The organism is Micromonospora sp. CPCC 205546 (genome assembly GCF_036902715.1).
In the GTDB taxonomy this organism is placed as follows: domain Bacteria; phylum Actinomycetota; class Actinomycetes; order Mycobacteriales; family Micromonosporaceae; genus Micromonospora.
Window position 1 is genome coordinate 57,238 of sequence record NZ_JBAKHL010000020.1, and the last position, 47,880, is coordinate 105,117.

The following is a 47,880-nucleotide window of genomic DNA, read 5'->3' on the forward strand; positions in this document are numbered from 1 at the left end:
TGAACTTCCTGTCGGAGACGAACTTGTACAGGTAGTCGAAGCGCTCGTCGTCGCCCATGTACGCGACCACGTGCCCGCTCTTCGCCACGATGACGTTCGCGCCCTCGTGCTTGAACCGCCCCAGCGCCGTGTGCTTGCGCGGGCGGCTCTCCGGGTCGTACGGGTCGATCTCCACGATCCAGCCGTGCCGGTTGGCCTCGTTGGGGTGCTTCGCCAGGTCGAACCGCTCGTCGGCGCGCTCCCACCTGCGGCTGCCGCTCGGGTACCGGGTCGTCGTGGTGATGCCGTAGCGGGCCAGCTTCGGCCGCACCTCCTCGGCCACCGCGTCCCCGCCGACGAAGTACTGGTTGAAGTTCTCCTCGCCGGAGAGCACGGTGCCCCACGGGGTCACGCCGCCGGCGCAGTTGTTCAGCGTGCCGACGACCGTACGGCCCTTCGGGTCGGCGGCGGTCCGCAGGTGCGCGGAGCCGGCGGCGGGCCCGGTCAGCTCGAACTTCGTGGCCAGCGCCGTGACCCGCCGGTTGTACGGCCGCCGACCCTTCGTGACCGGCTGCCACCGCCCGGTGCCGTCGACCCGCTCCAGCTCCACGACGGACATTCCGTGCGCGGCCATCGCAATCCGGAGCTGCTCGACGCTCAGCGCGTCCTGGCTGGTGAAGCCGGGGAACATCAGGTCCTCGTTGGTGTACTCGTGGTTGACCACGAGCAGGGCACGCTTCCGCCCGTCCAGTGGCAGCACCCCGACGAAGTCGTTGTTGTAGCCGAACTGCCCGGCCTGGGCGGCGGCGGTCTGGGCGCGCACGTCGAACGCGGGGGCGCCCGGCACGACCGGGTCGCCCCAGCGCATGACGACCGCGTGGTCGTAGCCGTTGGGCACCACGAGGCTGTCCAGGGTGTTCGGCGGGACCGGCTTGAAGGTCAGCGCGCCGTTGCCGACGCCCCCCGGCGGGCGGCCGAAGCCTGCGGCCACGGGGGCGACGGGTGCGGTGGGGGCCGCCGCGGCGGGGGCGGCACCGGCCAGCGCGCCGCCGAAGCCGAGGACCAGCGCGCCGACCGCGCCGCCCCGGACCAGGCCGCGCCGGGACACCTCCGCGTTCACCACGTCCCCGAAGTACGCGTTGTCGGAGGTGTTTGGCACCGGGTGGTCGCACGCGTTGCCGCACCGGTAGAGACAGGTCATCGCGTCGCGGCTGCCGTGGCGGGTGGCGCCCAGCAACGGGAGCAGCCGGGGACGGTCGCTCATGGAAGGAGCCTCCTGATGGGGGTCGGTGCACGCCGGACCAGCCGCTGGCGTGCGTACCCGCCGGACGCTAGGAGGGCGTGGTGAGCGGTCGTCGGCTCCGGCGTGAACCGGGTGTGAACACCTCGGCCGGGAATCCCGCGACGACCTGCGGCTGAACCGTTCGGGGCGACGGCACGTATTCCCGGGCGTACGCCACCGCCGGACTCGCGCCGACAGCGAGGAGACCGCCATCAGCGACCACGACGCCCACCTGCTCCGCGCGCTGCACGACGAGCACGCCGAGGCGCTGTACGCGCACGCCCTGCGGCTGGTCGACGGCGACCGGCAGCGGGCCGAGGACCTGGTGCAGGAGACGCTGCTGCGGGCGTGGCGGCACCCGGAGTCGCTCGACCCGACGCGCGGCTCGGTGCGGTCCTGGCTCTTCACCACCGCCCGCAACCTGGCCATCGACGCCTGGCGGCGCCGCTCCGCCCGGGTCGGCGAGGTCTTCACCGACGAGCTTCCGGAGCCGTCCGAGGCCGTGGACGAGGCGGAACGCGCGGTGGAGGCGTGGACCGTCGCCGAGGCGCTGAACCGGCTCAGCCCCACCCACCGCGAGGTGCTCATCGAGTGCTTCTACCAGGGGCGGTCGGTGGCGGAGGCGGCCTCCCGGCTGGGCGTGTCGCCCGGCACGGTCAAGTCCCGGACCCACTACGCCCTGCGCTCACTACGGTTGGTCCTGGCCGAGATGGGAGTGACGGAATGACCCGGTGCGAGTTCGCGCACGACGACGGCGCGTACGTGCTGGGTGCGTTGGCTCCCGCCGAGCGGGTGGCCTACGAGCGGCACCTCGCCGGCTGCGCCGCCTGCCGGCGGGCGGTCGCCGAGATCGCCGTCCTGCCCGGGCTGCTCGGCCGCCTCGACCCGGCCGGCCTGGAGCAGTTCCTGCCGCCGCCGGAGGACCCCCGGGTGCCCGAACTGCTCGCCGCCGCGCGGGAGCGCCGCCGCCGGGAGCGGTCGGCCACCCGCCGCCGGTACGCCCTCACCGCGCTCGCGGCCGCCGCGCTGGCCCTGGTCGTCGGCGTCGGCACCGCCGCACTGCTGCCCCGGGAGGCGGCCGGCCCGACCCCGGTCGAGGTACGGATGGTCGCCATGCAGCCGGTCGCCGGGACGGTGCCGGTGCACGCCGAGATCGCCCTCAACGGCACCGACTGGGGCACCGAGGTGAAGATGCGCTGCGGGTACGACGCGAAGGCCGGCTACGCCAAGGCGTACACCTTCCGGCTGGTGGCGCACGGCCCGGGCGGCGCGACGGAGCAGATCGGGTCCTGGCTGGCCGCGCCCGGCGACGACCTGCGGATCACCGGCGCGACCCGGTTCACCGACGCGGAGCTGGTCCGGCTGGAACTGCTGCGCGCCGACGGCACCCCCGTCCTCGCCTACGACCTCCGCTGACGCGGCGCGCGCCGCGTCAGCGGGTGCTGGCGACGGCCTCGGCCCGGCGGGCGGCGAGAGTGGCGGCACGGGTCTGCCGGGAGTGGCGCACGGCGTCGACGGTGAAGACGATCAGTGCGGCCCAGACCAGGGCGAAGCCGGCGAGCCGGGCCGGCGGCATCGGCTCGTGGAAGACCAGCACCCCGCAGCCGAGCTGGAGGATCGGGGCCAGGTACTGGATCATGCCGAGACCGGTGAGCGGGAGCCGGTTCGCCGCCCCGGCGAAGAGCAGCAGCGGGATCGCGGTCGCCGCCCCGGCCGACACCAGCAGCACGGTGTGCCCGAGCGACACCTGCCCGAAGGTGGCGTCGCCGCCCGCCGTCAGCCAACCCAGGTACGCCAGCGCGGGCAGCGCCAGCACCGCCGACTCGACGAAGAGCCCCTCCGTGGCGGGCAGCCCCAACCGCTTCTTGACGAAGCCGTACCCGGCGAAGCTGAACGCCAGGACCAGCGCCAGGTAGGGCAGCCGACCGTAGTCGACGGTCAGCACGGCCACGGCCAGCCCGCCGATGCCGAGGGCCAACCACTGCGTGGGGCGCAGCCGCTCGTGCAGCACGGTGACGCCCAGCAGCACCACCACCAGCGGGTTGATGAAGTAGCCGAGGGCGGTCTCCACCACCCGGTCGGAGTTCACGCCGTAGATGTAGGTGCCCCAGTTCACCGCGATCAGCGCGGCGGCCAGGCCGACGCCGGCCAGCGCCCGGGGCCGGCGCAGCAGCGCCCGCAGGAACGCGACGTTGCGCATCGCCGCCAGCAGCAGCGCGACGAACACCACCGACCAGACGATGCGGTGGGCCAGGATCTCCATCGACCCCGCCGGGCGCAGCAGCCGCAGGTAGAGCGGGAAGAACCCCCAGAGCAGGTACGCGAGGAAGCCGTAGAGGTAGCCGAGGCGCAGTGGCGTCACGCCTCCACCGTAAGGGCCGGGTGGCCGCCCGGCTCCTTGCCGGTGACCGGGCTCACCGGCTGGTCTCGCTGGTCGAGCTGCATCCAGCGGTGCGGGTCGGTCATCGGGGCGAACCCGACCTTCGCGTACACCGGGTGGGCGTCGGCGGTCGCCAGCAGGATCCGGCGTACGCCCAGGGTGGCGAGGTGGTCGCGGACCGCCCCGGCCAGCCACGTGCCCAGCCCCCGGCCGCGCTCGCCCGGGTCGACGTACACGTCGCAGAGCCAGGCGAACGTGGCCCGGTCGGTGACCACCCGGGCGACGGCGACCTGCCGGCCGTCACCCGGGCGGTAGACGCCGAACGGCACCGACCCGGCGAACGCCCGCGCCACCGTCTCCCGGTCGCGCCCGATCGCCCAGTACGCGTCGGTGCAGAGCCAGTGGTGCACCAGGTCCAGGTCGATCCGGTCCGCCTCGGTGCTGAGCAGGTAGCCGTCGTCGCGGGTCAGGGTGAACATGCCCGCGAGGCTAGCCCCGCCACCGGGCCCGATCAGCGGCCAATTCCCGCCTCGTGGTCGGCCCGCCCGCGCCGGCGTCCCCGGTCAGTCCCGGTCCAGGACGGCCCCGAGGATCCAGGTGACGATGCCGACGAGGAGCGCGCCGAGCACCGCCTCCGGCCAGAAGCCGTCGACGTGGAAGGGCAGCCCGGCCTGGTCGGCGATCCAGCTCGTCAGCAGGAACAGCAGCCCGTTGACCACCAGCGCGATCAACCCCAGCGTCAGCAGGTAGAACCCACAGCCGACGGTCTTGATGATCGGCTGGAGTACCGCGTTGACCACGCCGAAGATCACCGCGACGAGGATCAGCGTGACGACCGCCTCGCCGGTGGACGCCGTGCTCAGCGTGATGCCGGGGATGAGCAGCGTGGCCAGCCAGAAGGCCAGCGCCGTGCTGCCGAGCCTGATCAGCAGCCCTTTGAGGAAACCCATGGCCGGGATCGTGCCACGGACGGACAAACTGCGGTAGCCGCGAGATCGCCGGCCCGCTCAGCGGCGGGAGGGCCGACCGACCAACTGCGACTCGATCGGGGTGGGGGAGAGCAGCGCCCAACGCAACGCCCGCCGGTTGACCACCGCGACCATGTCGTCCCGGATGCGGGTCAGCCACTCCGCCGACCCGCCGAGCCCCAGCGCGGCGCCCGCCACCGCGGCCTCGGCTGGGTCGAGTGGTTGCAGCACCGCCAGGTCGGCGCGGCCCAGCGCGTCGGCGTCGGAGGCGGTCAGCTCGTCGCGCACCAGCAGCGTCGTCCGCCAGGGGGACGCCGGCTGCGTCTCGGCGGGCGTCGTGCCGGCGTCGACGACGACCAGCAGCGGGCACAGCGGCGAACCCGGCTCGCCCACCGGGCGGCCGGGCGGGACCACCGGGATCATCGCGCCGGGGGTGCCGACGCCCCGGACGAACGGCTCCCACGCGCGTGGCCGGGCGGTCTGCACCACCACCCGGGCCCCGAGCGCCATGGCCCGCACCACCAGCAGTTGCGCCGCGCGTACGCCGCCGACCAGCAGCACCCGGGTCGCCTCCGGCCGGAACAGCCGGACGGTCACCGCGCCGCCGTGCCGGTTCCTGCCGACCATCAGCCCCGCCTCGCCGAGGAGCAGCTCCAGACCGTCGGGCGCCGGCCCCGGACCCGCCCCGCCCGCCGCGAGGGGCAGCGTGCCGGCCAACCCGTCGAGCTGCGCCCCGTCGAGCCGGTGCACCTCGCCGCCCATCTCGGCCACCAGCCGGCGCAGCGCCTGCGCCGCGATGGAGAGCTCCGCCGCGGTGGCGGCAGCCAGTCGTACGGTCAGCTCGGCCGGTGCCGACGCGGGGTCGGCGCCGGCCCACGGCCCGACGCCGAGCGAGACGGTGGTCGCCGTCGCGGGCAGCGCGAGCAACCGGGACACCAGCCGCCGGCCCGCGTCGGCACGCGCGTCGGGCCAGCGGCGCAGCCGGAACGTGGTCTGCAGCAGATCCCCCGCGCGGACCGCCTGCCAGGACTCCTGCGCGGGATGGTCGTCGTGGTGGGCCAGCTCCGCCAACACCCGCAGCGTCGCGTGCTCGCCCAGCGGTCGGGCGGTGACCGGCCCGAGCCGGCGCGTGATCCGGCGCACCGTGCCGGAGAGCGCCCGCCGCAGCTCCTCTCCCGTCCAGCCCTCGACGCGCAGCACCCGCACGGCGAGCACCGCCCGTTCCCGCCCGGCGAGCCGCCCGTCGGTGAGCTGCCGGTACGAGGTGGCCACGGTGCCGCCACCCGCGCCGACGGTCGGCGCCGGTGAGCCCGTCAGCAGCAGTTGGAGCCGGACCGGGGGGCCGTCCGGCGCGGCGGCCGGCAGCAGCGCCGCCGGTACGGGCAGCACGCGGGGGGCGTCGCCGAGCAGGTCGGCCGGGTCGCCGACCTCCAGTACGGCCACCACGCCCCCGGCGTCGTCCAGCACGGCGGCCGGCGTGCCGGCCAACTCGGCGGGGCGGACGACCGCGCCCGGGTCGACGAGGCCCAGCAGGGCCGCCGGGCCGGCGGCCGGCGGCAGCGCCCGGCGGCGCGTGGCGTAGCCCAGGCCGGCGGTCAGCCACTCGAACAGCCACCGCCCCCGCAGCCGCACCCACGCCACGGGCAGCAGCAGGGCGGCCACTCCCACGGCGGCCACCGTCACCGGCACACCCCGGCCGGCGGCCGCGACCACGGCTGCCAGCGCGACCTGGGTGGCGACGACCTGACCGGCCCGGACACCGGTGCCGCTGCGCCGGGCGGCCCGGACCGAACGCGACGGTGGGGCGAGAGCAGGCACCGGGGAACCGGCCGGGCCGGGCCCCCCGGACAGGCCGGACGGGGTGGACGGGCCGGAGAGGCCGGAGAGGCCGGACGGGGTGGGCGGGCCGGGCGGCGCCGGCACGAGGGCCGAGGCGACCGGGCCGGCACCGTGGCCCGGAGCCGGCCGGTGCGGGCCCGCACCGGTGGTCACCGTCACCGCGCCTCCTCGACCGGTCACCCACTGCGACACCGACGCCGCCCATCGTAAGGGGCCCGCCCGGCCGGGTGGGGGCCGCGGTCGTCCACAGGGGATCGCGACGGGGTAGCAGAACGGCGACGGGACCGCTACCGTCAGCGACGAGTTTTGCTGACCCCCGCGCCCGCCGTGTTCGACCTCCGGGCGGCGCGAGCCGACGGCCAGCCACGATCGACGAGACGAGGTGACGTCCCGGGTGTCCCAGACCCAGGCAGAAGCAGCGGTGATGCAGCAGACCGCCGCGAAGTTCGAGCAGGTCGACCAGTCCCTGCAGTCCATGCTGAGCAGCCTGATGGCCGAGTTGGAGGTGTTGCAGCAGGCCTGGCGCGGTGCGGGCGGGCGCTCGTTCGGGCAGGTGAAGCAGCAGTGGGCGCAGGACCAGGCGGCGTTGCAGCGGGCGCTGCGGGAGACCGCCAACGCCATCCGCACCGCCGGCCGGCACTACGACGTCTCGGATGCCGAGGCCGCCAGCCGGGTGTCCACCACCAACCGCGGCGGCATTCAGCTGCCGCTCTGACCCGGTCTCGGGGGAGGAGTCATCCGATGGACCACGGTGTACTGGTCGTCAACTTCGCCGCCCTGCAGCAGGCGGGCGCGGACATCCAGAAGGCGCTGAACGCGCTCGACTCGCAGCTCGGTCAGCTCGAGCGGGACGCCGCCCCGCTGGTGGCGAGCTGGTCCGGCGAGGCCCGTCAGGCCTACGAACAGCGGCAGAGCCGCTGGCGTTCGGCCTCACAGGACCTCAAGACCATGCTGCGCGACATCAGGTTGGCGGTGGACGACTCCGCCGCCGACTACCTCGACACGGAGAAGAGGAACGTCGGCCTCTTCCAGTGAGTCCCACCCGGTGGTGGCGTCGACCGTGAGCCGGTCGGCGCCACCACGGCCGTTCTGGGCGAACGTCGGGTGGGACGGCCCGGCCGGTCCCGGCCGCCGGGGCGGTGACCGGGCGGGCTCCCACCGCCCCCGTCAGGCGCGGTCGGCCGGCCGCCAGCGGCGGCGCGTGCCGCGCGGCACGACGAGCACCAGCAGCGTCGCCAGGGCCACCACCGCCCCGCTGGCCCCCGCCACCAGCAGCGCCCGGTCCCGGGCCGCCGCCCGGCGGGCCCGCTGCGCCACCACCGCCGGTGCGACGCGGTCGTCCGCGAGCGCGGTCGCCTGGCGCGCCCGCTGCGGCGTCCCGTCCCCGGTCTCGGTGACCGCCCGGTACGGGTTCAGCACCCCCGCGCCGTACCCCCCACCCCGACCGTCGCCCGGGGCCGGATCGGCGGTCGCCACGATCCGCTGCGCCACCTGCGCCGCGGTCAGCTCCGGCCGGTACTGGCGCAGCAGCGCGGCGGTGGCCGCCACGAAGGGCGCCGCGTAGCTGGTGCCCTCGGCCCGGTGGTGGCCCTGACCGGGGGCGGCCATCAGCACGTCGCTGCCCGGGGCGACCAGGTCGACGTACGAGCCGGTCTGGGAGAACGGCGCGCGTGCCCCGTCCGCCCCGATCGCGCCCACCCCGAGCACCCCGTCGTACGCGGCCGGGTAGGGCCGTGGATCGCCGGCGTCGTGCAGGTTCCCGGCGGCGGCCACCACGACCACACCCCGGTCGACCGCGTAGCCGATCGCGGCCCGCACCGCCGGCTCGTCCGCGTACAGGACGACGGAGAGGTTGAGCACGTCCGCGTCGTGGTCGACCGCCCAGCGGATGGCGCGGGCGAAGTCCCCGGCGCTGACCGTGCGCCCCGACTCCCGCCCCTCGACCACCTGCTGTTCGCTGACCCGTACCGGCAGGATGCGGGCGCCCGGGGCCAATCCGCGGAACGCCACCCCGTCGCGCGGGGCGGCGGCGACGATGCTCGCCACCCCCGTGCCGTGGCCGGCGCAGTCCCGGCTGCCGTCGCCGCCGGGATCGAGCAGGTCGACGCCGTCGAGCACCCGGCCGGCCAACTGCGGGTGCCGCCGGTCCACCCCCGAGTCGATCACCGCGACCGTCACCCCGGCGCCGGTGGCGAGCGGCGCCAGCCGCTCCGGGGCGTACCGCTGCTGCTGCCAGGGGCGTGCGGAGACCGGCCGGAGGGGAGCGAGCGGAGAGGCGCAGCCGGGAGTCGCACGCGCGGCGGTCGGGACGCCCACGGACCGGCCGGCCGGCACCGGCCCGGCCGGGCGCTCGACGAGCGGGGCAGCGGGCGGGACGGCGCTCAGCAACGCCGTCGCGAGGGCGGCGAGGAGCGGGCGCGCGGGGGACCGGGACATCGACCGCCTCCGTATCGTGTCGACTCCGGAACGGGATGTTAGCGCCTCAGGTGACGCCGGGCGCACCGCCGCCGTCCAGCGATTGTGATCTTGCTTCTACCTTGTAGGTTGTACGCGATACCTATGGCCTGTTCGCGGGAGGAGGGGTGGCCGTGACCGAGTGGGAGCCGGCCACCGACGCCGAAGCGGCGATGCGGGACGCGCTGCGCGCCAACGATCAACAGCTCTACTTCCGCGTCCTGGCCCGGACCGAGCTGTTGCTGCCGGTCTCCGCCGAGGCACTCGCGGGGACGGCACCGGCGGGCTGGGGCACCTGGACCACCGGCGGCCGCACCCACGTGTTGGCGTTCACTTCCGGAGCGGCCGTGCGCGCCTGCCTGGGGGAGAACGGCGGCGCCGTCCGGCGCACCTCGTACGCCGACCTGTCCGCCGGCTGGCCCAACCACGAGTGGTGGCTGGCGGTCAATCCCGGCCTGCCCATCGAGGGCTACCTGCCGGCCTGGTTCGTCGCCCAGCTCTCCCGGGGCGACGTCCGGCTGCCCGGCCGCACGATGGGTGCGCGGGCCCGGCTGGAACGGGTGGAGACGGCCGCCCGGGCGCGGGCCCAGGCGGCCGGTCACGGCATGCCGGCAGGGCCGGACGCCGGACCGGCCACCGGCGTGGCCCGGCCCAACGGCACGCTCCAGCCCGCGCCGACGGCCGCGTCGAGCACGGGCCGGGTCCCCGCGCCGGCCGCGCCGGCCCGCCCGCCCGCCTTTCCGACGGAACACCTCGATCCGCGGCGCGGCGACCCCACGGCCGGCGGACCCGCGCAGACCGACGCCGTGGCGGCCCCCGAGCGGGTCCCGCCGCCGCGTCCCTCGCCGCTCAGCGAGCGCCCGAGGGGCCTGCCGACGCCCGACGCCCACCCCGCGCCGGGGACCAACGGCCGTCCGGCCGGGGAGGCCCCGGAGCGGCCCAACCGGTCGTTCTTCGAGCCGGCCTCCGGCCGTGCCGCCGCTCATCGGCAGGAGGCGCTGCGCTCGGGCGAGCGGGCGGTGCCGCCGTCCCGCCTCGCGGCCGGCAGCCAGCCGTTCCCCCGCCGCCGGCCGCTCGGCGAGCCGGTGCCGGAAGAACCGACCCGCCCGATCCCGAGCACCCCGACCGGCGCCGAGCCCACCCACGCCTTCACGACGCCCGCCGGGGAGCCGACGCACGCCTTCACGTCGCCCGCCGGGGAGCCGACGCACGCCTTCACGTCGCCCGCCGGGGAGCCGACGCACGCCTTCACGTCGCCCGCCGGGGAGCCGACGCACGCCTTCACGTCGCCCGCCGGGGAGCCGACGCACGCCTTCACGTCGCCCGCCGGGGAGCCGACGCACGCCTTCACGTCGCCCGCCGGGGAGCCGACGCACGCCTTCACGTCGCCCGCCGCCGAGCCGACGCACGCCTTCACGACGCCCGCCGCCGAGCCCACCCGGGCCTTCGCGATGCCCGGGGGCGAGGCCACGCAGGTGCTGCCGCCGCGCGGGCCAGGCGAGGACGCCACCCGGGACCTCCGTGTTTCGACCCCGGATCCCGGGCCGCCGCCACCGGGGTACGGCGACCGACCGCAGTCGTCCGAGGACCTCACCCAGGCGCTGCCGCGCCGGCAGACCACCCCCGAACCGGTCCGGCCGGAGCCGGTCGCGGAAGCGGAACCGGTCTCCGGGCCACCCGCCCCCCGACGCGGGTTCACGCCCATCGTCATCGAGGGCACCATCATCGAGTCGCGGGACCTCAACGGGCGGCCCGCTCCCGAGCCCGCCCCGCCCGCCGAAGAGACCGTCTCGCTGTTCGAGCCGGTCCGGCGCCGCCGGGAACCGGTGACCGCGGAACCCGCACCGGCGGCGTCCGCCCATCCGTCGTCGCCCGCCGACACCGTGCGGTCCGCCGCCCCGTCCTGGTCCGGCGACGCCACCGTGTCCCTGGATCCGACGGTGTCTTTGGATCGGACGCAGCCGGTGGTGTCGTCGGGCGATGCGACGGTGTCTCTGGACCAGACCGTTTCCCTCGATCCCGAGCCGCCCACCGACGCGGCGTGGCCCGGGGACGCGACCGTGTCCCTCGATCCCGCGCCGTCCGCCGACGCGTGGTCCGGTGATCCGACGGTGCCGACCAGCGTCGCCGCGCCCGCACCGGCGGCGGACGGTGGCGCCCGGCAGGAGGCCGCGACCGACGCCGGGGTTTCCGACGTCGGGCCGCCGGTGGAGGACCCCGGTCCGACGGTCGCCGACGAGCCGGTCACCGGGACCGCGGACGGGTCGCCGGGGCCCGGTGCCGTGCCGATCGACTTCCAGCCGGCCAACGAGGTCGAGGAGAACCTGCTCGACGCCGCCGGCGCCGGCAGCACCGACACGTTCCTGTCCACGTTGCTGCTGGCCCGCGTGCTGCTGCCGGTGGCGGCCGACTCCGCGCCGGGCAGCCGACCCGGCGAGCCCGGCTTCGTCTGGCGTACGCAGGAGCTGGACGGCGAGACGTTCGTCGTCGTGCACACCTCGCCGGAGCGGCTCGCCGACCACACCGACGCGGCGGTCGAGACCATCGAGGTCAGATTCGTCCAGTTGATCCGCCGCTGGCCGGACGAGTCCTGGTCGTTCGCCGTGAACCCGGGCACCCCGGTCGGGGCGAAGCTGCCCGGTGAGCAGATCGTCGGGCTGGCCAACTGGGCGGCCGAGGTGGGACTCGGCGACGACATCGGGGTCGAGGCGGAGCCGCCGCCCGCCGCCGAGGAGCCGGCCAGCCGCCCCCGCTACGCCCCACCCACGCCCGACCCGGCGCGCCCGATCGTCATGCAGAAGGCGGTAGCCCCCAGCCAGCTCGCGTACTACCTGGAGCGGGGCTACGACCGGGTCTCGGGCTTCGTGCACCGGGCCGGTGAACTGGCGCACCTCACCACGCCCGCCCAGCTGCACGACGCGCTGGGCCTCGGCTATCCGGAGTCTCCCTTCGCCCGGGACGCGGGGGAGATCTACGTGCTGCGCTGGCCCGCGCACCGGCCGAGCCTCTACCGGATCCCCTACGGCGGGCAGAACGAGGCCGCCATGCGGGCCATGGAGGGCTGGGTCATCGAGCGTCCGCCGTTCCGGGGCAACGGGTTCGCGCCGGGCGAGAGCAGCGACGTGGTGGCGGAGTTCAAGGTGGACAGCGCCCGGCTGCCGCACGGCGCGCAGCTCTGGCGGATCGGCGCGGACGGCACCGAACGGGTGGTCGCCATCCTCGACACGGACGCGCTGCGGTGGCGCCAGGTCGGTGAGCAGTGACGCGCGACGGCTACGTGGCCCGCTGGCAGGGCCGGGAATACCAGGCGAGCCCGGACGGCGACGACGTCCGGCTCTACCAGCCGGAGCCGGGTGAGGGCTTCGAGGAGATCCGCCCCGGCCGGTACGTCCGGGTGCTGCCGGCCACCGAGCTCGACGACCTGGCGTACGTGCGGACGACCTGCACCTGGCAGGGGCAGCCGTTCATCGTCCTCGGCGAGCACGACGGCTGGCTGCGGGTGGAGTACACCGGCGGGCGCTGGCCGGTGGCCCGGGCGATGGGGCTGGAGGTCTTCGACTTCGGCGTCTACCAGGGCTGGGCGCCCGCCACGGAGGTCGCCGACCTGCGCGAGCAGCGGGTCTGAGTCAGGACTTCGCCCAGCGCAGGACCTCGCCCAACACCAGGTCGCCGGCCTCCACGTGCGGGAAGTGCCCGACGCCGTCCAGGAGCCGCCACTCGTAGGGCGCCACCACGTACCGGCCGGAGCCCTGGGCGGTGCGCGGCAGGGATGCCTCGTCGAGCGCGCCGTGCAGCTGGAGGGTCGGCGTGATGAGCGGCTTCTGCATCAGCCGGACGAAGCGGTAGCCGTGCAGGCGCAGCACCGAGCGGAACGCCCACCGGTAGCCCTCCAGGGCGCAGAACGCCGCCTGCGGGATGCGCATGGCCTCCCGGCACCGCTGGGCGTACGCCTCGAAGCCCGGCCCGTCGACCCAGCGCGGCCCGCCCCAGCGGCGCAGCATCTCCTCCACGGCTGCCGCGTCGTCGCGGGTGAGCACGTGCTCGTAGCGGGGGAGCTGGAACTTCAGGGTTGGCGTGGCGGCGGCGAACTGCCCGCGCGGGTCGGCGAAGATGGCGGCTCGGAGTCGGAGCGGGTGCGGGGCGCCGAGCACCACCAGCCGGCGCACCAGCGACGGGTGGAACGACGCCACCGTCCACGCGATCATGCCGCCGACGCCGGTGCCGACCACGGTGGCGGAGCGTTCGCCGAGCGCCCGGATCAGCCCGGCGACGTCGGCCGCCAGGGTGTAGCCGTCGTACCCCCGGGGCGGCTTGTCGCTGGCGCCGTAGCCGCGCAGGTCGACCGCCACGGCCCGGAAGCCGGCGTCGGCGATCGCCGGCAGCATCTCGTGCCAGGCCCACCAGTGCTCGGGGAAGCCGTGCAGGAAGAGCACCATCGGGCCCGTGCCGGCCTCCACGACGTGGAAGCGACTGCCGTTGGCGCCGACGAACCGGTGCGTCCATGGCCCCTCGGTGAGGACGCACGACTCGTCGACGGGCCCGCCGCGCTGCTCGGTCATGGGGACAGCCTAGGACCCCGACGCAGGCCGGCTCCGTCGCCGACCCACGGGGCTCTGCTGGCCGAGTCGAGTGCCGCCCGGCAGGGTGGCCGGGACCGCTCGCGCGACACTTCCCGGAACCGGTGGAACCGGGGTCGGGTACGGGCGGACGGGGCGACCGGTCAGCCGACCGGATCGATCTTCACGATGCTGGCCGGGGTGCCCGGGCCGCATGGCGCCGCCGGGTCGGCGGGGGCGATCGTCACCCGGACCCAGGCACCCGTGGCGAAGGTGCCCTTGTCGGTGCCGTGCAGGGCGTACTCGCGGCCGTCGTCGGTGACCAGGCCGTAGCAGGGGCCGGCGCCGCCCCGGGTGATCCGGCCGGCCAGTACGTTGGCCTTGCGCAGGTCGCTGGGCCACCTGGGCGGTGCCGTCGGCGGGCCGAGGGTGGGTGGCCGGGTCGCCGACAGCGGCGGCCCGGTGCGGCCGGAGGGCGACGTCGGGCCCGGAACGGACGGGGCGGCACCGGTGGCGTCCGGCGTGGCGTCGGCGGAACCGGCGGGCGGGTCGGAACCGGCTGCGCCGGCCGACGGGGTGACGGGGGTCTGCTCGGCGGACACGACGTCTCCGTTCCGCGACCCGGCACAGCCGGACAGCGCCAGCGTGAGCGCGACGCCGGGGCCGAGGGTGCGCAGGGTCGCACGGATGGTGGGGGTCACGACCTGTCCGACGCGCCGCGCGCCGCGTCGGTTCCCGCCCCGGTGCACCTCGGACAGGGCGATGCCCGGGCAGGTGACCTGCCCGGGCATCGTGTGGTGCGGGTGGTGCGTGATCAGTGGATCAGGAGATACGGATCTTGGTGTAGACGCCGTCCTTCTCCAGAACCTTGATCTTGGTGCCGGTGGCCGGGAGCTTGACGCCGTGGTTCGGCAGCTCCGGGAACCAGTACTGCTTGGTGTCGTCGAACAGCGGCTGCGCGGCCTGGCCACGGATGTACTGCGGCTGGCTGTTGAGGTGCAGCGTGAACGAGTCGGCCTTCTTCAGGCTGAACGGCGCGTCGTAGACCTGGACGCGGGCCCGCCAGGGCTGGCCGGTCATGTTGTAGATCGGCCGCGGGTGCGCGTCGATGATCAGGTTGCGACCCTCACCCGGGTGCGCGAACGTGTCGTTGTCCGCCCAGCGGGTGTTCCAGTAGGAGATCAGCAGACCCTCCTGGTACGCGTAGTGGTCCACGTAGTCCGGGCGGGTGTTCGAGTAGCCGAAGAAGTACGGGCCGGTCTTCAGGTACTTGTCGTACGAGATGTACTGCCGGGTGCCCGCGATGTAGTAGTTGTCGTACGCCTTGGTGTAGGTCTCCTCGGCGACCTCGAAGCCACCGGCGAGCGTCCAGCCCTCGGCGCCGGTCTCGGCACCGTCGGAGAGGACGGTCTGGCCGTCGGCCGTCACGGTGATCGCGTCACCGTAGAAGCCGCCCTCGGAGACGCCGCCGTCGGTCTGGTAGCGCAGCCGGAACTGCGCGACCTTGCCGGCCGCCAGGTCCATCGGGATGGCGATGTCGACCCACTCGCCGTCGGTGCTGCCGTCGAGCGCGTAGCGCCCGGCCGAGATCTCCTTCAGCGGCTGGCCGTTGGCCGTGCCGGGCAGGGTCACCCAGGACTGGCCGCCGTCCAGCGACGCCTCGAAGAACAGGTAGTCGTAGTCGGCCTCGATGCTGTAGCGGCCCTTCATCGACAGCGACGCCGACGACTTCCCGGTGAAGTCCAGCGTCCGGGTCATCGTGCTGTTCAGGTCGTCCGCGTTGCCCGAGAAGAACTGCTTGGTGCCCTCGGCCGGCTTGCCGTTCTCGAAGGTGTAGTCCCGCTGGGGGAGCACCACGACGACGCCCTGGGCCTCGTCGCTGTTGTACTCCTGCGGCCCGAGGGTCATGGTCCGCTTCTGCCCCGCGACGACCACCTCGTAGTCGAGCCAGCCGAGCTGGAGCTTGTTCCACGCGCCGAGGTCGCCGCCGCGGTCGCCGATGCCGGCGTCGTTCTTGGCGCCGAGCCGGCTCTGGGCCATCAGGGTCCAGTGCTCGTTGTTGTTGTCCCCACCGCTGGTGACGTTGTAGTCGTCCGGCAGACCGAGGTCGTGGGCGTACTCGTGGTAGAAGACGCTCCGGCCACCGTTCTCCGGCTGGATGGTGTAGTCGCCGATCCAGAGGCCGGTGTTGCCGATCTGGGTGCCGCCGAGCGGGTTGCCGACCGGGCCGGTCGAGCCCTGGTCGGACGCGAAGGCGTACCAGCGGTGGCTCCAGATGGCGTCCTCGCCCTGGTGCGGGTCACCGTCGGCCTCGTCGCCACCGGAGTGGACGATCTGGAAGTGGTCGATGTAGCCGTCCGGCTCGTTGAAGTTGCCGTCCGAGTCGTGGTCGTACCGGTCCCACTCGTCCATCGCCTTGAGGTCGGCGGCGATCTGGGCGTCGGTGCGGCCGGCGGCCTTCTGGTCGGCGACCCACTGGTTCGCGGCGTCGCGGACCAGCGCCCAGGTGTTGGTGCAGACGTTCGAGGCGCACGGGTAGCCGCCGGAGCGGCCGTAGCGGGCCTCGTTGTACTGGACCTTCACCCAGTCGGTGACCGTGCCGTCGACGCTGTAGCGACCCGAGGACTGTGCCTCGAAGTACTGCTTCACCGACTCGTCACCCGGGTTGGTGCCGAAGTAGAGCTTGCGGTAGTAGTCGGCGTTGTAGTCCGCCTGCCACACGGTGGAGTTGTCCACCGCCCGGTTGGGCTGGGGGATCTCGTTGTGCAGCGGCCCGTCGAACCGGGTCGGCCCAGCGGTGTCCGGGTCGGTGTCCTGGTCCGGGTAGTTCGGGTGCCGCTCGTTGCCGAACTCCGCCAGGATGACGAAGATCCGATCCGTCTTCTCCCGGGAGAGCTCGACGTACTGGTCCTCGGTCTGGGTGGCGGCGTTGGCCCGGGTCGAGCGGGCGTTGGCCCCCTCGGCCTGGGTCTTGCCGACCTTGACGACCGTGCTGCCGTTGACCTTCTGCGGCTTGACCCGGCCGGAGAGGACGTCGCTCAGTCCCTCCTGGCGCAGGGCGCGACGCTTGTCCTCCATCGGGTTCGGCAGGTCGTGGTCGACATGGGCGGGCTCGGAGACCGACGGAGCGGCCGTCGGCGACTTCGGCTGTGGCGCGGCGGTGGCGGACGAACCGAACGCCAGTCCCGTCGCCGTCAGTGAGAGCCCGAGCAGACCCACTGCGACTTTGCGCACGTGGTACCTCCGGTGTGAGGGAACCGGCCCAACGGGGGTAGGGGCCGGTAAGACCGATCCCACTAGTGGGACCAATGGTGAACATAGACACTCGTGTGACCGGTGGGAAGACGCGTACGTCGATTTGTTGCAAACTTTTGTTGAGAATGCTTTTCACCGTCACATGTCTGCCGTTCGCCGGCGCCGTGAGCAGCGCGAACGGCCGCCGCTTCGCAGGAAAGTGACGATTTTCGATAGGCATGATCGTGTACGGGAATGTGGGGTGACGGCGCGGTCGCATCCGTCCCGTGGGTGGTTCATCGAGATTGACGGCGACCGCGCTGCTGTACACGACGGCGGGGCCCGCCCGGAGCACATTTGCTCCGGACGGGCCCCGTTCCGCTCGACCGACCCCCGGGTCAGTTGCGCGCGGGCGTGACGTACACCGTGGCGTACGAGTTGTCCCTCGCGGTGCGCTTGATGGTGATGGTGACGCCGTAGGACACGCCCTGGTCACCCGGGTTGCCGGTGCCCAGCACGATGCCGCTGCCCAGGCTGACCCCGTAGTAGGACGTCGCCGGCGTACCGTCCGGGTTGGTGACCCGGGTCGTGTACGGCGCGTTGCCCTTCGACGGGACGACCACCGAGGCGTCGCTGTCGCGCGCGTACGGCGAGCCGTCGCGCATCTCGATGCCCGGGTACCAGCCCTTCGCGTCGGTGAAGCCCCGCACCGGCGCCTGCGGGCCGAAGTTCGTGCAGTACTCGCTGTACGGCTCGTCCGCCGCCTCCAGGCACTCCTTGAAGGGGTACGTGGGCTTGAGCGAGAAGGCCGCGTTCGCGGACTGCGGGCGGCTGGGCAGGTTGTCCAGCACCGACGGGTCCTTCACGGCCGCCTCGCCCGTGCGGCGGTACGGGTCGAAGTGCGAGTCGACGATCAGCAGGCCGCCCTTGGCGCCGTAGCTGGGCAGCGCGGTGAGCTGCGCCGTCGTGTGGTTGACGTCGCCCAGCGCGGTGTCCCGGTACCAGACCAGCATGCCCGGGGCGTTGTAGGCGACCCGGTCGACCTTCCACGCGTCACGCGAGTAGATCGTGTCGTAGGTGTACTTCAGGCCCTTGTCGAAGCCGTCGAAGTTGCGCCACTCGGCCAGGTAGTAGTGCGACTGGGTGGAGGTGCCGCTGTCGATGTGCCAGCCCTGGCCGGTGGTGTCCACGAAGGTGCCACCCGTCGCCGTCCAGCCGTTGGCCCCGCTCTCGACGTCGTCGCTCCACGTGGTGGCGCCGCCGCCGGTCACCGAGAAGTCGTCGGCGAACCAGCCACGCTCCGCGAACGCCTCGTCCGTGGCGTAGCGGAGCCGCAGCTGCACGGTCTGCCCGGCGTACGCCGACAGGTCCACGTAGTCGTGCCGCCAACCGTGGGTGTCACCGGTGAGGCCGTACTTCTTGTTGCCGAAGTCGACCATCCGGCCGTTCGGGTCGGCGTAGCCGTCGTCGGTGGTGACGAGCTTGCCGGTCGCGTCGTAGACCTTCTGCTCGGTCCAGGTGGTGCCGCCGTCGGTGGAGAGCTCGACGAAGCCGTAGTCCCAGTCGGCCTCGATGACGAAGTTGTTCCACATCCAGAACTTGGCGTCGGCCGCCGCCGGCACGGCCACCTGGCGGGCGATCTTGACGTCCGCCCAGTCCTGGTCGGCGCCGGAGTACCACATGTTCGCGCCGCTGTGCGGCGTCGCCAGCGTGATCACCTTGTCCGGCAGGTCGATCTTGATGCCGTCCTTGGTGCCGCGCGGGGTCCGCGAGGTCTGGCCGAGCTGCACGGCACGCGGGTCCGAGCCCGGCGCCAGGGTCAGCGGGTCGGCCCAGCCGAGCACCCACTTGTCCCACAGGCCCATGTGCGTCGGCAGCGCCTGGAAGATCTCGCCCGAGTGCGAGCCCGAGGCCATCAGGTCCCAGAAGTCGACGTCGGAGTCGGCGTTGCCGGAGGTGTCGTAGAGGTCCGGCAGGCCCAGGTCGTGGCCGAACTCGTGGGCGAAGACGCCGACGCCGGCGTCCTCCGGCTGCACGATGTAGTTCGAGACCTGGAGGTTGGTGCCGGGAACGGTGTAGCCGCCGGTGACCGTCGACGAGTGCGCCCAGACGGCGTACGTGCCCTCGGCGCCGCCGCCGCGGGACTTGCCCTGCCCGGCGTGCACCAGCACCAGGTGGTCGATCACGCCGTCCGGTTCGAAGAGGTTGCCGTCACCGTCGCGGTCGCCCTGGTCCTCGATGTCGTAGTCGGCCCACGGGAACTTCGGGTCCATCTTCGCGAGGGCGTCGATCGCGTCGGTGGCGAGCCGGCCCGCGCCCTGCGGGTTGTCCGGGTGGCCGTTCATCGACTGCTGGCGGCCGGGGACCCAGTTGCCGTTCTCGTCCTGGAAGCAGCGCGAGGCCGCGTACCAGCCCTCGGAGTGCGGGACGGTGATCCACGGGCTGGCCTGCCCGTCGACCGTGTAGGCGCCCTTGGACATCTCCAGGTACATGTTGTGCATCGTCCGGCCGCTGAGGTCGACGCCCCGCCTGCCGTCCGGGCCCTTCAGGTCCTTGCGGACCCGCTCGGTGATGCCCTTCTTGCTGTAGAGCATCTTGTCGTAGTGGGTGGGCGAGAAGTCCGGCACCCACATCGAGTTGTTGTCCTCGTGCGGCAGGTTCGCCGGGTTCGGGATCCGGTTGTGCTTCGGCCCGTTCTGCACCGTGCCGGGGACGCAGGTCCGGTCCTCGAAGACCGTGCGGGGCACCATGACGCCGGTGAAGTCGTCGTTGGCCTGGTCGTTGAACTCCACCAGCAGGGTGAGCAGCTTGGCGGTCTGGGTGGTCGGGGCCTTCTTGATCTGACGCGGGCTCTTGCCCGTCACGATCGACTTGGCCTCGTGCTTCGCGAGCTGCTCGGCGGCGACCGGGTTGCCGCGGGCGTACTTGCGGTCGAAGGCACGCGCCTCTTCGACCGCCGGGGCGTAGACGCCGCCCTTGCCCTTGACCTCGCGGCCGCTGCTGTCCGGCTGGACGGCGGGCTCGGCGTAGTTGATGTAGTGCTCGGCCGCCCCGATCGTGGCTCGGGCGGGGCCGGGCTCCGCCGCCGCCGCGCCACCCGTCACGGTCAGTGACGAGGCGGCGAGGGCGATGGCGGGCAGCGCGACGAGCAGGCGTCGACGCGACCCGGAGTGCGGGTTTTTGTTCATGCCGCTCCGTTTCTCGGGCATGGGGGAGGAGGAAGTCGGTCGGCCTCCATCGATGTGACGTCCATCGAACCGAACCGACGTGCGTGAACCTAGAACAGAAAACGGGGGAACGACAGGGGTCGACGTCTGCCTGTGACCGTTCAGCTTCTCTCGGCTCACCCGACCGACCGATGTGACAGCCCGCATCCGGACGGTCGCACACCCGTAAGAAAATGACGACGGGTGACGGTCCGCGTGGGACCGTCACCCGTCGGGGCGTACGCGGGTCAGTCCTCGTCGGACTTGCCGCCCCCCATGCCGGAGGAGATCAGGTCCATCACGGACGAGTCCTGGAGGGTGGTGACGTCGCCGAGCGAGCGCTTCTCCGCCACGTCACGCAGCAGCCGGCGCATGATCTTGCCCGAGCGGGTCTTCGGCAGCTCCGGCACCAGCAGGATCTGCCGGGGCTTGGCGATCGGGCCGAGGGTCTTCGCCACGTGGTTGCGCAGCTCGGCGATGAGCTTCTCGCCAGCGTCGCCGGCGATGTCCGTGGTGCCGCGCGGGATGGCGAACGCGACGATGGCCTGCCCCGTGGTCGGGTCGGTCGCGCCGACCACCGCCGCCTCGGCCACCGACGGATGGGAGACCAGCGCGGACTCCACCTCGGTGGTGGAGATGTTGTGCCCGGACACCAGCATCACGTCGTCGACGCGGCCGAGCAGCCAGACGTGCCCGTCGTCGTCCTTCTTGGCCCCGTCCCCGGCGAAGTACATGCCCTCGAAGCGCGACCAGTACGTCTCGATGAACCGGTCGTCGTCGCCCCAGATGGTGCGCAGCATCGACGGCCACGGCTCGCGCAGCACGAGGTAGCCACCGCCGCCGTTCGGCACCGACTGGCCCTGGTCGTCGACCACGTCGGCGACGATCCCGGGCAGCGGCGTCATCGCGGAGCCGGGCTTGGCCGCCGTGACGCCCGGCAGCGGCGAGATCATGATCGCCCCGGTCTCGGTCTGCCACCAGGTGTCCACGACGGGCAGCTCACCCCTGCCGACGTGCTGCCGGTACCACATCCACGCCTCGGGGTTGATCGGCTCACCCACGCTGCCCAGCAGCCGCAGCGAGGACAGGTCGTAGCCGGCGGGGATGTCGTCGCCCCACTTCATCATCGTGCGGATGAGCGTCGGGGCGGTGTAGAGGATGCTGACCCCGTACTTGTCGACGATCTCCCAGAACCGGCCCTTGTGCGGGGTGTCCGGGGTGCCCTCGTACATGACCTGCGTGGCGCCGTTGGAGAGCGGCCCGTAGACGATGTAGGAGTGCCCGGTCACCCAGCCGATGTCGGCCGTGCACCAGTAGACGTCCGTCTCCGGCTTCAGGTCGAAGACCGCGTGCGTCGTGTACGACGTCTGGGTCAGGTAGCCGCCGGTGGTGTGCAGGATGCCCTTCGGGCGGGCCGTGGTGCCGCTGGTGTAGAGGATGAACAGCGGGTGCTCGGCGTCGAACGGCTGCGCGGCGTGCTCGACCGGGGCCGTCTCGACCGTCTCGTGCCACCAGCGGTCCTTCGCCGACCAGGCGACCTCCTCGCCGGTGCGGCGCACCACCAGCACGTGCTCGATCGACGGGCAGTTCGCCACCGCCTCGTCCACGGTCGGCTTCAGCGCCGACGGCTTGCCCCGGCGGTAGCCGCCGTCGGCAGTGATCACGACCTTGGCGCTGGCGTCCTGGATCCGGTTGGTCAACGCGTCGGCGGAGAAGCCGCCGAAGACCACGCTGTGCGTGGCGCCGATCCGGGCGCAGGCGAGCATCGCGACCGCCGCCTCCGGGACCATCGGCAGGTAGATCGCCACCCGGTCGCCGGCGGTGACGCCCAGGTCGGTCAGCGCGTTCGCCGCCTGGCAGGTCAGCCGGTGCAGGTCGGCGTACGTGATGGTCCGGGTGTCGCCCGGCTCGCCCTCCCAGTGGATGGCGACCTTGTCGCCCAGGCCGGCCTCGACGTGCCGGTCCAGGCAGTTGTAGGCCACGTTGAGCTGCCCGCCGACGAACCACTTCGCGAACGGCGGCCTCGACCAGTCGAGCACCTGGTCCCACTGCCGTGCCCAGGTCAGGCGCCCGGCCTGCCGCTCCCAGAACGCCAGCCGGTCCGCGTCGGCCTCCGCGTACGCGTCCGCGGTGACGTTGGCGTCCGCGGCGAGTTCGGCCGGCGGCGGGAACTGGCGTGTCTCGTTCAGCAGATTGGCCAATGCCTCGCTCATGCCGTGCTCCCTCGTCGCTCGGGTGACCTGCGTCTCTCTAGGGCACGAGGTTAGCCGTGGCGGCCGGCACCGGCGACCGCCGGTCCGGCCCACGCGCGCCGAGTGGCCCCCACCGCGCGCCGGGCGGCGACGCCGGGCCGCCGCGTCGACGCGTTCGTCCAGGGGACGTTCCACCGCCGCGGGGCGCGGGTGGCGACGGTCGCTTCCGGGCGGCTCGGCGGCGGGTCGCGCCGGGCAGTCGATAGCGTGACGGGGTGACCGCCGACCCGCTCGCCCCACTGCTCGCGCTCGCCGACATCGCCCCCGCCGTCGAGCGGGCCCGCGAGCGGTTCGACCAGGCCCTGGGGCACCGCGCGCTGCGCCGCCACGGCGGCCAGGTCGCGGCCGAGGTCAGCCTCCGGTCCGCGGTCGCCAGCGCCGCCCTGGAGGGGTACGCCCGCGAGCGGGAGGCGGTACGCGCCGGAACCGTGACCGAGCCGGTCGTGCAGGGCGCGCTGCGGGTCGCCGGGGCGCTGCCCGGGCTCTCCGAGCTCTGGCCGAAGGCGCCCCGGCAGGCGCTGGCCAGGCTGCACGTGCTCGCCGCCCGCGACGTCGTCGGCGAGGCCGAGCTGGGCCGGCCGGTGGCCGACCCGGTCGTCGCGGCCCGCCTGGACGGGCTGGCCGGCCTCGTCGCCGGGGGCACGAAGGTCTCGCCCCTGGTGCTGGCCGCGGTGGTGCACGGCGAACTGCTGAACCTGCGCCCCTTCGCCGGGCCCTCCGGGGTGGTGGCCCGGGGCGCCGCGCGGCTGGTGCTGCTGTCCAGCGGGCTCGACCCGCGCGGCCTGCTCGCCGTGGACGTCGGCCACCACGAGCGCGAGCCCGAGTACGTGGGCGCGGCCGGCGCCTTCGCCACCGGCACCCCGGACGGCCTGCGCTCCTGGCTGCGCCACTACATGGCGGCGGTGGAGGTCGGCGCAGACCAGCTCACCGTCATCGGCGACGAGGTCCTGGCGGCGGCCTGAGCTGGTCACCACCAGGCGGCCGTGCTCCGGCCCGTCCACGGCGTCGCGCGAGGTCGTCGAGCCGTTCACGGCGTCGCGCGGGGTCGTCGAGCCGGGCGTGCGCCGTCCTCGCGGCGCGGCCGGCGGGCTCCGGTGGGTCAGGCGGGCGGGCTCAGGCGGGCGCGGGGGCCGTGCGGGTGCGGCGGTGGCGGCCGTACCAGGCGATGCCGATCGCCACGCCGACGCCCACGCCCAGCGCCGCGGCGGCGACCGGGACGGCCGGGCGCTCGCGCAGCCGCCGTCCCAGGGGGATCGGGTGCCGGAACTCCAGCACCGGCCAGGAGTTCTCGACCGCGAGCCGGCGCAGTTGCCGGTCCGGGTTGACCACCGACGGGTGGCCGACGCACTCCAGCAGCGGGCGATCGCTGTACGAGTCGGAGTAGGCGTACGAGTCGGCCAGGTCGTAGCCGCGCTCGGCGGCCAGCTCGCCGACCGCGTCGACCTTGCGCGGGCCGGCCGCGTAGAACTCCACCACGCCGCTGTAGCGACCGTCCACCACGCCCATCCGGGTGGCGATCACGTCGGTGACCCCGAGCAGCACGCCGATGGGCCGGACCATCTCCTCGCCCGAGGCGGAGACCAGAACGACGTCGCGGCCGGCTGCCTGGTGCTCCTCGATCAGGGCGGCTGCCTCGGCGTACACGTAGGGGTTGATGAGCTCGTGCAGCGTCTCCGCGACGATCTGGCGGACCTGCTCCACCTGCCAGCCCTTGCAGAGCGCGGCGAGGTAGTCCCTGGTCCTGGCCATGGTCTGCTCGTCGGTGCCGCCCAGCCGGAACATCAGCTGTGCGTACGCCGACTTGACCACGTCACGCCGGGTGATCAGACCGTCCCGGTAGAACGGCCGACCGAACGCCAGGGCGCTCGACTTGGCGATGACGGTCTTGTCCAGATCGAAGAAAGCGGCACTTCGGCCCACGGCGCGAAAGTCTAGCCGGATGGTCTATGGTCGGCGGGTGCCCGGGGCCCGGCGACCCCTCGGAGCTGCGGGCAGACCCCCACCACCTTCGCGCACCGTGATGATGGTCACACTCTGCGAACATAATTTCGCAGTGAGTGGAGGCGACACCACTCGACGTATACAGGTCCGCTCAGGCAGACTTGTCGACGTGACGAGTGTTCACATCTCGTACAACAGGCAGACCCTCGGCGGTTGCACCCCCCGTGACCGCTGAGTGGGTTCGGCTCGACCCCCCCGGAGCCGAACCTTCGACGACCCCCGTCTCCCCCCGACGGGGGTCGTCCCTTTCCCGGAAGCGCTCCCGACCTGGTAGAGGCACCTCTCCGAGGTCGGTCGGGCGGGGCGCCGGGCGGAACCGGGCTGCCGTGGCCGAGTTCGCCGCCGCCGGCGCAGAGATCCTCGGCGACGACCCCGCCGCGGCGCGCGCGACCGCCGAGCGCATCTTCGACCGCACGCCGGGCACGCGGCCCGCGGTGCAGATGGCCAACCAGCTGGGCATGGTGTTCTCCAGGCTCGACTGCACGCCACGCTGGCGCGAGCGCCTGTCCGGACTCGCGGTGCCGACGCTCGTGGTGCACGGTCGGCGCGACCCGTTCTTCCCGGTCGGCAACGGCGAGGCGCTCGCGCGCGAGATCCCGGGCGCGCGGCTGCTCGTGCTCGAACGCGCCGCGACCGCGATCCCCGACGCGGCCGCCGACGAGGTCGCCGCGGCGATGCTCGCGCTGGGGTGAACCTCGGATCCGGGCCGCAGCGGGAACCTCGCCCGCAACGGCTGGTTCGCCGGCGACGAGGGGTGTTCCTCCTCATCGGCGATCGTGACAGCAACGATCGCGGCATGTTCCGGCGGGGGTGATCCGGGGCAAGCGGGGTGACAGACGGCTCCGGAGCCGACGTACCGGCGACCGGAGTGCCCTCCGTACACGCACGAGGAGTGACGATGCGTTTGTACCTGTCCTCGTTCCGGCTGGGGAACCGGCCGCAGCGGATGCTGGACCTGCTGCGGGGCGGGACCCGCGCGGCGGTCGTCGGCAACGCCGACGACTACAAGGACGCGGACCTTCGCGCCACCTCGGTGGAGCGGGAGATGAACGACCTGCGTGGGCTGGGCCTCACGCCCGTCGAGGTCGACCTGCGTCACTACTTCGACCGTCCCGACGCGCTGCGGTCGGTGCTCGATTCGGTCGACCTGATCTGGGTCCGGGGCGGCAACCCGTTCATCCTGCGGCGCGCCATGACGCTGACCGGCGCCGACGAGATCCTGCGCGACCTGCTGGCGGAGGACCGGGTCGTCTACGCCGGCTACAGCGCCGGGATCTGTGTGCTGACCCCGTCGCTGCACGGCCTCGAACTGGTCGACGATCCGCACGACGTCCCGGCCGGATATCCGGAGGAGATCGTCTGGGACTGCCTGGGCCTGCTGCCGTACTCCATCCTGCCGCACCACCGGTCGGACCACCCGGAGTCGGCCCTGATCGACAAGAGCCTGGAGTACATGGTCGATCATCACATGCCGTTCGTCGCGCTGCGCGACGGCCAGGCGCTGGTGATCGACGGTGACGACCAGGAAGTCGCCGGCTGACCATGGCACAGGACGGCCGCGCTACCGCATCACCGCCCGGTGACCCGCAGCTCCCAGCCCTCCTCGTAGACCTCGCCGGGGCGCAGCACCGGTGAGGGGAAGTCGGCTCGCCGCTCGGCGCCCGGCCACCCGCCGAACTCCAGGCAGATGCCGCGGCGTGCCACCGGATCGTGGTCGCCGGTGTAGACGCCGACCCCGGAGGCCGTCGTGCTCAGCGTGAGGGCGATGCCCCGGTGCGGCACGGCCAGCTCGCACGCGCGGCTGGGCCCGTCCAGGACGAAGTAGGCGTCGACCGCCTGCGTGCCGAGCACGCGGCGGGTCCGGAAGTCGGATTCCGTGCCGGCCACGGGGACGGGAGAGTCCGGCGAGGGTACGTCGTCGACGATCTCGAGCCGTCGCCCGGCCGGAAGCAGGAGTTCGTGCGCGTCGATCGGCTCGTCGTCGACGCGCCAGTAGACGTGGTTGGCGAGCCCGAAGAGAGTCGGCGCGGACGTCACCCCGCGGTAGTCCACCGTCAGCACACCGTCGTCCGACAGCCGGTACTCGACCTGGGCCTCGACGGCGCCGGGATAGCCCTGGTGCCCGTCCGGAGACGCGAGGGTGAAGACCGCCGCGCGGCTGGAGGGCCGGCTGTCGTCGACACGCAGGTCCCAGCGCTGGGCGTGGAAGCCCGCCGGGCCTCCGTGCGCGTGCCGACCGCGTCGGTCCCGCCGCAGGTCGTACCGGTTGCCGTCGATTTCGAACTGCCCGTCGGTGATCATCCGGCACCAGCGTCCCATGGTGCACCCGACGAAGTGGTTGCGAGCGGGATCGTCGTACTCGGCCAGGTCGGCCAGGCGGGCGACGAGAGGAACGCTGGCACCGGCCGACTTCGCGGTGACGCCGACCAGCGTCGCCCCGAGGGACCAGACCTCCACCTCCAGCGTCGGACAGCTCAGGGTCACCGAGAAAACCTCGCCCCCGGGCCGCTCGAGCTGGTCAGGTACGGTCCCGACCATGCGCGACACGTGGGTGACCAATGCGACGACCTCCGCTTCTCGGCCCTCGTCGGCAGCAGGCGAGGGGGCCCCGACCAGGAACACCCATCCGGTACGCGTGGGCGTCCATTCCGGGCAGCAGTATGGCTCATTCCGGGAGCTCGATGCGCTGTGGACCACCGCGGAGGAGCTCGGGTTCGACTGGGTGTCACTCTTCGACCACTACCGGCCACTCCTGGGGGACCTTGACGGGCCGTGCCTCGACAGCCTGACGAGTCTGGCGGCGCTCGCCGCCCGCACCGACCGCGTGCGCTGCGCCCTGATGGTGGCCGCGCCGGCCTGGCGGCACCCCGCGCTGCTGGCCAACGCCGTCGCGACGGTGGACCTGATCTCGGGCGGACGCGTCGAGTTGGGCGTGGGCGCCGGCGGCAGTGACCGTGGCTACGAGCAGTTCGGCATCGAACGACCGGGCGCTGGTGAACGTCACGAGATCCTCGACGAGTACTGCGCGGTGGTGACGGGCCTGCTGCGCCAGCCCTCCTTCTCCTTCTCGGGCCGGTACTACCAGCTGAGGGACGCGCACGTCAGTCCCCGACCGGCGCAGCCCGTACCCCTGACCGTCGGCGCCACGGGTGAGCGCAAGGGGCTGCGCGTCGTGGCCCGGTGGGCGGACAACTGGAACACCATCGTGCTCCCGATCCCCGTCTACGCGCGCAAGGCCGAGGTGCTCGAACGCTGGTGCTCCGCCGAGGGGCGCGAGCCCACCCGGATCCGACGGTCGATCACGTTCCGGACGGTGCTCTCGTCGTCACCGTCGCGCACCCGGGAGCGCAGGCAGGCGTACCGGGAGGGTCTGGGCCCGGAGCACCCCGACCTGCACGAGCACCTCGACGCGGACACCCCCGAGGAACTGCTCGACACGCTCGGGCGCTACGCCGAGCTCGGCGTCACCGACTTCCTCCTCGCCCTGCGTCCCCCGCTGGACGTCGAGACGTTGGAGGTGTTCGCCACCGAGGTCGTCCCCGCCCTGCGCGGGCAGGCGTCGGACGGGTGACGGCCCGCCGGGGGGCGGGTGCCGTCGCCGGCCCGGAGCGTCCGTAGCACATCGACCCGGCCGGTGGGCGTTGTCCACAGGCGCTGCGGTTGTCCACAGGGCGTGCGGGCGGGGCGGCGATCGGGGGTGTCGGCGGAGCAGGGTCTCGGTCAGCAACCGAGCCCGACCGCTGGAGGCCGCGATGGCACCCCGTACCTCCGTCCCGCCGCACCGGCCTCTGCCGCTGCTCGTCACCTCGGACGGCGACCTGCTCGACGACCTGCTCCGGCTCGCCGCGGCGGGCGGCATCGAGGTGGAGCTCGCCGCCGATCCCGCCGCGGCCCGCACCCGCTGGCTGCCATCACCGCTGGTGCTGGTCGGCGCCGACCAGGCCCAGCCCTGCCTGCGGGCGCGGTTGCCGCAGCGGCCCCGGATGGTGCTGGTCGGCCGGTCCGGGGAACTCGATCCCGGCTGGCAGGTCGCCGAGCTGATCGGTGCGGAGCATGTGGCGACCCTGCCGGCCGCCGAGCCCTGGCTGATCGACCGGTTCGCCGAGTGCGGGCCGGAGGGTGCCGGGCGGGGCGCCGCCCGGATCGTCGCCGTCCTGGGCGGGCGGGGCGGCGCCGGAGCGAGCATCCTGTCGGGCGGGCTCGCCGTGACCGCGGCCCGGGCCCGGCTGCGCACCCTGCTCGTCGACGCCGACCCGCTCGGCGGTGGGCTCGACCTGGTGCTCGGCTGGGAGCAGCTGGAAGGGCTGCGCTGGCCGGCACTGACCGGCGCCGACGGCCGGGTCGACGCGCCGGCGCTGGTGCGGGCCCTGCCGAGCCGGGGTGACCTGGTGGTGCTCTCCTGGGACCGGGGCGACCTGCTCGCGCTTCCCGCCCAGGCGATGGCGGCGACCGTCGACGCCGCCCGGCGGGGCCGGGACTTCGTCGTGGTGGATCTGCCCCGGCAGTTGGACGACGCCGCCGTGACCGCCCTGCAGGCGGCGGACCAGGTCTACGTGGTGGTCCCGGCCGAACTGCGGGCCACCGCGGCGGCGGCCCGCGTGGTGGCGGCCGCGGCCCCGCACTGCGCCGCGATGTCGGTGATCGTGCGCGGTCCGGCGCCGGGCCGGCTCGCGGCGGCGGAGGTGGCCCGGGCGCTCGGGCTACCGCTGGCCGGCACGCTGCGCCCGGAGCCGGCGCTGGCCCGTGGGCTGGAGCGGGGCGAGGCGCCGGCCGCGCACGGCCGTGGCCCGCTGGCGGCGCTCTGCCAGCGGATCGTCGCCGAGCTGACCGGCGCGCCGGCGGACGCGGCATGAGCGGGCCGTCGGAGGGTGAGAGCCTCGCCGCCCGGGTGCGCCAGCGCATCGCGGCCGCGTCGGCGCCGGTCACCCCCGCCGCGATCGTGTCCGCCGTACGGGCCGAGCCCGCCGCCGCCGTCCTCGGCGACACCGCCCTGTTGCGGATGGCCGACCAGGTGCACGACGACCTGGTGGGAGCCGGTCCGCTCGCCCCGCTGCTGGCCGACCCGGAGGTCACCGACGTGCTGGTCAACGGCGTGCGGGTCTGGGTGGACCGGGGACAGGGCCTGCACCAGGTCGCGGTGCCGCTCGGCACCGTGGACGACGTACGCCGGCTCGCCCAGCGGCTCACCGCCAGCGCCGGCCGGCGACTCGACGACGGCTCCCCGTACGCGGACGCACGGCTGCCCGACGGCACCCGGTTGCACGCCGTGCTGCCTCCGGTGGCGACCGACGGGCCCTACCTTTCCCTGCGGACCTTCCGGCAGCGGCCCTTCACCCTGGACGAGCTGGTGAGCCAGGGAACGGTTCCCCGCCCGGTGGCGCCCGTGCTCTCCGCCGTGGTGGCGGCCCGGCTGGCATACCTGGTGACCGGCGGCACGGGCTCGGGCAAGACGACGCTGCTGAACACGTTGCTCGGACTGGTCCCGGGCACCGAGCGGATCGTGCTGGTGGAGGACGCGTCCGAGCTGCACCCCCGACACCCGCACGTCGTCGGCTTGCAGGCCAGGACGGCGAACGTGGAGGGCTCCGGCGCGGTCGGGCTGACCGACCTGGTGCGGCAGGCCCTGCGGATGCGGCCCGACCGGCTGGTGGTCGGTGAGTGCCGGGGCGGGGAGGTCGTCGATCTGCTCGCGGCCCTGAACACGGGCCACGACGGAGGCGCAGGCACCCTGCACGCCAACGCCCCGTCGGACGTGCCGGCGCGGCTGGAGGCGCTCGGAATGCTCGGCGGGCTGCCCCGCCCCGCGCTGCACGCCCAGGTGGCCGCCGCACTGCAGGTGCTGCTCCAGGTGCGCCGCGGCACCGAGGGGCGGGTGCTGGAATCGGTCTGCCTGCTCCTGCCGGAGGGCCCGGACCGACTGGTCACGGCAGTTCCCGCCTGGGTACGCGGGCGAGGGCCGGACCGGGCCGCCCCGGCGCTCGCCGCACTGCTGAGGGAGCGGGCCGTGCCGGTTCCGCCGGTCCTGACCGAGCCGTGGCCCGGATCGGCGGGCCCGAAGTGACCGCCCCGTACGCGCTGGTGGCGCTGCTGCCGACCCTCGCGGTGCTGGTGGCCGGGATGCTGCGTGCTCGGCACCGGCGGGGCACGCTGGTCGCCGGCATCGGCGGAGGCGTGCGCACCTCCGCGGATGACCCGCTCGTCGACTGGATCGCCGAGCTGCGCCGGACGACCGATCGCGATGCGGAAACCACACCGGCACGCGCCGGCGGAGGCCTCGCCCCGCCGCAGGTCGCCGGCCGGCACGACGAACCCCGCCTCCGTGAGCGGCAGCCGCCGACAGGCCCGGACGTCCCGCCCAGCGGCGCCCTGCGAGGGGCACACGAGCCGGGACGCGGGGCCGGGTGGGCGTCGCGGGACGCCGCCGACCGGGCACCCTGGCCCTGGCCCGCCGGTGCCGAGCATGGCGCGACACGACCGGCGGGGCAGGGCGGACCGGGCGGCGCAGATCCCGGTCGGCTACGGCCACCTGCGCGGCGGGACGCCCGACGGCCCGGTGGGACGCCCGCCCCGGCGGCGGTACCGTCCCACCGGCCCGGTGCGCGGACCGATCCGCCCGACGGCCGGCGACCGGGGTGGCTCCGGTCGGACGTGCTGACGGAGTCGCCGAGGCGCGTCCTGCTGCTCGCCGCGTCGACCGGCGCCGGAGCCGGCCTGCTGTTGGCGGGCCCGGTCGCGGCGGTGGCCGTCGGTGCCTACGGCACGCTGGCCGCCCGCGCGCTGCTGCGACGGCAGGCCGGCCAGTACGCCGAGCGGGCCCGTCGACGCCGGCTGGACCAGCTCTGCGGGCTCGCCGCGGACCTCCGGGCCGGCCTGCCGGTACCGGTCGCCACCGAGCAGCTCACCCCCGGCCCGACGACCGACGGTGGATTTCCGGGCGGCATCGCGGCGGCGCGCGCCGAGCGGGGCGGAGCACGACGCCTCGACCGGCTGGCCCGCGCGGCCGTACGCCTCGCCGACCAGACGGGCGCGCCGCTGGCGGAGCTGCTGGAGCGGATCGAGGCGGACGCCCGCTCGACCGACCGTGGACTGGCCGCGGCGGAGGCCCAGGCGGCCGGGGCCCGGGCCACCGCTCTGCTGCTCGCCGCCCTGCCGCTCGGCGGTATCGGGCTCGGCTACGGCATCGGCGTCGATCCGGTGGCGGTGCTGCTGCACACCCCCGTCGGTGGTGCGTGCGCGGTCGTCGCCATCGCGCTCCAGGTCGCGGGACTGTTCTGGGCCGAGCGGCTCGGCGCGACGCCGGGACGGGCGAGCTGATGCCCCGGGTGGCGCTGGCGGTGGGCTTCGTGGTGGCGGCCCTGGCCGTCGTGATGCTCGTGGCGGGACGGCGGCCCCTGCGCCGGCTGCGCGCGCTCCACCGGGCACCCGTCGGCGTGCGTCCGGCCGCCCCGGCCCGCCGATCGGCCGCTTCCGGTGACGCCACGACCGGCGACGACCAGGCCGGGGGACCGCCTCCCCGGCGACGACGGCCGGACGCCATCCGCGTCGCCGCCGGTCTGGGCGGGGTCGCGGTGGTGATCACCGTCGGCGGCTGGGCCGGGATGGTGGCGGCCGTGCCGACGACGCTGCTGCTCGACCGGCTGCTTCGTCGCATCGAGCCGCCGGACGTGCGGAACCGGCGGTTGCGCGAGGCGGCCGATCTTCCGCTCGCCGCCGACCTGCTGGCGGCGGCGATGCGGGCGGGAGCGCCCGTGGACAGGTCGATCCTGGCCGTGGCCGGGGCGCTCGACGGGCCGCTCGCCGACCGGCTCGCCCGGGTCGGCCGGCTGTTGCGGCTCGGCGGGGGCCCCGAGGAGGCGTGGGCTCCGCTCGCGGCGGTGCCGGGGGCCGAGCGGCTCACGGCCGCCGTGCTTCGCAGCGCCAACAGCGGAGCCGCGCTGGCCGGTGCGCTGACCCGGCTCGCCGACGACCTCCGCGCCGACCGGTCCACGGCCGCGGAGGCGGCCGCCCGCCGCGCCAGCGTGCTCATCGTCCTGCCGTTGGGGCTCTGCTTCCTGCCGGCCTTCATTCTCGCCGGCCTGGTGCCGGTGATCGTCGCCGTCCTCGGCGACGTGCTCTGACCATCGTCGAGAAAGGACAAGAACGTGCGCAAACTGCTCGCCCGCCTACGCGGGGACGCCGGAATGAACACCGCCGAGTACGCCGTCGGCACCCTGGCCGCGGTCGCCTTCGCCGGGATCCTGCTGAAGGTGCTGACCTCGGGAAACGTGCAGTCCGCGTTGACCGCCGTCATCGACCGGGCGCTCAAGTGACCGAGCGCCGGTCGGTCAGCCGTGACCGGGGTTCCTTCACCGCCGAACTGGCGGCCGGCCTGCCGGCGCTCCTGCTGCTCCTGCTCGCCGGACTGTCGACGGTCAACGCCGTCGGCACGAGGGCGGGTTGCCTGCACGCGGCCCGGGAGGCGGCGCTGGCCGCCTCCCGGGGCGCCGACGGGGACGCCGCAGCCAGCGGTGCGGCCCCGCCGGGAGCGGAGGTGACCGTCACCGTCGACGGCCAGCGGGTCGTCGCCACCGTCCGGGCACCCGTACGCGCACTCGGCTCCCGGCTACCCCGGATCTCCGTGACCGCGACGGCGGTCGCCGCGGTGGAACCCGGGGTCGCGGGAGTTGCCACACCGGTCCCGGGTGCTCCAGCGGGTGGACGGTGAGCGGGCACCGGTGCTTCGGTGACCGGTCGGCTCGAGGCTCAGGCGGTAGCGCGGGGGAGCGTGGTGGGGCGACCGTGTGTCTGCTCGCGGTGGGGCTGGTGTTCGTCCTGGTCGGGTCGTTCGGTGCCGCCGTCGGCGCGGCCCGAGTCGCCCGGCAACAGGCCCGGGTGGCGGCGGATCTCGGCGCGCTGGCCGGTGCCGGCCGCGGGCTGTGGGGCGAGGCGGCCGCTTGCGGGCGGGCGGCCGACATCGCCGCCGCCAACGGTGGCCGGCTGCTCGCCTGTCGGCTCGACGGTCTCGATGTCCTGGTGACCGTGGAGGTTGCCGTCAACCCGCTGCCGAGGGTGGCGCGGGTGGCGACGGCCAGTGCCCGTGCCGGCCCGGTGCGCGGCTGAACCCCTGCTGCGCACCAAGCCGCCGGGCTGGGCAGAGCGGAGGCATGCCGTCCCGGCAGGCGAGCTTCGTCGATCGTGGCTGCCAAGGGGGCAGCAATGGCACGACGGCGATCTTCATACGACCAGCGAGGTTGGTGATCAACCCGCCAATCGGCGGGGTGGTCGCGCAAACGGCACGGAAAATGGGCTTCCATCCGCCGCACGGTGGCCCATGTCTCACTCGCTGGCTCGTGCGGAGAGGTGTCGTTCGGGGTGGACGTCGCTCGCCACGCTGGGGCAGGAAGCTCAGCTCCGAACGCACCGCTGGAGGAGGACCATGAGAAAGCCGGTCAGGACCGCTGCGATCCTTATCGGGCTGGGTATCGGAGTCGCCGTCGGCTCGTCCCTCGGCGCGGACGCTGGCTGGCCCGGTGTCGCGGTCGCCGTGCTCGGTGTCGGCCTCTCCCTGGCCGGCACCTCGAGATCTGAGCCAGTGCGGGACAACACGGTCGACCCTGACGGAAACGCCTGGTTGATCACTTCCATGCCGGCTGCGGAGAGAACGGCTGCCAAAGAGCAACGGTGGCAGGATCAGACGCGGCCGACGCTCAGCGGTCTCGGCACCCGGGTGGAACAGATCCTCAGGCTCGCAGAGAAACAGGCGGAAGACCACCGCAACGCGGCACGACGCGAATCCGAGGAACTCGTCAACACCGCGCGGCGGGAGGCGGAGACGATCGTGAACCGGGCGCGCGAGGAGGCGGCCCGGATCGCTGGCGCCCAGGGCGGGTAGCGCGGCGGCGAGTGGTTCAGGCCCTGGTGGGCGGCGTCCCGCTGCGCCCGCGACCCCAGTGCAGCAGCCGGGCGGCGATCACGGGCAGGAGGTTCAGCACGACAATGAGCGCGACGACCAGCAAGGCGATCTGGCCGGTGGTGAGCCCGTGCAGCGCCAGCACGAGCCAGGCGCAGGCACCGGTGAGCAGCGCCTGGGCCGCCACGCGTAGCAGAACCCGCTGAATTGGCTGTGGCGTGCCGTCCGGGCCGGGCTTGGGGTCGTGCTGCCAGATCGTGCTGATCGACGCCGCGATCGCGATCAGCAGGGCGATATCCAGCGCCCAGATCGCTGCCGTACCAACGCCAGCGTCGTTGGTCTCCGAAGGCACGGCGACTGTCGCGGCCACAAGCACGACGAGGGTCGGCGGCCAGGTGAAGAGAAAGGCCCATGCTGCTGTCGTGATCGGGTTCCGGTCCGGGTTCGGCAGGCTTGGCGGCGGCTGCACCTGTTGCGCGATGCCGCCGATCACGTCGTCGGAGGCCCGCACCAACTGACGAGCCGAACGAGTGTCGGGCACCGGATCTGACATGCGGGCGAGCCTAATGACCCCTCGCCATGCCGGGCTCGGGCCGTGCCCGGGCCGGGGTGCCGGGAGTCGATACCCCGGCCCGGACGGATCAGCGTCCCTGGAGGGCGTCGAGGGCGACGGCCATCGCGATCACGAGGCGGCGGTCGACCTGCGGGTTGTGGATCTGGACGACGTACCGGTCGCGCAGGCCCCACTGCTTGATCACCGAGAAGACCGGCTGGCCGTTGGCGACGAAGTCGAAGTGGTAGGGCAGCCAGGACAGCGAGTCGACGAACCGGCGCAGCAGCGCCACCGGCATGCTCCGCTCCTGGCCGGTGACCTGCGGCAGGCCGGCCTGCTCGACGTGCCACGTGGACCGCAGCAGGGACTGGGCGAAGTCCTTGCGGAACAGGCCGATCGGGTTGCCGGCGTGGTCGGTCACGTCGTACGTGGCGCCGATGTCGAGGCGCTGGCGGGCCTTGAACCCGAGCAGGGGCTGCTGCTTCGAGTCGTCGGTGTAGATCGTCACCTGCTCCTTGAAGGCGAGCCGCTTCTGCTGGGCGAACGCCAGCAGGCCACCTTCGGAGCCGTCCGGTGCCACGGCGTGGACCTCGTACTGGTTGACCATCATCCGGAGCCGCTGCCGGATGTGGAACTGCTGCTGAGCCTGCAAGTTGTCGAGTTGCATGATTCTCCTTCGAGGGGTCGCCGGAGTGTCGCACAGCTTCACCCGTGCCGCCGTCGACAGGTCGCGCGTCCCTCCTCGCAGGCTACGCGGCCCGACCTGCCAGAACACGGCGGTTCCGGCCGACCCCGCCACGCCGTCCGGACCCTGCCGCGCTGCCCGACCCGCTACCGTGCCGGCCCGGCGGCGCCGTCCGACCGGCAACCCCGCCGCGCCCCGCGACCCCGCCGTGGCCGTGCTGTGCCGCGCGGAGCGGGGTCACCGGCCTCCGTCGACGGTGGCCTTGAGCGCCCACGCGTTGAGGACCTGGTGGATGCTGCGCAGCCGCTCGTTGATCTGTTCCAGGCGCTCGGCCTGCGCCAGGCTCGCGAGTGCGGTGCCCAGGGCGATCTGCTGGTCGGGAGTGAGTTTCTCCTGGTCGATCGTGTAGAGCAGGTCGACGGTCTCGGCGATGGTGTCGGCCACGACTCCTCCTTCGACGGGAAACACGGCAAGGATCCGCGAGCAGCGATGGAAGCGCTCCCACGTCCTCGTTGCCCCGAGAGAAGGGGTTCTATGCCTGCTTTCCACCACCCGGGACGGGGGCGTCCCCCGAACCGGTCTCCACCACCCGGGACGGGGAGCCCTCCGGACCCCCGGGGCCCGGGGCGACGTCGTCCGGAGCGAGGCGTTCCCCCGGAACCGGGGGATCGCCCGCAACGGCGGCACCCCGAACCGCGCGGCGGCCCGGGACCGCGACGCCGCCACCGGACGGAACAACTGACGCGCCGCCGGACGGATCGTCGGCCGAGCCGCCGGACGGGACGCCGGAGTCGCCGGACGGATCGCCGGACGTGCGGGGGGCCGGGACGCCGTCGGGCAGGTTGGCGAGCACCACGTCCAGCACCTTGACCGCGTCCGGCTTGGAGAGCGGGTTGTTGCCGTTGCCACACTTCGGGGACTGCACGCAGGACGGGCAGCCCGTCTCGCAGCCGCACTCCGCGATCGCGTCCCGGGTGGCCCGCAGCCACGCCGACGCCGTCCCGTACGCGCGCTCGGCGAAGCCCGCCCCACCCGGGTGCCCGTCGTAGACGAAGACGGTCGGGGCCTCGGTGTCCGGGTGCACCGCCGTGGAGAGCCCACCGATGTCCCAGCGGTCGCAGGTCGCCGTCAGCGGCAGCAGGCCGATCGCGGCGTGCTCGGCGGCGTGCAGCGCGCCCGGTACGTCGGTGGGCTCCACCCCGGCGGCCGTCAGCGACTGCGGCGACAGGGTGAACCAGACCGCGACCGTGCGCAGTTCCCGGGCCGGCAGGTCCAGCGGGCGGGTGTCGATGACCTCGCCGGTGGCGATGCGCCGCCGCTGGTACGACACCACCTGGCTGGTCACGTCGACCTCGCCGAGGAAGAGCCCGACGGGGCCGGCGTCCACGTACGAGCGGACCGACACCACCGACAGCGAGGTGACGTCGCGGGCGTGGGTGGACCAGTCCGGCTCCTCGGGGTGCACCAGCGCGCACCCGTCGGCCAGGTCGAGCGAGTCGACCACGTACGAGACGCCCTGGTGCAGGTAGACCGCGCCGGGGTGCAGCAGGAAGTGTGACGAGCCGCCGTCGACGGTGCCGAGCAGCCGCCCGGTCGCCGCCTCCACCACGCAGACCGGCGCGCCGCCCTCGCCGCGCAGGTCCACCTCCGGCCGTTCCCGGTGCCGCCAGTACCAGCCGGTCGGCCGCTGCCGCAGCGCCCCGGCCGCCACCAGCTGGTCCACCGCCTCCTTCGCCCCGTCGCCGAAGAGTGCCAGGTCGTCGGGGGTAAGCGGCGCCTCGGCCGCCGCGCAGGCGAGCTGGGGGGCCAGCACGTACGGGTTGGCCGGGTCGAGCACGGTGGCCTCCACCGGTCGCCCGAAGACCGCCTCGGGATGGTGCACGAGATAGGTGTCGAGCGGGTCGTCCCGGGCGACCAGCACGGCGAGCGCCTCCTGCCCGGAGCGCCCCGCCCGGCCGGCCTGCTGCCACAGGGAGGCGCGGGTGCCCGGGTAGCCGCAGATCAGCACCGCGTCGAGGCCGACCAGGTCGACGCCCAGCTCCAGCGCGTTGGTCGAGGCCAGCCCGAGCAGGTCGCCGTGCAGCAGCGCCCGTTCCAGTTCGCGTCGTTCCTCGCGCAGGTAGCCGGCCCGGTAGGCGGCCACCCGGTCGCCGAGCCCGGGCACCGCCTCGTCGAGGGACCGGCGGGCGTTCGCGGCGACCACCTCGGCGCCGCGCCGGGAGCGTACGAAGGCCAGCGTGCGTACCCCCTCGGCGACCGTGTCGGCGAGCAGGTCGGCCGTCTCCCGCAGCGCCGAGCGGCGGACCTGGGTGAGGTCCGCCTGCGGGTCGGCGGCGGCATCCGGCGGCAGCAGCGGCGGCTCCCAGAGCGCGAACGTCACCCCGCCGCGCGGCGAGGTGTCCTCGGTGACGGCGGTGACGGGCAGCCCGGTGAGCCGCCCGGCCGCCGTCGCCGGGTCGCCGGAGGTGGCCGAGGCCAGCACGAAGACGGGCGTGCTGCGGAACCGGGCGCACTGCCGCCGCAGCCGGCGCAGCACGTGCGCGACGTGCGAGCCGAAGACGCCCCGGTAGGTGTGGCACTCGTCGATCACCACGTACGTGAGCCGGCGCAGGAAACCGGACCACTGGGCGTGCCCGGGCAGGATGCCGTGGTGCAGCATGTCCGGGTTGGTCAGCACGAACCGGGAGTGCTTGCGGATCCACTCCCGCTCGGCGCGCGGGGTGTCGCCGTCGTAGCAGGCGGGGCGTACGCCCTCCAGCTCCAGCGCGGCGACGGCGCGCAACTGGTCGGCGGCCAGCGCCTTCGTCGGCGCCAGGTAGAGCACGGTGGCCCGGGGGTCGGCGAGCAGGGTGGCCAGGGCGGGAAGCTGGTAGGCCAGGGACTTGCCGGACGCGGTGCCGGTGGCCACCACCACGTGCCGGCCGTCGTGGGCCAGGGTGGCCGCCTGCGCCTGGTGCCGCCAGGGCGCGACCACGCCGCGCCGGGCGAACGCCGCGCGCAGCTCCTGCGGTGCCCAGTCCGGCCACGGGGCGGGCTCGCCGGCCCGCGCCGGCACCCGCTGCACGTGGGTGACCGGGTCGGCGCCGGTACGGGCGCGCAACCGGCCCAGCAGGTCGGCCGGCGTACGCCCGGGGCCGCCGCCCGCGAGGATGGTGGCCGCCGGCGACGACTCCGGGTCGCGGCGCGGTGACGGCCGCGCCGAGCTGGAGCCGTCGGTGGTCACGTCCTGCACTCTCGCACTGGTGTTCGGAGATGGAAAACGGGGGGCCGGGGTAAGGGGAAGCCTCCGCCGGTGAGCAGAGCCGGCTTCCGGCGGGGATGGTTAGATGCCCAGGAGAGTTTACGGCTCTTGCGAGGGAGGACCGATGGAGCTGTCGCTGGCGACCCGCACCGTGGCCGAGCACACGGTGCTCGAAGTCGGCGGTGAGGTGGACGTCTACACCGCGCCGCGGCTGCGGGAACGGCTCCTCGAGCTGATCGACGGCGGGGCCCGCCACGTCGTGGTCGACCTGGGGCGCGTGGACTTCCTCGACTCCACCGGGTTGGGCGTGCTGGTCGGCGCGCTCAAGCGGCTGCGCGCGGCCGGCGGCTCGTTCGCGCTGGTCTGCGACAAGGAGCCGCTGCTCAAGATCTTCCGGATCACCGCACTCGACCAGGTCTTCCCGCTGCATCCCACGGTCGATGCGGCGATCGGCGCCGACCCGGCCGGCACCGGCGTCTGATGGCCACGGTCAAGCTCTCCTTCTCGCCGGCCCCGGTGCACGTGCGCACCGCGCGCCTGGTCGGGGTGGCGGTCGCCCGGCGGGCCGGGGTCCGCGAGGAGTTGCTCGACGAGGTGCGGCTGGCCATCGGCGAGGCGTGCACCCGCGCGGTCGCCCTGCACCGCCAGTACGGCGTGCCCGAGCCCGTGCTCGTGGAGATGTCCGACACGGGGGCGTACGCGGTGCGTGTCGTCGACCGTGCGCCCATCGAGGCCGGCCTCGGGCTGGCCGCGCTGAACGCCGACCAGCTCGCCAACGAGTCGCTCGACGAGGACGACCTCACCACCGGCGTCGGCTTCGCGCTGCTGGCCGGTTTCGTCGAGGACCTCCAGGTCCGCCCCGTCGAGGACGGCATCGGCACCGAGGTGCGGATGGTCTGGCCCGTGGGCCGCTGAGCTGATCCTCCCGCCCTCGCCGAGGGCGTCGTACGTCGCCAGAGGCCGTGCCCCGCCGGGGCGCGGCCTCTGTGCCATGGATGGGCTCCTATATCAGATTTTTCCTCATAACACAGCGACGGAGATCATCGGGGCGCGGTGCCCCCTCGGTGTGACCTCCAACACTGTGGAGGGCTACAGTACGCGAGTTGTCAGCAAGTGATCCATCCCGCAGCCAGCGGGAACTCAACGCTGGTCCGCCCGGGGTGGGGTGGCGCGCGCTTGCGACTCCGCATCCAGGCGCCGGGCGGTGCGCTGCCACCGGCCGGCGCGAGCGTTCGGTACAGGAGGACACAGATGTCCGACACCTTGGCCGCCGAGGGCGGCGGGATCTCCCTCACCGGGAACAACGTCACGTACGTCGTCATCGCCGCGGTCATCGCGTTGGTGGCGCTCGCCTTCGCCGGCGCGCTGACGAAGGCCGTGCTGGCCGCCGGCAAGGGCACCAACAAAATGCAGGAGATCTCCGGCGCGGTCCAGGAGGGCGCCTCGGCCTACCTGCTGCGACAGTTCCGGACCCTGGCGATCTTCGTGGTCGTCGCCGTGGTGCTGCTGTTCCTGCTGCCGGTGCACGACACCGACGGCAGCGAGACGGCGGTGAAGATCGGCCGGTCGGTCTTCTTCGTCGTGGGCGCGCTGTTCAGTGCGTTCATCGGCGGCGCCGGCATGTGGCTGGCCACCAGGGCCAACCTGCGGGTCGCCGCCGCCGCCCGGGAACGCGAGGGCGGCCGGGAAGCCGCCATGAAGATCGCCTTCCGCACGGGTGGCGTGGTCGGCTTCCTCACCGTCGGCCTCGGCCTCTTCGGCGCCGCGCTGGTCGTGCTCTTCTACCGCAGCGACGCGCCGACCGTGCTGGAGGGCTTCGGCTTCGGCGCCGCGCTGCTCGCCATGTTCATGCGGGTCGGCGGCGGCATCTTCACCAAGGCCGCCGACGTCGGCGCCGACCTGGTCGGCAAGGTCGAGCAGGGCATCCCCGAGGACGACCCGCGCAACGCCGCCACCATCGCCGACAACGTGGGCGACAACGTTGGCGACTGCGCCGGCATGGCCGCCGACCTCTTCGAGTCGTACGCGGTCACGCTGGTCGCCGCGCTGATCCTCGGCCGCGCCGCCTTCGGCGAGCAGGGCCTGGTCTTCCCGCTGATCGTCTCCACCATCGGCGTGCTGATCGCGATCGTCGGCGTCTTCATCACCCGGCTGCGCGCCTCCGACCGCAACGCCCTGACCGCGATCAACCGGGCCTTCTACATCTCGGCGGTGCTCTCCGCGGTGCTGGTGGCGATCGCCACGTACGCGTACCTGCCGGCCACCTTCGCCGAGCTGGAGGGTGGGCTGACCGACGTCAGCGAGAACCCGCGGACCGTCGCCATCGGCGCGGTCGTCATCGGCATCGTGCTGGCCGCGGCGATCCAGGCGCTGACCGGCTACTTCACCGAGACCAACCGGCGCCCGGTGCAGGACATCGGCAAGAGCTCGCAGACCGGCGCCGCCACCGTCATCCTCGCCGGCATCAGCGTCGGGCTGGAGTCGGCGGTCTACTCGGCGCTGCTGATCGGCGCCGGCGTGTTCGGCGCGTTCCTGCTCGGCGGCAGCTCCATCACGCTCTCGCTGTTCGCAGTGGCGCTGGCCGGCACCGGCCTGCTCACCACGGTCGGCGTCATCGTCGCGATGGACACCTTCGGCCCGATCTCCGACAACGCCCAGGGTGTGGCGGAGATGTCCGGCGACATCGACGAGCACGGCGCCCAGACGCTGACCGAGCTGGACGCGGTCGGCAACACCACCAAGGCGATCACCAAGGGCATCGCGATCGCCACGGCGGTGCTCGCCGCGACGGCGCTGTTCGGCTCGTACACCGACACGCTGCGCAGCGCGTACGCCGACGCCGGGGTGGGTGACGTCGGTGCCGAGATCCTCAACTCGCTGAACGTGGCGAACCCGCGCAACCTGGTCGGCCTGATCATCGGCGCCGCGGTGGTGTTCCTCTTCTCCGGCCTGGCCATCAACGCGGTCTCCCGCTCGGCGGGCGCGGTCGTGATGGAGGTACGCCGGCAGTTCCGCGAGCTGCCCGGCATCATGGACGGCACCCAGCGCCCCGAGTACGGCAAGGTCGTCGACATCTGCACCCGGGACGCGCAGCGCGAGCTGATCACCCCCGGCCTGCTCGCCATCCTCGCGCCGATCGCGGTGGGCTTCGGCCTCGGGCCGGGCGCGCTGGCGGCGTACCTGGCCGGCGCGATCGGTGCCGGCACGCTGATGGCGGTCTTCCTGTCCAACTCCGGCGGCGCCTGGGACAACGCCAAGAAGCTCGTCGAGGACGGCGCGTACGGCGGCAAGGGCTCCGAGTCGCACGCCGCGACGGTCATCGGCGACACCGTCGGCGACCCGTTCAAGGACACCGCCGGCCCGGCGATCAACCCGCTGCTCAAGGTGATGAACCTGGTCTCGCTGCTGATCGCGCCGGCCGTGGTGGCCTGGAGCATCGGCGACGAGCGGAACACCGCCCTGCGGGTGGGGATCGCCGTGGTGGCGACGCTGATCATCGTCGCGGCGGTGGTGTTCAGCAAGCGCAAGGGTGTGGCGATGTCGGACTCCGACTCCGGCTCGGGCGCGGGCAGCGCGGACCAGCGGCCGGAGACGGTCAACGCCTGATCCGTCCCCTGTCCCGGTCCCCGGTCGGCCCGCGCGGCCGGCCGGGGACCGCCCGTGCCTGCGGCAAACCTGTCCGCTGCCCGGACTCGACAGAGGCCGTACGCTGCAACGCATGCGCACGTGCCGGGCGGCAGCCGCCGGAAAGCTCACGGTGGTCGTGGCCACGCTCGTACTCGTGACGGCCGGCTGTGGCGGCGGCCCCAGCCCGCGGGCGTGGGCGGCGTCGGTCTGCTCCGCGCTCACCCCGTGGCGGGCCGAGATCAGCAAGCTGACCAGCAGCACGGACCAGCAGATGACCGCCCAGACCACCCCGGCACAGGCCAAGGAGAACCTCGTGCGGCTCTTCGGCGGCGCGGAGCGGGCCAGCGAGACCGCCCGGCGCAAGGTCGAGGAGGCCGGCGTCCCGGAGGCCGAGCACGGCGAAGAGGTCTCCGCCGGCTTCCGCGCCTCGCTGGCGAAGGTGCGCGACGCGTACGGCCGTGCCCGCGACACCATCGACGGGCTGGGCACCGGCCAGCCCACCGTCTTCTACGACGGCGTCCGGGCCGCCGTGGAGACCCTGAACAAGGAGTACGACGCCAGCGCGCTCGACACCAGCCGGCTCAACTCCGAGGAGTTGAAACGCGCCTTCGACGAGGTGCCGGAGTGCCGCTGAGCGGGACCGGTGACCCGCCGGGCGGCGAGACCCTGCCGGCGCTCTTCCCGGCGCCGGCGGACCGGGTCGCGCCGGCCGCCCGTCGTACCGCCCCGCCCCCGCCGGCCGACGCCGACGGGTCCGCCCGGCAGCTGACCTTCTTCGGCGCGGAGGCGGCGGACCCCTCCCTCGCCGACCTCGCCGGGCTGCTGGCCGGCCCGGGGGAGGTGGTCCGGATGGGCGGCACCGCCCGGCTCTCGGTCGTGGTGGACGCCGCCTGGCGGGTGCACGTGCTCGTCGCCGAGCTGGCGCTGCGCGGAGTGGCGGCCACCTGGGAGGCGACCGCCGACGGACGACACGCGGTGCGCACCTCGTACGCCCGCACGCTCAAGCCGCTCGCGACGGCCTGGCTGCGCGGCACCGGCAAGCGGCCGCCCGCCGGCTTCCACCTCAACGGGCGGCGGCTGCGGCTCTGGCTCGCCGCGGCGGGCGCCGCCGAGCCGTCCGGTTTCCTGCTGCGGCTCGGCGCCGCCGACGCCGAGTGCTGGGCGCCGGTCGGCGCGGCGCTCGACGCGGTCGGCCTCTCCGGGGCGCTGCTCGCGCCCGGCGAGGGCGGCCCGGCGTACCGGATCACCGGCCGTCGGCGGCTCGCCCGCCTGGCCGAGCTGGTCGGCGACCCGCCGCCCGCCGCTCCGGCCGGCGACTGGCCGGCCCGCTCCTGACGCCCGAGTGCCTGTCCGATGCGGGACAGCAAGTGCGCAATCCTGCGGAAAACGACCGGGTGGCGCCTCGGCCGAGGGTCCGCCATCGTCACAGTGTCCTGCCCGACGGCACACGCACGGTGTACGGTGGCGCCGTCCGGCACGCCCAGCCGCCGGTGCAGAGGGACGCCACGCGCCGGGGCGGTTTGCCGCCCCCGAAACCCGAAACGCGGGCGGCGCGTTACGTTGGACATCCGGACCGCCGAGGGTCGGCGGGCCGAAAGTGGCCCGAACCGGGCGTCGGTGGCTGCGAGCAGGAGTGAGGTCGGGGAGAGACGTGCCGAGCAACGCTGGAACCACCCGTCTGGTCATCGTCGAGTCACCGGCGAAGGCCAAGACGATCTCGGGCTATCTCGGCCCGGGATACGTCGTGGAGGCCAGCTTCGGCCACGTCCGGGACCTCCCGCGCAACGCCGCCGACGTGCCGGCCAAGTACAAGGGCGAGCCGTGGGCCCGCCTCGGGGTGGACGTCGACAACGGCTTCCACGCCCTCTACGTGGTCTCCGCCGACCGCAGGCAGCAGATCAGCAAGCTGGTGAAGCTGGCCAAGGAGGTCGACGAGATCTTCCTGGCCACGGATGAGGACCGCGAGGGCGAGGCGATCGCCTGGCACCTGGTGGAGACGCTCAAGCCCAAGGTGCCGGTCAAGCGGATGGTCTTCCACGAGATCACCAAGCCGGCCATCCAGGCCGCGGTGGCCAACCCGCGCGAGATCGACCGGGACCTGGTCGACGCCCAGGAGGCCCGGCGCATCCTCGACCGCCTCTACGGCTACGAGGTCTCGCCCGTGCTGTGGAAGAAGGTCATGCCGAAGCTCTCGGCGGGCCGGGTGCAGTCCGTGGCGACGCGGATCGTGGTGGAGCGCGAGCGGCAGCGGATGGCCTTCCGCACGGCGGAATACTGGGACATCCTGGCCACGCTCGCCGTGACGAACGCCGGCGAGGGGCCGCGCAGCTTCAACGCCACCCTGGTCGCGCTGAACGGCGATCGGATCGCCACCGGCAAGGACTTCGAGCCGACCACCGGCCGGGTGAAGGCCGGCGCCGGCGTGGTGCACCTCGACTCCGGCGGCGCCCGGGGGCTCGCGGCCCGGCTGGAGGGTCGGCCGTTCAAGGTCACCCGGGTCGAGGAGAAGCCCTACCGCCGCCGGCCCTACGCGCCGTTCATCACCTCCACGCTGCAGCAGGAGGCGGCCCGCAAGCTGCGGTTCTCGTCGCAGCAGACGATGCGCACCGCGCAGCGGCTCTACGAGAACGGCTACATCACCTACATGCGTACCGACTCGGTGAACCTGTCGGAGACCGCCATCACGGCGGCCCGCCGGCAGATCGTCGAGCTGTACGGCGAGCGCAGCGTGCCGCCGGAGCCCCGCCGCTACACCGGCAAGGTGAAGAACGCGCAGGAGGCTCACGAGGCGATCCGCCCGGCGGGGGACAACTTCCGCACCCCGGGCGACGTGGCCAAGGAGCTCTCCGCCGAGGAGTTCAAGCTCTACGAGCTGATCTGGCGGCGCACCATCGCCTCGCAGATGACCGACGCCGTCGGCTCCAGCGTGTCGGTGCGCATCCGCGCCGTCTCCTCCGCGCAGGAGGAGGCCGACTTCGGCGCCACCGGCAAGACCATCACCGACCCGGGCTTCCTGCGGGCGTACGTCGAGTCCAGCGACGACGAGAACGCCGAGGCCGAGGACGCCGAGCGTCGCCTGCCCAACCTGGTCAAGGACCAGCCGCTCACCGCCGACGAGCTGGCCGCGCAGGGCCACCACACCCAGCCGCCATCGCGCTACACGGAGGCCTCGCTGGTCAAGGCGCTCGAGGAGCTGGGCATCGGCCGCCCCTCGACGTACGCGTCGATCATGCAGACCATCCAGGACCGCGGCTACGTGACCAAGCGCGGCCAGGCGATGATCCCGACCTTCCTGGCCTTCGCGGTGATCGGCCTGCTGGAACGGCACTACCCGCGCCTGATCGACTACGACTTCACCGCCAGCATGGAGAACGAGCTGGACGAGATCGCCGGCGGTGACCACGCCGCCGTCGACTTCCTCACCGCGTTCTACTTCGGCAGCGCCAACGGCGCCGGCGACCAGGACATCGCCCGCTCGGGCGGGCTGAAGAAGCTGGTCACCGAGAACCTCAACGAGATCGACGCGCGCAGCGTCAACTCGATCCCGCTGTTCACCGACGACGAGGGCCGCGAGGTCGTCGTGCGGGTGGGCCGCTACGGGCCGTACCTGCAGCGGGCGGTGCCGGGCGAGCAGCAGGCGCCGGCCGCCGAGGGCGAGGAGGGCGGCGCCCAGGGCGACCGGGCGCCGATCCCCGAGGGGCTCGCGCCCGACGAGCTGACCCCCGAGAAGGTGCACGAGCTGTTCCTCGGCGGCGGTGGCGAGCGCAAGCTCGGCGACGACCCGGGCACCGGTGAGCCGATCCTGCTCAAGTCGGGCCGCTTCGGCCCCTACGTCGCCAGCGGCGAGCGCAAGTCGTCGCTGCTGCGCTCGCAGTCGCCGGACTCGCTGACCTTCGACGAGGCGCTGAAGCTGCTCAGCCTTCCCCGGCTGGTCGGGTTGGCCCCCGACGGCGCCGAGGTCTTCGCCAACAACGGCCGCTACGGCCCGTACGTCAAGCGCGGTGACGAGTTCCGCTCGCTGGACTCCGAAGAGAAGATGTTCACCGTCACGCTGGACGAGGCGCTGGCCCTGCTCGCCGCCCCGAAGGCCCGCCAACGTCGGGCCGCCGCGCCTCCCCTGCGGGAGATGGGCGTCGACCCGCTGACCGAGAAGCCGCTGGTCATCAAGGACGGCCGGTTCGGCCCGTACGTGACCGACGGCGAGACGAACGCGTCGCTGCGCCGCGGCCAGACCCCGGAGGCGCTGAGCATCGAGGAGGCCTCCGAGATGCTCGCCGAGAAGCGGGCCAAGGGGCCGGCGCCGAAGAAGACCGCCGCGAAGAAGGCGCCCGCGAAGAAGGCGCCCGCCAAGAAGGCCACGGCGGCGAAGAAGACGGCCGCGGCGACCAAGTCGACGGCGGCGAAGAAGACCACGACGGCCAAGGCCACCACCGCCAGGAAGACCCCGGCGAAGAAGGCCGCCCCGAAGAAGGCCACCACCAGCACCGACTGACCGACCGGGCGCGGCGGAAGCTGCTGACGGAAGAGATCTTGGCAGGCGATGGCCCCTGGGAGGGCCGGGACTTGCCAAGGTCTCTTTCTTGTCCACAGGGGCAGCGCGAGGCGGGACCGCGTGGGCAGGGTGGGGGCGTGAGACCTCGCTTCACGCAATCGCTGGCGGCGCTGGGTCGGGCGGTGCCAGGCGACGACACCGACGAGTTGGCCTGGTTGCTCTTCCGGCAGGACGAGGTGATCAGCCTCGACCAGGCGCTTCGACACCTGACCCACAAGGCGATCCGGCACCGGGTGACCAGCGGACGGTGGCGACACGTCCACCGTGCCGTCTTCGTCACCCACAACGGGCCGATCGGTCCCGCACAGCTTCGGTGGGTCGCGGTGCTGGCCGCCGGGCCGGGCGCGATGCTCGGCGGGCTCACGGCCGCCCAGGCGGGAGGCCTGCGCGGCTTTCCCGACCTGACGATCCATCTCCTGCTGCCGGCTGGCCGGCGGCGCGAGCTGCCGCAACGAGTGGTGGCACACCGGACGACCCATCTGCCGGAGCGAGACGTGCTCGGGGCCGGGCAGCCGCGTCGGACGACGCCCGCCCGTTCGGTCGTGGACGCGGCACAGTGGGCGCGTACCGACGCCGAGGCCCGGGCGATCGTCGCGGCGGGCTTCCAGCAACGGATCGTGTGCGAGGAGGACCTGCGCGAGATCCTCGACCGGATGCCACGGCTGCGTCGCCGGAAGCTGATCCTGAGCGTCGCCACGGACGCGGGCGGCGGGGCGCACTCCCTCGCCGAGCTGGACTTCCTGACTCTGGCGCGCCGCGCCGGACTGCCCGAACCCACTCGGCAGAAGATCAGGTACGACGCCACCGGGCGGCGCCGCTACCTCGACGCGTACTTCGAGGAGTGGAAGGTGCACGTCGAGATCGACGGCGGCCAGCATCTCGACCCGCGCGCCGCCTGGGCCGACATGCGCCGCCAGAACGACCTGTGGGTCGAAGGAGATCGTGTTCTCCGTTTCCCGTCCTGGGCCCTCCGCGCCCACCCGGCCGAGGTCGTCGCCCAACTCCGCACGGCACTTCGCCGAGCGGGCTGGCCGGGCTGACCGTCCGCACGGAGATCTTGGAAGCTGCCGGCCCCTCTGGCGGGCTCAACCGGTGGTTGCAACACCAAGTAGCTGGGTCATCTTCTCACCTGGGGTGGCCCAGCCCAGGGTCATCCGTGGGCGGTCGTTGAGTTCGTCGGCG

40 protein-coding genes and 2 pseudogenes (1 of these 42 only partly in view) are annotated in these 47,880 nt (G+C 73.7%); 25 read left to right on the top strand and 17 right to left on the bottom strand.

The window, feature by feature from the left end; genetic code table 11:
- On the bottom strand, positions 1–1,243 hold the 5' portion of the coding sequence (locus V6U77_RS12450; protein ID WP_334606440.1) for a PhoX family protein. Its footprint begins 869 nt before the window's first position; only the first 1,243 of its 2,112 coding nucleotides appear in the window; it begins with the start codon at positions 1,241–1,243; its stop codon lies off the left edge, out of view.
- Between the two features lie 250 nt (positions 1,244–1,493).
- Between V6U77_RS12450 and V6U77_RS12455 the strand changes: the two genes are divergently transcribed.
- Positions 1,494–1,988 carry a sigma-70 family RNA polymerase sigma factor gene (locus V6U77_RS12455; protein WP_334606475.1) on the top strand — a complete coding sequence of 165 codons (495 nt, stop codon included), beginning with the start codon at positions 1,494–1,496 and terminating at the stop codon, positions 1,986–1,988.
- Complete coding sequence (locus V6U77_RS12460) at positions 1,985–2,677, top strand: anti-sigma factor family protein (protein ID WP_334606441.1); 693 nt, start codon at positions 1,985–1,987, stop codon at positions 2,675–2,677. The genes V6U77_RS12455 and V6U77_RS12460 overlap by 4 nt, the downstream gene beginning before the upstream one ends.
- Before the next feature lie 16 nt (positions 2,678–2,693).
- Here the strand turns inward: V6U77_RS12460 and rarD are convergent, their stop codons facing one another.
- The 4 genes from rarD to eccE form a co-directional block, all read right to left on the bottom strand.
- On the bottom strand, positions 2,694–3,623 hold the full coding sequence (gene rarD / locus V6U77_RS12465) for an EamA family transporter RarD (protein ID WP_334606442.1): 930 nt from the start codon (positions 3,621–3,623) through the stop codon (positions 2,694–2,696).
- Positions 3,620–4,120 carry a GNAT family N-acetyltransferase gene (locus V6U77_RS12470; RefSeq protein ID WP_334606443.1) on the bottom strand — a complete coding sequence of 167 codons (501 nt, stop codon included), beginning with the start codon at positions 4,118–4,120 and terminating at the stop codon, positions 3,620–3,622. The genes rarD and V6U77_RS12470 overlap by 4 nt, the downstream gene beginning before the upstream one ends.
- Before the next feature lie 84 nt (positions 4,121–4,204).
- Positions 4,205–4,591 carry a phage holin family protein gene (locus tag V6U77_RS12475; RefSeq protein ID WP_334606444.1) on the bottom strand — a complete coding sequence of 129 codons (387 nt, stop codon included), beginning with the start codon at positions 4,589–4,591 and terminating at the stop codon, positions 4,205–4,207.
- Between the two features lie 57 nt (positions 4,592–4,648).
- On the bottom strand, positions 4,649–6,601 hold the full coding sequence (gene eccE / locus V6U77_RS12480; RefSeq protein ID WP_442934422.1) for a type VII secretion protein EccE: 1,953 nt from the start codon (positions 6,599–6,601) through the stop codon (positions 4,649–4,651).
- Between the two features lie 241 nt (positions 6,602–6,842).
- Here eccE and V6U77_RS12485 point away from each other — a divergent pair, with 241 nt between their 5' ends.
- Complete coding sequence (locus V6U77_RS12485; RefSeq protein ID WP_334606445.1) at positions 6,843–7,163, top strand: WXG100 family type VII secretion target; 321 nt, start codon at positions 6,843–6,845, stop codon at positions 7,161–7,163.
- 26 nt (positions 7,164–7,189) lie between these two features.
- Positions 7,190–7,483 (top strand): WXG100 family type VII secretion target, encoded by a 294-nt coding sequence (locus tag V6U77_RS12490; RefSeq protein ID WP_334606446.1) that lies wholly within the window; start codon positions 7,190–7,192, stop codon positions 7,481–7,483.
- Between the two features lie 132 nt (positions 7,484–7,615).
- On the opposite strand, the gene mycP is transcribed toward V6U77_RS12490, so the two are convergent.
- Positions 7,616–8,884, bottom strand: a complete 1,269-nt coding sequence (mycP, locus tag V6U77_RS12495) for a type VII secretion-associated serine protease mycosin (RefSeq protein WP_334606447.1) — start codon at positions 8,882–8,884, stop codon at positions 7,616–7,618.
- 152 nt (positions 8,885–9,036) lie between these two features.
- Between mycP and V6U77_RS12500 the strand changes: the two genes are divergently transcribed.
- Positions 9,037–12,165 (top strand): SseB family protein, encoded by a 3,129-nt coding sequence (locus tag V6U77_RS12500; RefSeq protein WP_334606448.1) that lies wholly within the window; start codon positions 9,037–9,039, stop codon positions 12,163–12,165.
- Positions 12,162–12,527: a hypothetical protein gene (locus tag V6U77_RS12505; RefSeq protein WP_334606449.1), complete on the top strand. Its 366-nt coding sequence runs from the start codon at positions 12,162–12,164 to the stop codon at positions 12,525–12,527. Before V6U77_RS12500 ends, V6U77_RS12505 begins: the two co-directional genes overlap by 4 nt.
- A 1-nt stretch (position 12,528) precedes the next feature.
- Here the strand turns inward: V6U77_RS12505 and V6U77_RS12510 are convergent, their stop codons facing one another.
- The 5 genes from V6U77_RS12510 to acs form a co-directional block, all read right to left on the bottom strand.
- The gene (locus tag V6U77_RS12510) at positions 12,529–13,461 is read right to left on the bottom strand and encodes an alpha/beta fold hydrolase (RefSeq protein ID WP_334606450.1); all 933 of its coding nucleotides are present in this window, start codon (positions 13,459–13,461) and stop codon (positions 12,529–12,531) included.
- Between the two features lie 161 nt (positions 13,462–13,622).
- Positions 13,623–14,159, bottom strand: coding sequence for a hypothetical protein (locus tag V6U77_RS12515; RefSeq protein ID WP_334606451.1), 537 nt, complete (start codon positions 14,157–14,159; stop codon positions 13,623–13,625).
- Positions 14,160–14,280: 121 nt separating this feature from the next.
- Complete coding sequence (locus tag V6U77_RS12520) at positions 14,281–16,677, bottom strand: immune inhibitor A domain-containing protein (RefSeq protein ID WP_334606477.1); 2,397 nt, start codon at positions 16,675–16,677, stop codon at positions 14,281–14,283.
- 413 nt (positions 16,678–17,090) lie between these two features.
- Positions 17,091–19,880, bottom strand: coding sequence for an immune inhibitor A domain-containing protein (locus V6U77_RS12525; protein ID WP_334606452.1), 2,790 nt, complete (start codon positions 19,878–19,880; stop codon positions 17,091–17,093).
- 266 nt (positions 19,881–20,146) lie between these two features.
- Entirely contained in the window at positions 20,147–22,111 is a 1,965-nt protein-coding gene (acs, locus tag V6U77_RS12530) for an acetate--CoA ligase (protein ID WP_334606453.1), read from the bottom strand.
- Positions 22,112–22,365: 254 nt separating this feature from the next.
- Here acs and V6U77_RS12535 point away from each other — a divergent pair, with 254 nt between their 5' ends.
- Positions 22,366–23,112 carry an oxidoreductase gene (locus tag V6U77_RS12535; RefSeq protein WP_334606454.1) on the top strand — a complete coding sequence of 249 codons (747 nt, stop codon included), beginning with the start codon at positions 22,366–22,368 and terminating at the stop codon, positions 23,110–23,112.
- 151 nt (positions 23,113–23,263) lie between these two features.
- Here the strand turns inward: V6U77_RS12535 and V6U77_RS12540 are convergent, their stop codons facing one another.
- Positions 23,264–24,070, bottom strand: a complete 807-nt coding sequence (locus tag V6U77_RS12540; protein ID WP_334606455.1) for an HAD family hydrolase — start codon at positions 24,068–24,070, stop codon at positions 23,264–23,266.
- Positions 24,071–24,477: 407 nt separating this feature from the next.
- On the opposite strand from V6U77_RS12540, the gene V6U77_RS12545 reads away from it, so the two are divergent.
- Together V6U77_RS12545 and V6U77_RS12550 are read left to right on the top strand one after the other, a co-directional pair.
- Positions 24,478–24,843 (top strand): alpha/beta hydrolase, encoded by a 366-nt coding sequence (locus tag V6U77_RS12545; RefSeq protein WP_334606456.1) that lies wholly within the window; start codon positions 24,478–24,480, stop codon positions 24,841–24,843.
- 206 nt (positions 24,844–25,049) lie between these two features.
- A complete protein-coding gene (locus tag V6U77_RS12550) occupies positions 25,050–25,691 on the top strand; it encodes a Type 1 glutamine amidotransferase-like domain-containing protein (protein ID WP_334606457.1) in 642 nt (213 codons plus the stop codon).
- Positions 25,692–25,720: 29 nt separating this feature from the next.
- On the opposite strand, the gene V6U77_RS12555 is transcribed toward V6U77_RS12550, so the two are convergent.
- A complete protein-coding gene (locus tag V6U77_RS12555) occupies positions 25,721–26,635 on the bottom strand; it encodes an aldose epimerase family protein (protein WP_334606458.1) in 915 nt (304 codons plus the stop codon).
- A gap of 52 nt (positions 26,636–26,687) precedes the next feature.
- On the opposite strand from V6U77_RS12555, the gene V6U77_RS12560 reads away from it, so the two are divergent.
- The 9 genes and pseudogenes from V6U77_RS12560 to V6U77_RS12600 all read left to right on the top strand — a co-directional run.
- Positions 26,688–27,722 carry an LLM class flavin-dependent oxidoreductase gene (locus tag V6U77_RS12560; RefSeq protein WP_334606459.1) on the top strand — a complete coding sequence of 345 codons (1,035 nt, stop codon included), beginning with the start codon at positions 26,688–26,690 and terminating at the stop codon, positions 27,720–27,722.
- Positions 27,723–27,903: 181 nt separating this feature from the next.
- Complete coding sequence (gene ssd / locus V6U77_RS12565) at positions 27,904–29,004, top strand: septum site-determining protein Ssd (RefSeq protein ID WP_334606460.1); 1,101 nt, start codon at positions 27,904–27,906, stop codon at positions 29,002–29,004.
- The gene (locus V6U77_RS12570) at positions 29,001–30,212 is read left to right on the top strand and encodes a TadA family conjugal transfer-associated ATPase (protein WP_334606461.1); all 1,212 of its coding nucleotides are present in this window, start codon (positions 29,001–29,003) and stop codon (positions 30,210–30,212) included. The genes ssd and V6U77_RS12570 overlap by 4 nt, the downstream gene beginning before the upstream one ends.
- Positions 30,209–31,465: a hypothetical protein gene (locus V6U77_RS30050; RefSeq protein WP_442934421.1), complete on the top strand. Its 1,257-nt coding sequence runs from the start codon at positions 30,209–30,211 to the stop codon at positions 31,463–31,465. Before V6U77_RS12570 ends, V6U77_RS30050 begins: the two co-directional genes overlap by 4 nt.
- Complete coding sequence (locus V6U77_RS12580) at positions 31,462–32,268, top strand: type II secretion system F family protein (RefSeq protein WP_442934423.1); 807 nt, start codon at positions 31,462–31,464, stop codon at positions 32,266–32,268. Before V6U77_RS30050 ends, V6U77_RS12580 begins: the two co-directional genes overlap by 4 nt.
- A 63-nt stretch (positions 32,269–32,331) precedes the next feature.
- Positions 32,332–32,460, top strand: coding sequence for a DUF4244 domain-containing protein (locus V6U77_RS12585; RefSeq protein WP_208418639.1), 129 nt, complete (start codon positions 32,332–32,334; stop codon positions 32,458–32,460).
- Positions 32,457–32,855 carry a TadE family type IV pilus minor pilin gene (locus V6U77_RS12590; protein ID WP_334606462.1) on the top strand — a complete coding sequence of 133 codons (399 nt, stop codon included), beginning with the start codon at positions 32,457–32,459 and terminating at the stop codon, positions 32,853–32,855. Before V6U77_RS12585 ends, V6U77_RS12590 begins: the two co-directional genes overlap by 4 nt.
- A complete protein-coding gene (locus tag V6U77_RS12595) occupies positions 32,852–33,250 on the top strand; it encodes an Rv3654c family TadE-like protein (protein ID WP_334606463.1) in 399 nt (132 codons plus the stop codon). Before V6U77_RS12590 ends, V6U77_RS12595 begins: the two co-directional genes overlap by 4 nt.
- Positions 33,251–33,824: 574 nt before the next feature.
- Positions 33,825–33,995: pseudogene (locus V6U77_RS12600) on the top strand (cell division protein DivIVA); the annotation flags it as partial.
- Positions 33,996–34,038: 43 nt separating this feature from the next.
- On the opposite strand, the gene V6U77_RS12605 reads toward V6U77_RS12600, so the two are convergent.
- The 4 genes and pseudogenes from V6U77_RS12605 to V6U77_RS12620 all read right to left on the bottom strand — a co-directional run.
- Positions 34,039–34,593: a hypothetical protein gene (locus V6U77_RS12605; protein ID WP_334606464.1), complete on the bottom strand. Its 555-nt coding sequence runs from the start codon at positions 34,591–34,593 to the stop codon at positions 34,039–34,041.
- A gap of 88 nt (positions 34,594–34,681) precedes the next feature.
- A complete protein-coding gene (locus V6U77_RS12610; protein ID WP_334606465.1) occupies positions 34,682–35,260 on the bottom strand; it encodes a hypothetical protein in 579 nt (192 codons plus the stop codon).
- A 255-nt stretch (positions 35,261–35,515) separates the two neighbouring features.
- A complete protein-coding gene (locus tag V6U77_RS12615) occupies positions 35,516–35,722 on the bottom strand; it encodes a hypothetical protein (protein ID WP_121397051.1) in 207 nt (68 codons plus the stop codon).
- 364 nt (positions 35,723–36,086) lie between these two features.
- Positions 36,087–38,429 (bottom strand): annotated as a pseudogene (locus V6U77_RS12620) (DEAD/DEAH box helicase); the annotation flags it as partial.
- Between the two features lie 214 nt (positions 38,430–38,643).
- On the opposite strand from V6U77_RS12620, the gene V6U77_RS12625 reads away from it, so the two are divergent.
- From V6U77_RS12625 to V6U77_RS12655, 7 genes are all read left to right on the top strand, one after another.
- Positions 38,644–39,000, top strand: a complete 357-nt coding sequence (locus V6U77_RS12625; RefSeq protein WP_334606466.1) for an STAS domain-containing protein — start codon at positions 38,644–38,646, stop codon at positions 38,998–39,000.
- On the top strand, positions 39,000–39,434 hold the full coding sequence (locus V6U77_RS12630; protein WP_334606467.1) for an ATP-binding protein: 435 nt from the start codon (positions 39,000–39,002) through the stop codon (positions 39,432–39,434). Before V6U77_RS12625 ends, V6U77_RS12630 begins: the two co-directional genes overlap by 1 nt.
- Before the next feature lie 336 nt (positions 39,435–39,770).
- A complete protein-coding gene (locus tag V6U77_RS12635; RefSeq protein ID WP_334606468.1) occupies positions 39,771–42,125 on the top strand; it encodes a sodium-translocating pyrophosphatase in 2,355 nt (784 codons plus the stop codon).
- A 112-nt stretch (positions 42,126–42,237) separates the two neighbouring features.
- Positions 42,238–42,780 carry a hypothetical protein gene (locus tag V6U77_RS12640; RefSeq protein WP_334606469.1) on the top strand — a complete coding sequence of 181 codons (543 nt, stop codon included), beginning with the start codon at positions 42,238–42,240 and terminating at the stop codon, positions 42,778–42,780.
- Positions 42,771–43,481 carry a hypothetical protein gene (locus V6U77_RS12645; protein WP_334606470.1) on the top strand — a complete coding sequence of 237 codons (711 nt, stop codon included), beginning with the start codon at positions 42,771–42,773 and terminating at the stop codon, positions 43,479–43,481. The genes V6U77_RS12640 and V6U77_RS12645 overlap by 10 nt, the downstream gene beginning before the upstream one ends.
- Positions 43,482–43,797: 316 nt before the next feature.
- Positions 43,798–46,638 (top strand): type I DNA topoisomerase, encoded by a 2,841-nt coding sequence (gene topA / locus V6U77_RS12650; protein WP_334606471.1) that lies wholly within the window; start codon positions 43,798–43,800, stop codon positions 46,636–46,638.
- A gap of 137 nt (positions 46,639–46,775) precedes the next feature.
- A complete protein-coding gene (locus V6U77_RS12655) occupies positions 46,776–47,738 on the top strand; it encodes a DUF559 domain-containing protein (protein ID WP_334606472.1) in 963 nt (320 codons plus the stop codon).
- Positions 47,739–47,880 lie beyond the last annotated feature (142 nt).

Coding starts and splice junctions, on each gene's coding strand:
- V6U77_RS12460 (WP_334606441.1), top strand. CDS start 1,985: ATGACCCGGTGCGAGTTCGCGCACGACGACGGCGCGTACGTGCTGGGT.
- V6U77_RS12470 (WP_334606443.1), bottom strand. CDS start 4,120: ATGTTCACCCTGACCCGCGACGACGGCTACCTGCTCAGCACCGAGGCG.
- V6U77_RS12475 (WP_334606444.1), bottom strand. CDS start 4,591: ATGGGTTTCCTCAAAGGGCTGCTGATCAGGCTCGGCAGCACGGCGCTG.
- V6U77_RS12490 (WP_334606446.1), top strand. CDS start 7,190: ATGGACCACGGTGTACTGGTCGTCAACTTCGCCGCCCTGCAGCAGGCG.
- mycP (WP_334606447.1), bottom strand. CDS start 8,884: ATGTCCCGGTCCCCCGCGCGCCCGCTCCTCGCCGCCCTCGCGACGGCG.
- V6U77_RS12510 (WP_334606450.1), bottom strand. CDS start 13,461: ATGACCGAGCAGCGCGGCGGGCCCGTCGACGAGTCGTGCGTCCTCACC.
- V6U77_RS12525 (WP_334606452.1), bottom strand. CDS start 19,880: ATGAACAAAAACCCGCACTCCGGGTCGCGTCGACGCCTGCTCGTCGCG.
- acs (WP_334606453.1), bottom strand. CDS start 22,111: ATGAGCGAGGCATTGGCCAATCTGCTGAACGAGACACGCCAGTTCCCG.
- V6U77_RS12550 (WP_334606457.1), top strand. CDS start 25,050: ATGCGTTTGTACCTGTCCTCGTTCCGGCTGGGGAACCGGCCGCAGCGG.
- V6U77_RS12560 (WP_334606459.1), top strand. CDS start 26,688: ATGCGCGACACGTGGGTGACCAATGCGACGACCTCCGCTTCTCGGCCC.
- ssd (WP_334606460.1), top strand. CDS start 27,904: ATGGCACCCCGTACCTCCGTCCCGCCGCACCGGCCTCTGCCGCTGCTC.
- V6U77_RS12570 (WP_334606461.1), top strand. CDS start 29,001: ATGAGCGGGCCGTCGGAGGGTGAGAGCCTCGCCGCCCGGGTGCGCCAG.
- V6U77_RS12585 (WP_208418639.1), top strand. CDS start 32,332: ATGAACACCGCCGAGTACGCCGTCGGCACCCTGGCCGCGGTCGCCTTC.
- V6U77_RS12605 (WP_334606464.1), bottom strand. CDS start 34,593: ATGTCAGATCCGGTGCCCGACACTCGTTCGGCTCGTCAGTTGGTGCGG.
- V6U77_RS12610 (WP_334606465.1), bottom strand. CDS start 35,260: ATGCAACTCGACAACTTGCAGGCTCAGCAGCAGTTCCACATCCGGCAG.
- V6U77_RS12625 (WP_334606466.1), top strand. CDS start 38,644: ATGGAGCTGTCGCTGGCGACCCGCACCGTGGCCGAGCACACGGTGCTC.
- V6U77_RS12630 (WP_334606467.1), top strand. CDS start 39,000: ATGGCCACGGTCAAGCTCTCCTTCTCGCCGGCCCCGGTGCACGTGCGC.
- V6U77_RS12635 (WP_334606468.1), top strand. CDS start 39,771: ATGTCCGACACCTTGGCCGCCGAGGGCGGCGGGATCTCCCTCACCGGG.
- V6U77_RS12640 (WP_334606469.1), top strand. CDS start 42,238: ATGCGCACGTGCCGGGCGGCAGCCGCCGGAAAGCTCACGGTGGTCGTG.